The organism is Arthrobacter monumenti (genome assembly GCF_054511255.1).
In genome coordinates this window covers 1-57,671 of record NZ_JBTNCY010000007.1, presented here as the reverse complement: position 1 = coordinate 57,671, position 57,671 = coordinate 1, and the positions used below count along the sequence as shown (strand labels likewise).

At 60.5% G+C, this 57,671-nt stretch carries 52 protein-coding genes and 1 other RNA gene (1 of these 53 running past the window's edge); 34 read left to right on the top strand and 19 right to left on the bottom strand.

Going from position 1 to position 57,671, the window contains the following annotated elements; genetic code table 11:
• The 4 genes in view from ACX80B_RS11615 to ACX80B_RS11600 are tightly spaced (at most 8 nt apart) and all read right to left on the bottom strand, a layout consistent with a single transcriptional unit that may run on beyond the window.
• A protein-coding gene (locus ACX80B_RS11615) for an AAA family ATPase (protein ID WP_459296245.1) crosses the window boundary here: on the bottom strand, positions 1-227 show its 5' end (the start). It extends 829 nt beyond the left edge of the window; only the first 227 of its 1,056 coding nucleotides appear in the window; it begins with the start codon at positions 225-227; the stop codon falls past the left edge of the window.
• Entirely contained in the window at positions 224-1,486 is a 1,263-nt protein-coding gene (locus tag ACX80B_RS11610; protein WP_459296244.1) for a DUF4350 domain-containing protein, read from the bottom strand. The genes ACX80B_RS11615 and ACX80B_RS11610 overlap by 4 nt, the downstream gene beginning before the upstream one ends.
• Positions 1,483-2,184 carry a DUF4129 domain-containing protein gene (locus ACX80B_RS11605; protein WP_459296242.1) on the bottom strand — a complete coding sequence of 234 codons (702 nt, stop codon included), beginning with the start codon at positions 2,182-2,184 and terminating at the stop codon, positions 1,483-1,485. The genes ACX80B_RS11610 and ACX80B_RS11605 overlap by 4 nt, the downstream gene beginning before the upstream one ends.
• A gap of 8 nt (positions 2,185-2,192) precedes the next feature.
• The gene (locus ACX80B_RS11600; RefSeq protein ID WP_459296240.1) at positions 2,193-3,455 is read right to left on the bottom strand and encodes a hypothetical protein; all 1,263 of its coding nucleotides are present in this window, start codon (positions 3,453-3,455) and stop codon (positions 2,193-2,195) included.
• Positions 3,456-3,677: 222 nt separating this feature from the next.
• On the opposite strand from ACX80B_RS11600, the gene mtrA reads away from it, so the two are divergent.
• The 7 genes from mtrA to secA all read left to right on the top strand — a co-directional run bounded on the left by mtrA (position 3,678) and on the right by secA (position 13,858).
• The gene (gene mtrA, locus ACX80B_RS11595) at positions 3,678-4,355 is read left to right on the top strand and encodes an MtrAB system response regulator MtrA (RefSeq protein ID WP_459296729.1); all 678 of its coding nucleotides are present in this window, start codon (positions 3,678-3,680) and stop codon (positions 4,353-4,355) included.
• A 69-nt stretch (positions 4,356-4,424) separates the two neighbouring features.
• Positions 4,425-6,161: an MtrAB system histidine kinase MtrB gene (gene mtrB / locus ACX80B_RS11590; RefSeq protein WP_459296238.1), complete on the top strand. Its 1,737-nt coding sequence runs from the start codon at positions 4,425-4,427 to the stop codon at positions 6,159-6,161.
• Positions 6,142-7,929: an LpqB family beta-propeller domain-containing protein gene (locus ACX80B_RS11585; RefSeq protein WP_459296236.1), complete on the top strand. Its 1,788-nt coding sequence runs from the start codon at positions 6,142-6,144 to the stop codon at positions 7,927-7,929. Before mtrB ends, ACX80B_RS11585 begins: the two co-directional genes overlap by 20 nt.
• An 87-nt stretch (positions 7,930-8,016) precedes the next feature.
• Positions 8,017-8,979 (top strand): ComF family protein, encoded by a 963-nt coding sequence (locus ACX80B_RS11580; protein ID WP_459296234.1) that lies wholly within the window; start codon positions 8,017-8,019, stop codon positions 8,977-8,979.
• Between the two features lie 104 nt (positions 8,980-9,083).
• Complete coding sequence (gene hpf, locus ACX80B_RS11575; RefSeq protein WP_459296232.1) at positions 9,084-9,821, top strand: ribosome hibernation-promoting factor, HPF/YfiA family; 738 nt, start codon at positions 9,084-9,086, stop codon at positions 9,819-9,821.
• Positions 9,822-9,830: 9 nt separating this feature from the next.
• Positions 9,831-11,102, top strand: a complete 1,272-nt coding sequence (locus ACX80B_RS11570) for a winged helix-turn-helix domain-containing protein (RefSeq protein WP_459296231.1) — start codon at positions 9,831-9,833, stop codon at positions 11,100-11,102.
• A gap of 35 nt (positions 11,103-11,137) precedes the next feature.
• Entirely contained in the window at positions 11,138-13,858 is a 2,721-nt protein-coding gene (secA, locus tag ACX80B_RS11565) for a preprotein translocase subunit SecA (RefSeq protein ID WP_459296229.1), read from the top strand.
• A 90-nt stretch (positions 13,859-13,948) separates the two neighbouring features.
• On the opposite strand, the gene ACX80B_RS11560 is transcribed toward secA, so the two are convergent.
• Positions 13,949-14,572 carry an Rv3235 family protein gene (locus ACX80B_RS11560; protein WP_459296227.1) on the bottom strand — a complete coding sequence of 208 codons (624 nt, stop codon included), beginning with the start codon at positions 14,570-14,572 and terminating at the stop codon, positions 13,949-13,951.
• A gap of 944 nt (positions 14,573-15,516) precedes the next feature.
• Between ACX80B_RS11560 and ACX80B_RS11555 the strand changes: the two genes are divergently transcribed.
• Complete coding sequence (locus tag ACX80B_RS11555; protein ID WP_459296225.1) at positions 15,517-16,074, top strand: hypothetical protein; 558 nt, start codon at positions 15,517-15,519, stop codon at positions 16,072-16,074.
• A 119-nt stretch (positions 16,075-16,193) separates the two neighbouring features.
• On the opposite strand, the gene ACX80B_RS11550 is transcribed toward ACX80B_RS11555, so the two are convergent.
• The gene (locus ACX80B_RS11550) at positions 16,194-16,406 is read right to left on the bottom strand and encodes a helix-turn-helix domain-containing protein (protein ID WP_459296223.1); all 213 of its coding nucleotides are present in this window, start codon (positions 16,404-16,406) and stop codon (positions 16,194-16,196) included.
• 250 nt (positions 16,407-16,656) lie between these two features.
• Here ACX80B_RS11550 and ACX80B_RS11545 point away from each other — a divergent pair, with 250 nt between their 5' ends.
• The 4 genes from ACX80B_RS11545 to ACX80B_RS11530 are packed head-to-tail and all read left to right on the top strand — an operon-like array spanning position 16,657 to position 25,044.
• Positions 16,657-17,316 (top strand): hypothetical protein, encoded by a 660-nt coding sequence (locus ACX80B_RS11545; RefSeq protein ID WP_459296221.1) that lies wholly within the window; start codon positions 16,657-16,659, stop codon positions 17,314-17,316.
• Complete coding sequence (locus tag ACX80B_RS11540) at positions 17,313-18,659, top strand: AAA family ATPase (protein ID WP_459296219.1); 1,347 nt, start codon at positions 17,313-17,315, stop codon at positions 18,657-18,659. The genes ACX80B_RS11545 and ACX80B_RS11540 overlap by 4 nt, the downstream gene beginning before the upstream one ends.
• A gap of 36 nt (positions 18,660-18,695) precedes the next feature.
• The gene (locus ACX80B_RS11535; RefSeq protein WP_459296217.1) at positions 18,696-23,564 is read left to right on the top strand and encodes an NAD-glutamate dehydrogenase; all 4,869 of its coding nucleotides are present in this window, start codon (positions 18,696-18,698) and stop codon (positions 23,562-23,564) included.
• A gap of 1 nt (position 23,565) precedes the next feature.
• Positions 23,566-25,044, top strand: coding sequence for a sensor histidine kinase (locus ACX80B_RS11530; RefSeq protein ID WP_459296215.1), 1,479 nt, complete (start codon positions 23,566-23,568; stop codon positions 25,042-25,044).
• A 109-nt stretch (positions 25,045-25,153) separates the two neighbouring features.
• Here the strand turns inward: ACX80B_RS11530 and ACX80B_RS11525 are convergent, their stop codons facing one another.
• Positions 25,154-25,402, bottom strand: coding sequence for a WhiB family transcriptional regulator (locus ACX80B_RS11525; RefSeq protein WP_026535961.1), 249 nt, complete (start codon positions 25,400-25,402; stop codon positions 25,154-25,156).
• Between the two features lie 356 nt (positions 25,403-25,758).
• Here ACX80B_RS11525 and ACX80B_RS11520 point away from each other — a divergent pair, with 356 nt between their 5' ends.
• Positions 25,759-26,124: a hypothetical protein gene (locus ACX80B_RS11520; RefSeq protein WP_459296212.1), complete on the top strand. Its 366-nt coding sequence runs from the start codon at positions 25,759-25,761 to the stop codon at positions 26,122-26,124.
• Between the two features lie 25 nt (positions 26,125-26,149).
• On the opposite strand, the gene ACX80B_RS11515 is transcribed toward ACX80B_RS11520, so the two are convergent.
• Positions 26,150-30,274, bottom strand: coding sequence for an FtsK/SpoIIIE domain-containing protein (locus ACX80B_RS11515; protein WP_459296210.1), 4,125 nt, complete (start codon positions 30,272-30,274; stop codon positions 26,150-26,152).
• Between the two features lie 271 nt (positions 30,275-30,545).
• Here ACX80B_RS11515 and ACX80B_RS11510 point away from each other — a divergent pair, with 271 nt between their 5' ends.
• From ACX80B_RS11510 to ACX80B_RS11435, 16 genes are all read left to right on the top strand, one after another.
• Positions 30,546-31,769: a CpaF family protein gene (locus tag ACX80B_RS11510; RefSeq protein WP_459296208.1), complete on the top strand. Its 1,224-nt coding sequence runs from the start codon at positions 30,546-30,548 to the stop codon at positions 31,767-31,769.
• Positions 31,769-32,623, top strand: a complete 855-nt coding sequence (locus tag ACX80B_RS11505; protein ID WP_459296206.1) for a type II secretion system F family protein — start codon at positions 31,769-31,771, stop codon at positions 32,621-32,623. The genes ACX80B_RS11510 and ACX80B_RS11505 overlap by 1 nt, the downstream gene beginning before the upstream one ends.
• Positions 32,620-33,561, top strand: a complete 942-nt coding sequence (locus tag ACX80B_RS11500; protein ID WP_459296204.1) for a type II secretion system F family protein — start codon at positions 32,620-32,622, stop codon at positions 33,559-33,561. The genes ACX80B_RS11505 and ACX80B_RS11500 overlap by 4 nt, the downstream gene beginning before the upstream one ends.
• A 65-nt stretch (positions 33,562-33,626) precedes the next feature.
• On the top strand, positions 33,627-33,824 hold the full coding sequence (locus tag ACX80B_RS11495; RefSeq protein ID WP_459296727.1) for a hypothetical protein: 198 nt from the start codon (positions 33,627-33,629) through the stop codon (positions 33,822-33,824).
• Positions 33,825-34,214 (top strand): TadE family protein, encoded by a 390-nt coding sequence (locus tag ACX80B_RS11490; RefSeq protein ID WP_459296202.1) that lies wholly within the window; start codon positions 33,825-33,827, stop codon positions 34,212-34,214.
• Positions 34,195-34,698, top strand: coding sequence for a hypothetical protein (locus ACX80B_RS11485; protein WP_459296200.1), 504 nt, complete (start codon positions 34,195-34,197; stop codon positions 34,696-34,698). Before ACX80B_RS11490 ends, ACX80B_RS11485 begins: the two co-directional genes overlap by 20 nt.
• Positions 34,695-35,183, top strand: a complete 489-nt coding sequence (locus tag ACX80B_RS11480) for a pilus assembly protein TadG-related protein (protein ID WP_459296198.1) — start codon at positions 34,695-34,697, stop codon at positions 35,181-35,183. The genes ACX80B_RS11485 and ACX80B_RS11480 overlap by 4 nt, the downstream gene beginning before the upstream one ends.
• A 93-nt stretch (positions 35,184-35,276) precedes the next feature.
• Positions 35,277-36,392, top strand: coding sequence for a peptide chain release factor 2 (gene prfB, locus ACX80B_RS11475; RefSeq protein ID WP_459296196.1), 1,116 nt, complete (start codon positions 35,277-35,279; stop codon positions 36,390-36,392).
• A gap of 61 nt (positions 36,393-36,453) precedes the next feature.
• Positions 36,454-37,221 (top strand): 3-hydroxybutyrate dehydrogenase, encoded by a 768-nt coding sequence (locus tag ACX80B_RS11470; RefSeq protein ID WP_459296194.1) that lies wholly within the window; start codon positions 36,454-36,456, stop codon positions 37,219-37,221.
• A gap of 141 nt (positions 37,222-37,362) precedes the next feature.
• Positions 37,363-38,064: a cell division ATP-binding protein FtsE gene (ftsE, locus tag ACX80B_RS11465; protein WP_459296192.1), complete on the top strand. Its 702-nt coding sequence runs from the start codon at positions 37,363-37,365 to the stop codon at positions 38,062-38,064.
• Positions 38,061-38,978: a permease-like cell division protein FtsX gene (ftsX, locus tag ACX80B_RS11460; RefSeq protein ID WP_459296190.1), complete on the top strand. Its 918-nt coding sequence runs from the start codon at positions 38,061-38,063 to the stop codon at positions 38,976-38,978. Before ftsE ends, ftsX begins: the two co-directional genes overlap by 4 nt.
• A 28-nt stretch (positions 38,979-39,006) precedes the next feature.
• A complete protein-coding gene (locus ACX80B_RS11455; protein ID WP_459296188.1) occupies positions 39,007-40,488 on the top strand; it encodes a peptidoglycan DD-metalloendopeptidase family protein in 1,482 nt (493 codons plus the stop codon).
• A 122-nt stretch (positions 40,489-40,610) separates the two neighbouring features.
• Positions 40,611-41,081: an SsrA-binding protein SmpB gene (gene smpB / locus ACX80B_RS11450; RefSeq protein ID WP_459296186.1), complete on the top strand. Its 471-nt coding sequence runs from the start codon at positions 40,611-40,613 to the stop codon at positions 41,079-41,081.
• Positions 41,082-41,090: 9 nt separating this feature from the next.
• Positions 41,091-41,453, top strand: coding sequence for a hypothetical protein (locus ACX80B_RS11445; protein WP_459296184.1), 363 nt, complete (start codon positions 41,091-41,093; stop codon positions 41,451-41,453).
• 91 nt (positions 41,454-41,544) lie between these two features.
• Positions 41,545-41,914, top strand: a transfer-messenger RNA (tmRNA) gene (gene ssrA, locus ACX80B_RS11440).
• Between the two features lie 81 nt (positions 41,915-41,995).
• Positions 41,996-42,463 (top strand): SRPBCC family protein, encoded by a 468-nt coding sequence (locus ACX80B_RS11435; RefSeq protein ID WP_459296182.1) that lies wholly within the window; start codon positions 41,996-41,998, stop codon positions 42,461-42,463.
• A gap of 75 nt (positions 42,464-42,538) precedes the next feature.
• Here the strand turns inward: ACX80B_RS11435 and ACX80B_RS11430 are convergent, their stop codons facing one another.
• Complete coding sequence (locus tag ACX80B_RS11430; protein ID WP_459296180.1) at positions 42,539-44,365, bottom strand: C40 family peptidase; 1,827 nt, start codon at positions 44,363-44,365, stop codon at positions 42,539-42,541.
• Positions 44,366-44,493: 128 nt separating this feature from the next.
• Between ACX80B_RS11430 and ACX80B_RS11425 the strand changes: the two genes are divergently transcribed.
• Together ACX80B_RS11425 and ACX80B_RS11420 are read left to right on the top strand one after the other, a co-directional pair.
• The gene (locus tag ACX80B_RS11425; protein ID WP_459296178.1) at positions 44,494-44,712 is read left to right on the top strand and encodes a hypothetical protein; all 219 of its coding nucleotides are present in this window, start codon (positions 44,494-44,496) and stop codon (positions 44,710-44,712) included.
• Positions 44,713-44,841: 129 nt separating this feature from the next.
• Complete coding sequence (locus ACX80B_RS11420) at positions 44,842-46,347, top strand: FAD-dependent oxidoreductase (RefSeq protein WP_459296176.1); 1,506 nt, start codon at positions 44,842-44,844, stop codon at positions 46,345-46,347.
• Positions 46,348-46,448: 101 nt separating this feature from the next.
• Here the strand turns inward: ACX80B_RS11420 and ACX80B_RS11415 are convergent, their stop codons facing one another.
• The 9 genes from ACX80B_RS11415 to ACX80B_RS11375 form a co-directional block, all read right to left on the bottom strand.
• Positions 46,449-47,546: a carboxylate-amine ligase gene (locus ACX80B_RS11415; RefSeq protein WP_459296174.1), complete on the bottom strand. Its 1,098-nt coding sequence runs from the start codon at positions 47,544-47,546 to the stop codon at positions 46,449-46,451.
• Positions 47,547-47,695: 149 nt separating this feature from the next.
• Entirely contained in the window at positions 47,696-48,403 is a 708-nt protein-coding gene (locus ACX80B_RS11410) for a metal-dependent transcriptional regulator (protein ID WP_459296172.1), read from the bottom strand.
• A gap of 26 nt (positions 48,404-48,429) precedes the next feature.
• The gene (locus ACX80B_RS11405; protein ID WP_459296170.1) at positions 48,430-49,314 is read right to left on the bottom strand and encodes a metal ABC transporter permease; all 885 of its coding nucleotides are present in this window, start codon (positions 49,312-49,314) and stop codon (positions 48,430-48,432) included.
• Positions 49,301-50,038, bottom strand: coding sequence for a metal ABC transporter ATP-binding protein (locus tag ACX80B_RS11400; protein ID WP_459296725.1), 738 nt, complete (start codon positions 50,036-50,038; stop codon positions 49,301-49,303). The genes ACX80B_RS11405 and ACX80B_RS11400 overlap by 14 nt, the downstream gene beginning before the upstream one ends.
• 19 nt (positions 50,039-50,057) lie before the next feature.
• Positions 50,058-50,990: a metal ABC transporter solute-binding protein, Zn/Mn family gene (locus ACX80B_RS11395; protein WP_459296168.1), complete on the bottom strand. Its 933-nt coding sequence runs from the start codon at positions 50,988-50,990 to the stop codon at positions 50,058-50,060.
• Positions 50,991-51,045: 55 nt separating this feature from the next.
• Positions 51,046-51,858, bottom strand: a complete 813-nt coding sequence (gene hisN / locus ACX80B_RS11390) for a histidinol-phosphatase (protein ID WP_459296166.1) — start codon at positions 51,856-51,858, stop codon at positions 51,046-51,048.
• 58 nt (positions 51,859-51,916) lie between these two features.
• Positions 51,917-53,014 carry a ribosome small subunit-dependent GTPase A gene (gene rsgA, locus ACX80B_RS11385; RefSeq protein WP_459296164.1) on the bottom strand — a complete coding sequence of 366 codons (1,098 nt, stop codon included), beginning with the start codon at positions 53,012-53,014 and terminating at the stop codon, positions 51,917-51,919.
• Entirely contained in the window at positions 53,004-54,371 is a 1,368-nt protein-coding gene (aroA, locus tag ACX80B_RS11380) for a 3-phosphoshikimate 1-carboxyvinyltransferase (RefSeq protein ID WP_459296162.1), read from the bottom strand. The genes rsgA and aroA overlap by 11 nt, the downstream gene beginning before the upstream one ends.
• Positions 54,372-54,376: 5 nt before the next feature.
• Positions 54,377-54,925, bottom strand: a complete 549-nt coding sequence (locus tag ACX80B_RS11375; protein WP_459296160.1) for a DoxX family protein — start codon at positions 54,923-54,925, stop codon at positions 54,377-54,379.
• A 223-nt stretch (positions 54,926-55,148) separates the two neighbouring features.
• On the opposite strand from ACX80B_RS11375, the gene ACX80B_RS11370 reads away from it, so the two are divergent.
• Positions 55,149-55,931 carry a sigma-70 family RNA polymerase sigma factor gene (locus tag ACX80B_RS11370; RefSeq protein ID WP_459296158.1) on the top strand — a complete coding sequence of 261 codons (783 nt, stop codon included), beginning with the start codon at positions 55,149-55,151 and terminating at the stop codon, positions 55,929-55,931.
• Complete coding sequence (rsrA, locus tag ACX80B_RS11365; RefSeq protein ID WP_459296156.1) at positions 55,928-56,206, top strand: mycothiol system anti-sigma-R factor; 279 nt, start codon at positions 55,928-55,930, stop codon at positions 56,204-56,206. The genes ACX80B_RS11370 and rsrA overlap by 4 nt, the downstream gene beginning before the upstream one ends.
• A gap of 120 nt (positions 56,207-56,326) precedes the next feature.
• Here the strand turns inward: rsrA and ACX80B_RS11360 are convergent, their stop codons facing one another.
• Positions 56,327-56,401, bottom strand: coding sequence for a 50S ribosomal protein bL37 (locus ACX80B_RS11360; RefSeq protein WP_442853308.1), 75 nt, complete (start codon positions 56,399-56,401; stop codon positions 56,327-56,329).
• A 170-nt stretch (positions 56,402-56,571) separates the two neighbouring features.
• Here ACX80B_RS11360 and ACX80B_RS11355 point away from each other — a divergent pair, with 170 nt between their 5' ends.
• Entirely contained in the window at positions 56,572-57,543 is a 972-nt protein-coding gene (locus ACX80B_RS11355; protein ID WP_459296154.1) for a zinc-binding dehydrogenase, read from the top strand.
• Positions 57,544-57,671: the final 128 nt, after the last annotated feature.

Below are 57,671 nucleotides of genomic sequence, written 5' to 3'. Positions count from 1 at the left end.
AGCAGCACATGGCCGCGTGTCAGCAGGGCAATCAGCAGTCCAGTCACCGTTGGTTCCTGCCCGACGACGGCCTTGGCGACTTCGGCGCGCACATCCAGCAGCGCATTCCGCACCGGGTCGTTGTCCGGCTGCTGTGACGGCGCCCCATCACCCGCCGGTCCGGTTTCCTGGGCAGGCGGGTACTGCTGGGCGGGGTATTGCTGAGCGTCGGGATGCTGCGCACTCATCTGGCTGTTACCTCTTTCTCTAACGTTTCCAATTCCTGTGCCCAGTGAAGCAGGCCGGCATCGCTGTCCGGCTGTTCCCGCAGCAAAATCCTGCCGACGTCGGACTCCGGCAGCGTACTCGCTTCCGAAGCGGCCCGCGCAACGGCTTCCGCGTCTGCTCCGGAGCCCAGCCTGAAATGGGTGGCAAGGCGGGTCAGTGTTCCTGCCCTGAGATTGTCAGCGGCGCGGCGGAACGCCCGTGAATCCTGGTATAACCTTGCCCTGCCCTCGGCGGTTTCCGCGGCCTTGGCGGTGACCGGCAGTGGCTCGACGACGAGTGGACCGGTCCGGCGTGACTTCCAGATGATTCCCAGTAGCGCCACGATGAACAGCCACACCATCGTCAAGTTCACCCAGGGCGGAACCAACTCGCCGACGGAGGGAGCGGCGTCGTCGAAAGCGATGTCGGTCAGGGACGGTTGGTACCAGATCAGCGTCGGGTTCGCGCCCAGTGTCCGCAGTGTCAGGGCAGCGTTGCCATATTGAGGCAGTGCGGCGTTGCTCATGATGGCCGGATTGCCGATCACGGTCACCCTGCCGTCCTCCGACTGCACATAAGACGCAGATGCTCCGGCCTGTTCATTCTGGACGAAATAGCACATCTGCCCGCCGCGGTAGGCCGACCCACCACGGCTGATGGGGCCAGCGGCCTCAGGGGCACCGAGGGAGCACCGGGGCTTCAACGTAGCGGGCGAATCCCCGTCCTCCGGCGTCGGGACGACCCCCGCTGAGTTGATTTCGGGAGCGAAACTCTCCAGTGCCGGAAGGGGCGGCTCCACCAGCACGACCGTCGCTTGCGTTTCCGAGAGCCGTGCGAGTTGCTTGTCCATCAAGAGCTGGAGCCGGTCATGGATCAGCAGGGTGGTCTCCCCTGGAATGGGTCCACGCAAGGCATCGATCGTTCCGGACAGCGTCTCCGTCGGTATTACCTCGACACCCTGCTCTTCCAGGATTTGCGCCGCGGCCATAGCTCCATTGGGCGCCGGATTACCGGGGGAGAGGACTCCCCGGTCGCTGCCACCTGAGGAAAGAATAAAGCTCACCACCAGCACGACGACGGTCGCCGCAACGATGAGGATCCAGAACTTCCATTTGCGGAACAGCGCAGCCAAGGTCTGTCCAGTGCTTCCGCCGGCGGTGAACTCGGATGGAGCAGTTGCTGCCTGTGGAGGACCAGTCTTTTCATCGCCGCCGCGCTCGCGGACGTCGATCCCGCTCATCGTGGGGCCACGGTTTCAGCCGCGGCACCGAGGTATACCGGGCGGGTCTCCAGCAGTTGTGAGTCCAGCCGCACCAGGCCTTCGAAAAGTGCCTGATCTGCCGGATTGTTGCCATAGCGGACGCCATTGAAAGTTGAACCGGCATCGCGCAACTGGGGTGCCAAGGACGGAAACGCCGTGCATAGCCGTGACGCTACTTCCTCGGCAGTGCGGCCCGGTTGCGGGTCAATGACCGCCCGCTCTTCGGCGGCTCTGACGATGGCGCGGAACTGCTCAGCGACCGCGGCACTGAAGGCGTCCTTTCCGGCAGCTGCCCGTGCCGCACTGCGGTGCTGCTCGGACGTCAACTGTGTTTCGGCGTCGAACACCTCACCATCCTTTGCCTTGGCGGGGTTCAGGCGGGGCTTGATGATCCAGATGGCCAAGCCGATCAGCACCCCCACAGCGACCACGATAACGGCGATCCCGAGGTTGGCATTGACTCCCTCCAGTCCTTCGAAGAAAGTCCCAAGCCAGTCGATGACGGCGGCCACGATCCGGTCAAAAAGTGAGGGCTTGGCCTCCTGATAGACCGTTTTGGCCAACTCGTCCAGAGCCAGCTGGCGGGCTTCCTCGCCGTCGGGCAGCACCGGAACGTCCAGGGGCATGTTGACGGATCCAGGCTTTCCAGCCATGGCAAGTGCGGCGGAATGCTCCATGTCGGAAGTCAGATGCCCCGTCCCTGGTCGGGTCCCTGGTTGGGCAGCGCGGAGGGCCCAGGACCGGAGGAACCGGCCAGCTGTTCCGCCTCCTTCATGAGGACGACGTCGAAGCCCTCGTGCCGCATCCGAAGGTCAACATAGAGCAGCGCCGTCACGCCCGCTTGGAAAGCGTAGCCAATGGCGGCAAACAGCGTCGAAATGAGCGCGGAAATGAGGGTGGTTATCACGGTCATAAAGATGACATCCTCCGTCGACGACGTTTCCATCGTGCCGGCGCCGATGAAGCTGATAAGGAATTCCAGCGGAACGGTGACGACAGAGGTGACGATTCCCACGATGATGACGGTGAGCGCGACGATGCCGAAAGTGCGCCACCAATTGCGCTTCACCAGGATCCAGGAACGCCGGATGGAGGCAAAGATGCCGATGTTCTCAAGAACGAGTGCTGCAGGAGCCAGCACGATTTTGATGCCAGCCCAGATGCCGGCGGCAATCATCGCGAGCACCAACGGCACGACGATCCAACCTGACAGATCCGCGACGCTGACCAGGACCACGCCCAGCACGACGGTGGCAATGAGGACCGCGATGGTGGCCAGGAGCACAACCAAGGCGAGACCAACGAGGGGCCAGATACGGCCCCTCGCGCGGGCCCACATGTCCTTGAAACTGGTTTGCTCGTTCAGGATGGACCGCGACACCGGAATAACCAGGACTCCTTGCAGCACAAAAACGCTGGCGGAGTCGAGCAGTCCGATCAGCAGGAAAGCACCGAGAGCACCGGCGCCGAAACCAAGACCGGCCGCTGTTGGCAGTCCGTCGGGCTGGATGAACGATTCGATGTCGGCGCCGAGGCCGAAGAATATCGCGGCGGTAAGTCCCATCAGGACGACGATGACCAGTTGGAAAAGGACCGCCGATCCAAACATCGCCTTGGCGTTCTTCCGCGTGGCCTGGAAAGCGCCGTCGAGAATCTCTCCGAGCCCGAGTGGCCTTAGCGGGATGATGCCGGGTTTCGGAGGGGCGACGTAGCCGGGAAATCCGCCGTTAGGGCCAGACCTGCCCCACTGCGGCTGTTGCCCCCACTGCGGTTGCTGGCCGGGTTGCTGACCCCGCTGTGGCTGCTGACCCGGATATGGTTGCTGGCCCACTGATGGCTGTTGTCCCCACTGTGGCTGCTGGCCGGGTTGTTGCTGTCCCGGCTGTGGCTGCTGACCCCACTGTGGCTGGCCTCCCTGGCCGGGTGGGTGGTGTGGGCCGTTACTCATTAACGTTCTCCCCGTTTCTCCAACGCTGACAAGCCCCAGTCGCGGTCCTGCGCTGATCAGTATCAGCCTATAGTTTCCTGCCGACACTTCATAGGAAGCGGCCTGGACCCCCTTGCAGACGCCCGGAATTTTTCAACAATTGAGCGGCTTTTGGGAGTACTGTAAGGGTCAAACCGTGTCCTGAGGCGACAATCGATGCTCAATAGTGACAACATGTTCCTTATGAAGGGACGCATTCTGGTCGTAGACGATGATGAAGCGCTGGCCGAGATGATCGGTATCGTGCTGCGAAATGACGGGTTTGAGCCGGTTTTTTGCGCTGACGGCAATGAGGCTATCAGTGTATTTAACAACTCGAAACCGGATCTGGTGCTGCTGGATCTGATGCTGCCCGGAGTCGACGGGATAGAGGTCTGCCGCAAAATCCGCGCCGAGTCCGACGTCCCCATCGTCATGCTGACCGCCAAGACCGACACCTCCGACGTCGTCCGCGGCCTTGAGGCCGGTGCCGACGACTATGTGCCCAAGCCGTTCAAACCGGCCGAACTCGTGGCCCGCGTGCGTGCCCGCCTCCGGCCCGGTGATCAGAAGGCGCCTGAGACACTGCGGATTGCCGACGTCGTTATCGACGTGGCAGGTCACGTCGTCCACCGGGGCGACGAGCGCATTTCGCTCACCCCGCTGGAGTTTGACCTTCTGGTCGCTTTGGCACGGAAGCCGTGGCAGGTCTTCACCCGGGAGTTGCTCCTGGAGCAGGTATGGGGATACCGGCATGCGGCGGACACCCGACTGGTGAATGTGCACGTGCAGCGGCTTCGGTCCAAGATCGAACGCGACCCGGAAGCACCCGAGGTCGTCCTTACCGTACGCGGCGTCGGATACAAGGCCGGCCAAGGTTAGTCAGGCGCGCCCGCTTCACGGCATTTGAAGCATATGGTGCCGGTAGAATGTCCGTGAGAGGTCTGGTGCATGAGCCAAAGCAATACGGGCATTTCCGCTGAACCGCCGCGGCTTCAGCGCTTTCGTGGTGCCCTCGCGGCGTCCCGGGCACGGCTCCGCGGCCTCCGCCGGCACACGTCGCGGCAATGGCACCGCTCGCTGCAGTTCCGGACTGTCGTGGCCACTGTGCTGCTCACCGCGATGGCCTTCGTCGGCGTGGGAGCATTCCTGTCCGGCCAGATTGCGCAGGGGCTGTACCAGGAACGGCTGAACACCGCGCTGGACGAATCGCGCCGCGGTTTCACCACTGCGGAAAGCATTTTCGACGGCGCAATCGGCAGCGACCAGGCCACCACCACCGAAGTGGTTTTGGAAGCGCTTGTCCAGCTTCAGGGTTCGTTTGAGGGTTCAGAGCGTGGCGTGCTGCTCACTCCTGTCATCAATGGGGATCCGGAACAGCTCTGGATCGGTGCACGCACGGCGGGGGCGGCATTCGAGGCGACCGACATTCCAGAGGATCTGCGCACAGCTATAGCCGAAAGCACGGAAGACAGGCTGTATTACCGGCCGTTGTCCGTCATTATCGACAATGAAACCGTGCCCGCTATCGCCGTGGGAACCAAGGTCACGCTGCCTCCGGGTAACGAGTATGAGCTCTACCTGATCTACAACATCTCAGCGGCACAGGAGACGCTCGACTACATCCACCGGTCACTGTGGATCGCCGGAAGCGTGTTGCTGCTGCTGGTCGGAACGATTGCGTGGTTCGTCACCCGCGCCGTCGTCGGGCCGGTGGGCCATGCGGCGGACGTTTCCGAAAAGCTGGCGGCCGGTGAGCTTCAGGAACGAATGGAAGTGCGCGGCGAGGACGAAGTGGCCCGTCTGGGCGCGTCCTTCAACCACATGGCGGACAACCTGCAGCAGCAAATTACCCAGCTGGCGCAGCTCTCGCACATGCAGCAGCGGTTCGTGTCCGACGTCTCGCATGAACTGCGCACACCGTTGACCACTGTGCGGATGGCGGCCGAAGTGCTGTACGAGGCCCGCCGCGACTTCGACCCGGTCAATCAGCGTTCGGCAGAGCTGTTGTACGTTCAGGTTGAACGCTTCCAGGCCCTGTTGGCAGACCTTCTCGAGATTTCCAGGTTCGACGCCGGTGCTGCTGTGCTGGAGTCGGAGTCCACGGACATTTTCAGCGTGATCCGGCATGTCATCGAAGGCGCCCAGCCGTTGGCGGACAAATCCGGTTCCGAGGTGCGGATTGCGTCGTCAATGGAGCGTTGCGTGGTTGACATGGATCCGCGGCGCATCGACCGGATTCTGCGGAACCTTCTCCTGAATGCGCTGGAGCACGGCGAGGGTCAGCCGATCGAGGTGCTGGTCGAGGCCGACGATGAGAGTGTTGCCGTGGCAGTGCGAGACCATGGAATCGGCATGAGCGCCCTTGATGCATCACGTGTCTTCGACCGGTTCTGGCGTGCCGATCCTGCCCGGGCAAGGACCACCGGAGGCAGCGGCCTGGGATTGTCTATCGCCACCGAAGACGCACGATTGCACGGCGGCTGGCTGCAGGCCTCCGGCCGTGAAGGCAAGGGCTCCTGCTTCCGGCTGACGTTGCCGCGGAACCGTGACGGCGTCGTCGAACATTCACCAATTCCGCTTCCGCCTGCGGATTTTCTGGACGACGGGAACAATGACGTCTCGCCCAGCTCGTTGGCGTCCCTCAACTCTGTAGTGAAGGAGACCAGTGACGAAGTCAAGACCTAATCCAGCGGCCTCCCCGGCCCGGACCGGTCGAACAGGCGCGTTCGGTCTGCGGCGGGCAGCCGCCGGCGCCGCGCGGACGTTGTCCCGGATGCGTGTGCTGATGTCGGCCTGTCTCGCCGTCGTTCTATTGCTGTCCGGATGCTCAGCCATTCCTTCCACCGGCCCGGTGCAGGTGAGTGAAGATCTGCTCAACGACGAGAACGAGAGCTCGGTGGGATTCAGCCCGATGGGCCCCCAGGAGGGCGATTCGCCCGAGGCCATCGTGGACGGTTTTATCAATGCCGGCACGGGCACCGAGAACAACTACCGGACGGCGCGCCAGTTCCTCGCCCCGGGGATCGCCGACTCCTGGCGTCCTGATGTCCGCACCCTGGTCTACCGGGGCATCCCGAACATCGTCGAGGGTGCCACCGAGAACACCTTCTCGGTGACGCTGGACCTGGTCCGCACTGTCGACGCGGAAGGTATTTCCCGTCCGGTGTCGGAAAGCGGAACGGACACGGTCGAATATTCCCTGACCGAGCTGCCCAGCGGGGAATGGAGGATTTCCGAGGCGCCGGACGGGATCATGATGTCCACGTCCGAGTTCGCCGAGGTTTTCGACCCGCACAACCTGTATTTCTACAGTCCGAATTACAGGTACGCGGTGCCGGATGTCAGGTGGTTTGCCCTTGGCCCCTCCGTGCCCGCCTCGTTGGTCCGGGTCATGCTCAATGGGCCTGCCCCATATCTGAAGGGCGCCGTCATCAGCGCCTTTAACGACGGTACGACGCTGGCCAGCCCATCGGTCGCCGTCGACTCCGGGGTGGCTCTTGTCGACCTCACCCCCGGCGCCACCGAGGGAGCATCGCTGCTGCAACGGCAACGGATGCAGAAGCAGCTTGAAATGATGCTCCTGCAGCTTAACAATGTCAGTTCCGTCGAAATGACCGTGGGGCAGCGCGAAGTGGATCTGCCGGAGGACTCCGACCGGGTGTCGCCGGTGATGGATCCGCAGGTTCCAACCGTGCAGGTGATTGTTGAGGACGAGGAACTCGCCCTGTATGAGGGCCTGGAGGTCTTGCCGGCGGGGGATCTCGTCCCGACATCCGACCTTTCGCCGCGTGACCCCGCCATTTCCTATAACGAGCGGCTGTTCGCCTTCTTGAACGGCGACCGCAGCCAAATGTTCATCACAGCCCCGGGAATCGGAGTGAACCAGGTACTGGCAGGGAAGCGGCTGACCGAGCCGTCGTTCGATCCGTACGGCTGGCTTTGGACTGCCCACGGCGACGACTCGGGAAAGATATTTTCCATCAATGCCGGACGGAATCCCGGTCAGGTGGCTTCAGTGGAAGCGTCGTGGCTGGAAGGGACAGTGACAGACCTGAAGATCTCCCGGGACGGTGCCCGTGCCATGGTGATTACCAAAGACGGCGACGAATCCCTGGTCATGATTTCCGGCGTCGTCCGCAACGAACAAGGCGTGCCGACCGAGCTTACTGTGCCGCTGCAGCTGCAGAAAACGGTCCCGGTGGACCGCGGCGCCTGGGTGGATGAAACGAGTGTCGTCGTCATGAAGGCATCCGGCACAGAGGAGGTGCAGGCCGAGATCCTCCGTCCCGGAGCGTCCACCGTCCTTGCAGGCCTGGAAGGCATGACACACATCAGTGCCGGCAATGGGGACCAGCAGATTTACGGACAGACGGACGATGCGATCTTCCTCCAGGTCGGGACCACCTGGTCAGAGCAGACCGAGGACGTCAAAGACCCCTCGTTTGCGGGATAGTCTGACGCCGCTGCGGGTTGGCGTGGGTTATCCACAGTCGTCACTGACCCTGCTGACATACCGGAATTACCGGGCCACCATGGACTTATGCAGAGCGAAAGCCACGGCCGGCAGGGAAGCCGGTTCAAGAAGGGAGCAGTTCCTCTGGCAGTGGCGTGGCTGGAATTCTGGTCTCTGCTGTTCCCGACCGAATGTGTAGTTTGCAGCACTCCTGATACATCGCTCTGCAAGCCCTGCCGCAAGCTCCTACGGAAGGGGACGGTTCGCCCCTTCCGCGCCGAAGAGTCGGCAGAGTCACTGCCGGAAATTGCTCCGGACAGGCCACTTCCAGTACTGGCCGCAGGGGTGTATCGCCGCGAACTGTCCTCGACGCTGCTGGCCTACAAGAACCGCGGACACACCGATCTTCGACCGGTACTGGGTACCGTCCTTGGGGGAGCCCTGCACCTGGCCGTTGATGAACTTTCCAGCAGCGGCAACCGGGAGGTGCTGCTCGTTCCCATACCCAGTACGGGAGGGGCACGACGGCGGCGCGGCTACGAGCCGGTGTATTCACTGCTGCGAAGGCTCGACAGACAGGCGATGCTGCCTGCGTCGGCCGTCTGCGCCCGTGCCTTGACTGTTCCTCCGTTCTGGTGGCGCCTGCTCGGCACTGCGGCACGAGGAACACGTGCCGGGGAAGGCCTGTCCTGGCAACAAGATGTCTCCCGGGCTCTCGCGCACCGGTTCGGCTCCCAGAAGGGACTCGGGGCCGCGGCCCGGAGGAGCAACGTACGGAACACGATGCGCCTGAGGCACAGGTGGAAACGGGGGCCTGGCCCGCAGCCCGGGCAGTTCGATTGCCTGATCGTGGACGATGTGCTGACTACTGGGGCCACCCTGTCAGAAGCGGAGCGCGCTCTGCGGGAGGGCGGTGCCACGGTTCTCGGCGCCGTCGTCGTCGCAGCTACTCAGCCACCAAAGGGTCCCGGCCAGGCAGAACTGCCGGTGGAACCTGCGCGAACTGATCAGGAAGTGGAAATTGGCCAACAAATTTCTGTGGATGGGTGAATATGTGATGTGCGTCTACTAACGTAAGGAGTGGGTATCTCATCAGGTGCAGATACCGAACGGCAGTGCCACTGTCGCGTCACCGCAGTGATTTGGAGGGCACCATGGAGTTCAACATCAGCGGCCGGAATCTGACAGTCCCGGACCGCTTCCGCGAATACGCCGAAGAAAAGATCGACAAGGTCGAACAACTGGGCGACAAGGTCCGAAGCCTTGACGCCAAGGTCACGAAAGAGACCAACGCAAGGAACGCGGATTCGCAGATGACCGTCGAACTAACGGTTATGGGTAAAGGCCCCGTAATCCGTGCCGAAGCATCCGCAGCGGACAAATTCGGAGCATTTGACCTGGCGTTCAACAAACTGCTTGAACGCCTTCGCCGTGCCCGCGACCGCAAGAAGGTGCACCGCGGGCGGCACACTCCGACGGCGGTCCACGAGGCTACAGCCTCGCTGGAACCGGCCAGTACACAGACGCCGCTCCATATGGAATCGACTAACCACTCCGAACCCGAACCGGTCACAGCGGCGGCCGAAGAACGGAGCGAATACGAGATCGAGAACGATCTGCCCGCAGGAGACTCACCGGTGATGATCCGCCGGAAAGTCTTCCCCGCGACGCCGCTGACCCTGGACGACGCCGTCGACAATATGGAATTGGTGGGGCACAATTTCTACCTCTTTATCGATAAGGAGACCAACGCACCCTCTGTGGTCTATCGCCGTCGTGGCTGGACTTACGGCGTCATTAGTCTTGACGCGAACTGCAACGATGACGGCTCCGGCCCGCAGGAGGAAATCCTTGCCTACCGCTCCGACGACCGGTCGGCAATCAATGTCTAAACGCACCCTGTGAGTGCGGCTCTGACCCTGGCACAGGCACGGCGAATCGCCCTCGCCGCGCAGGGTTTGGCAAAGGAACGGCCCGCCTCCCTTGTAACCGCAAGGCAGGTGGGCCGCACCTTTGACCTCCTGCACCTCGTCCAGATCGATTCGGTTAATGTCCTCAGCCGCAGCCAATATCTGCCTTTCTTCTCCAGATTGGGCCCTTACGACATCGACATCGTGCACCGGCTGGCCGGGCGGAAGCCCCGCCGGATGGTGGAGTACTGGGCACACGAAGCGTCCTTTGTGGACCCCGCCGTCCATTCGCTGCTGCTCGAACGGAATGGACGCTGGAAAAGCAGCCAGGCCGAGTACTTCCGCGCCGTCCTTAATGAGCACCGTGAATTGACGCAAAGCGTTCTGCGGGAGTTGGACAGATACGGCCCGATGACCGCTTCAGCCCTGAAGGCCCACCTGGAACATGATGAGCCACGCGCGAATGTTCATTGGGGTTGGAATTGGAGCAGCGTCAAGAAAATCCTCGAAGCATTGTTCTGGTTCGGCGAAGTCAGCGCCGCCAGCCGGAATCCGCAGTTCGAGCGTCGTTATGACCTGACGCACCGGGTAATACCGCCGCACGCCGCAGGGGGCGCCGAGGTCAACCGCCGGGATGCCACGATCGAGTTAACCGAACGGGCCGCCCGTGCCCATGGCATTGGAACGGTGCGGTGCTTTGCCGATTACTTCCGGGTAGGAACGAAGGACACGGCGCTCGCAGTCGAAGAACTCGTCCACCGGGGCACCTTGGAACCTGTCCAAGTACGCGGCTGGGAGCGGGAAGTTTTCCGGCATGTACAGGCTAAAGTACCCCGCAAGGCGGCCGGACGGGCGTTGCTGAGCCCTTTCGACTCACTGGTCTTTGAACGGCGCCGGCTGGAAGAGCTGTTCAACTTCCACTACCGGATAGAAATCTATACCCCTGCCCCGAAGCGGAAGTTCGGATACTACGTGCTGCCGTTCCTGCTGCGCGACCGGCTGGTTGGCCGGGTGGATCTGAAGGCCGACCGGACGGCAGGCAAGCTTTTGGTGAGGGGCAGCTACGCTGAGCCGGACGCGCCGGACGATACCGCCGTCGAACTCTATGCCGAACTCCGGTCAATGGCCGGATGGCTGGGGCTGGACGACGTGGTCGTGGAGCCGGCCGGGAATCTTGCGGAACCGCTGGCCGCCGCGGCCGTTGCAGGATATTCGCCGTCAGGGAACTTTGCACCACAGCGGGACGTGACTCACGTAGACTGAGCTAGATTTCGGCAGCAGTAGATTGGGAGCCAGTAGTGCCATCGATTCTTGAAAAAGTCCTCCGAACCGGCGATAAGAAAATCTTGAGACGTCTCCGCACCTACGCGGAGGCGATCAACGTGCTGGAGGACGAGTTCAAGGCGCTCAGCGACGAGGAACTGCGCGCCGAAACGGACGAACTCAAAAAGCGTCATGAGGACGGCGAACCCCTCGACGAACTGCTCCCGGAAGCGTTCGCCGCCGTACGGGAGGCCGCGAGCCGCACGCTGGGAATGCGGCACTTCGACGTCCAGCTGATGGGTGGCGCAGCACTTCACCTGGGAAATATCGCCGAAATGAAAACCGGTGAGGGTAAAACCCTGGTGGCGACGCTCCCCGCTTACCTTAATGCGCTGGCCGGCAAAGGCGTCCACATCGTCACCGTCAACGACTATCTGGCCGAGTACCAGTCCGACCTGATGGGCCGTGTCTTCCGCTTCCTCGGCATGGACACCGGTTGTATCCTCGCCAATCAGGATCCGACGGTCCGCCGCCAGCAGTATGCCGCCGACATCACCTACGGAACGAATAACGAATTCGGTTTCGATTACCTGCGCGACAATATGGCCTGGTCGCAGAAGGAACTGGTCCAGCGCGGCCACAACTTCGCCATCGTGGACGAGGTCGACTCCATCCTGATCGACGAGGCGCGTACTCCACTGATCATCTCCGGCCCCGCTTCAGGCGACGCCAACCGCTGGTACAACGAATTCGCCAAGGTGGTCCTGCGTCTTGACCCCGAAGACGACTACGAGGTCGATGAGAAGAAGCGCACCATAGGTGTGCTTGAATCCGGCATCGAAAAGGTCGAGGACTATCTGGGGATCCATAATCTCTACGAATCTGCCAATACGCCGCTGATAGGGTTCCTCAACAACGCCATCAAGGCCAAGGAACTGTTCAAGCGGGACAAGGACTACGTCATTCTCAATGGCGAAATCCTCATTGTCGACGAGCACACCGGGCGTATCCTCGCCGGCCGGCGGTACAACGAGGGCATGCACCAGGCCATTGAGGCCAAAGAGGGCGTGGAGATCAAGGCCGAGAATCAGACGCTGGCCACGGTGACCCTGCAGAATTACTTCCGGCTCTATGACACCCTGTCCGGCATGACGGGTACGGCCGAGACCGAAGCCGCGGAATTCATGAACACCTATGGTCTCGGCGTTGTCCCGATTCCGACCAATAAGCCGATGGCCCGCGTGGACCACACCGACCTGGTGTATAAGAACGAGGAGGCGAAGTTCGCCGCCGTCGTCGCCGATATCGCCGGATGCCACGAAAACGGCCAGCCCGTACTCGTCGGCACCACCTCGGTGGAGAAGAGCGAATACCTGTCCAAGCAGCTCGCCAAGCAGGGGATCCGGCACGAGGTCTTGAACGCTAAGAACCACGCACGTGAGGCAGCCATCGTGGCGCAGGCCGGCCGCAAAGGCCAGGTCACCGTCGCCACGAACATGGCCGGACGCGGTACCGATATCATGCTCGGTGGCAATGCCGAATTCAACGCCGTTGCTGCGATGGAGAAGAAGGGTCTGGATCCGGCCGAGAACCCCGAAGAGTATGAGGGCGCATGGCCTGAAACTTTGGAAGCGGCCCAACATGCCGTTGAGGCCGAGCATAATAAGGTTGTCGAACTTGGCGGCCTGTATGTGCTCGGTACCGAGCGGCACGAATCCCGCCGGATCGACAACCAGCTGCGCGGCCGTTCCGGACGTCAGGGCGACCCCGGAAAATCGCGCTTCTACCTGTCGATGGGCGACGATCTAATGCGCCTGTTCGGTTCGGGCAGCGCGGAACGCCTGATGTCCAGTGACCGGATGCCGGACGATGTCCCGCTGGAGAACAAGATCGTGTCGAAGGCTATCGCCTCCGCGCAGGGCCAGGTGGAGAGCCGGAACGCTGAGCAGCGCAAGAACGTCCTGAAGTACGACGACGTCCTCAACCGCCAGCGCGAGGCCATCTACGGTGACCGCCGGCGCATTCTCGAGGGCAGCGACCTGCATGAGAAGATCCAGTTCTTCCTGGAAGACACCCTGACTGCCGTGGTCGACGAGGCCACGATGGAAGGCAATGGTGACGACTGGGACTTCGAACAGTTGTGGACGAACCTGAAGCAGCTGTATCCGGTGAGCCTGACCATTGACGAGGTCATTGACGAAGCCGGCGGCAAATCGCATGTCAGCCACGACTTCCTGCTCGAAGAAGTCCTCTCCGATGCGAAGGTTGCCTACCAGACGCGTGAGGAAGCCCTCGGATCTGAAACCATGCGTGAACTCGAGCGCCGCGTCGTGCTGTCGGTAATCGGCCGCAAGTGGCAGGAACACCTCTATGAGATGGACTACCTGAAGGAAGGCATAGGCCTGCGTGCCATGGCACAGCGTGATCCGTTGGTGGAGTACCAGCGGGAAGGCTTTGTCATGTTCCAGGCAATGATGGAGGCCATCCGCGAAGAGAGCATCGGTTTCCTCTTCAACCTTGAGGTCAAGGTGGAGAAGAAGGACATCGATGGCGACGGCGTTGAAGAGTCGAGCGTTTCCGCAGCCGGACTTGATGCTCCCGAGAAGCCAGCGAGCATGCAGTACAGCGCTCCCAGCGTGTCGGGCGAGGTTGAAACCAGGGTCGAGCGCCGTCAGAAGGCCACGGCCGGCGCCGGTGCCAATAATGGAGCGAACCGCTCCGGGCAGAAGGTCAACAACAAGAAGAAGAACCGGTAATTCAACCCTCTGAGTTTGCCCCGGCGATCGATTCTTGGTGGGTGACTAACCAGTTCGGCGATCCGGGACAGGATCAACGCGGGCTCCTCGCTAACCGATCTCAAGGGCTGTAATTTTCCAGACTTCCTTCCTGTATTCGAGCCGAAGAGCCACCGCACGTGCCCTGGACTGTTCCACGACCACGAGCGACGCTTCGTAAATACCGCTGGTTAGCCGGCACAACCGGGCAGACCTGACTTGCGGGTTGCGGTGCAGACGCTTGGCTCCAGCTGATGACCGGGCGTTCCTGGATTCGCGTTGCTCCCGGACCAGAGCCGAACGCAGTTGCAACCGTTCATAACTCTGTGGGTCCAGCCATCGTGATAGCTGGCTGACTGGGCGTGTACCCGCCAGGACCTCTACCGCTGCTTGTCCGACCGATTTCGAAATGGCTGTCACGCGTCGCTTTTCCTCTACTTCATCGATCCCAATGACCTCCGCCGGCGTGCCGGTGGGTTTGCCGGTCCGACGTTCTGCAAGGGGGTTCCGGCGTGGCTCGAGGCGAATCACCGGTGCATACTCCTGACCGTGTATGAGTTGGCCGGCACGGTGAGCTGTCAATGCCGGCCCAGGATCTCCAGCTGCCGGTACCATGGAGCTGCGCTGGTCCGGGGAAGCAACGGCCTTAAGAGACGGGCCATTTACAGCGGCCTGCGCCGCATTCTGCGTATTCATGTTTCTCCTTGGTTTCGGCGCAATGGTTAGGGATTAGCGGGGATTACTAGAACCTGGCCAGGAACCAGATGGTTGGGGTTCGACCCGATAGTTTGTTTGTTTGCGGCGTACCAACGTGGCCATTCGGCCGCAATTTCGACGTCTGTTGCGTAAGGTCCCAAGTGGGCAGCCGATATCGACCACAAGCTGTCGCCTCTCAATACGGTGACTGTAAATTCGTCGCTGTCCGATGTCTGCCCATTGCGGGTGGTCCCGATCATCGGTCCAGCGTCGGCCTTGACCTTTCGGGGCTTCCACTGGGGATGGAGAGTTTCCGGCGCTTCTGTCTCCGTCGGTTGCCAGGCGGGGGTAATGCTCTGGTTCGGTTGAATTCGAGATTGTCCCGGACGTGCTTCGATTCCGGCCGCGTGGACCTGCGAGACGGAGCCACTCGCCTGCGTATGGGATACGGAGGCTGTGGCTATCGGAGCAGACACCAGATTTACGCTGAGGACGACCAGTACGAGTCGTCGCATAAACGCGGGACTGTACATCGATATGCGCCATCCGATAGTGGAATGACCGGCGCGCTGCAAAAGATGTCCTGCTACGGCGATTAAAAAACTCAAACACCACCACACCAAGGTGCATAATCCAAGCGCGGATGCTGCCAGTCCCAATAGCGGCTGGAATGTGAGTGTTCCAAACCCATCTCCAACGAACCACGAAGACCGGATACTGGAACCTGCGGCGCCAAGAGCGAATCCTAGGGCAGCAATCAATACAGCAGTCAATATATCGGCGGCCGTCCTGAATCTATCCGGTTGCCCTTGATGCATTGATTTCTCCTGCCGTTTGAACTCGTTTGATGATGTTTGATGTCGCTTGTATCTATATGTCTATCTTGAACAAGGTTTGAATGTCTAGACTTTGACCAAACTTGTTGATCCTCGTACGCTTGCCGAATGCGATGGGCGGCTTTGTTCGAGGACCTGGAAGCGCAGCTGGCGACGGCAGGGCAGCTGGATATGGACTCGGAAATATCCGATCGGGCCCGGATGGAGCAGGCGGCTGTGAAGCTGGTAGATCGACTGCGCGGGCAATTGGGCGGCACTTTGAAGGTCCGGGTTTCGGGGCACGAAGATTTCGAGGGCCGGTTGGTTCATGTTGGTTCGGAGTGGTTGGTGCTGGAAAGCGGCTCACAATCCATGCTGATTCCGTTTTCCTCCGCTACGGTCATTCACGGACTTGGAAGATCCACCTCTGCTACTCCAAGTTTCAGCGACAGCAGATTGAAATTAACTTCGGCTCTCCGTGTGCTGAGCAGAGACAGAGCCCCATTGTCGGTCCAACTTGTGGGCACAGAACGGGAGGGTTCGGTCAACGGGATCATCGACCGGGTAGGCAGCGACTTTATCGAAGTGGCAGTTGTCCCAAGCGGTGAATACCGACGCGCACGCAACGTTGTGGAGACGGTGGCAGTGCCGTTGCATGCAGTAAGGGCCGTTGTCTCTCAGCGATAAAATCGACTGCACTTGCCGCTAACTGAGCGGCTTCAAGAAGCAAACCGCATTTCTGGTTTCGACATCGGCTTACAGGAGCTGATGTCCACCCCTGGTAACCGTACGGATTCAAGGCTGGATCAAATAGAGTCCTGTGAATGTCTTACGCTCTCAGCAGTCTTCTCGTATGCGGCCGCAATGTACTCTTCGAGCTTGCTTTGCTCGACTCTCCATTGGCCCCTGCCACCAATTTGTATTGCAGGCAACTCCCCGCTGCGGACCAGAGCGTATGTTTGTGCAGAAGAGATATTCAGGATCTCGCCGACATCGGTCAACGTGAGGAACCTGGGCATCTAGTTCTTTCCTCCTGCTCTCACTCGATGGCGATGAATGTACCGTCATGCCTGGAATAGGTACTTTTCCACATTCTGCCATCATTTGAGGCTTTTTGCTGTGGTTATCCACAATTTGAGCCTGGGTGGCGACTGACTCTTTGCAACTACGGAAGCCAACGACTAACAATGGCATGACAGTTAGTTCATCGCTGTACATCAGGGGATCAAACGTCCATCCTGTCCGTATGGCACAGCCCTAGGGGGACGTTTGGCGAGTGCAGGCACCATCGACACCGGTCGGGAACAAGCCGGTCGCTTGAAGAAGCCTTCCTGGAAGGACCCGCGGCTTGTGGTTGGACTGTTGCTGGTCCTGGCCTCAATCGCCGCTGTGGTGGCAATTGTCGGAAAGGCCGACCAGAGGACGAGTGTATATGCTGCCAAGGATACGATCTCCGTCGGGGAACGTATTCAGGAAGGTGATCTCGTCGCTGTTCCGGTGCGACTGGGGGAGGCCAAGGAGGAATACATTCCGGTAGCCGATGGAGTGCCGGAGAACGCCTATGCTCAACGATTGGTGAGTGGAGGTGAGCTCTTGGCCAGGTCCGTCCTCGATGACGCCGATGCATTGGACCGCAAGCCGGTTGGCATTACCGTGGAAGAATCATTACCGGATGAGGCACATGTCGGTTCCAGAGTTGATGTGTGGGTCTCGAGGGCGATGCCGGATGGCGGCTTCGCTGAACCCGAATTACTTCTGGCCGGCGCTGAAATATCGCAGCTGTCTGACAAGTCTTCTGCTCTTGGATCGGCTACTACGACGCAACTTCATGTACTGGTCGATGACACCCATATGGCGGACCTCCTCGGTGCGCTTTCAAATGAAGCCAAACTCGCCGTTGTTTGGAGTCCGGGCGGAGAATCTTCATGACAATCCCCGTCATAACTGTAGGTCAGACTTCCGCCGAATTCGTCGGCCAACTTGAGCGGCTCCACGGCCCTGTGACAATAGTGCGGAGATGCAGTGAACTTTCGGAGCTCATTGCCGCCAGTCAAACCGGTATCGCCCGTGCCGCGATCGTCGCTGACGTTGCCTCTGAGTTGAACTCCGAGCTTGTCGAACGTATGAACCTGGCAGAGGTCGCCGTTGTTGCATTGTCAGCCGAGGAATCCGAGCGGAAGCGACTCCTATCCATTGGCACACGCAGCGCGGCTGTCGGAGTAGCGCCGGAAGACCTTGCCGAACTTGTTGTGGAAGCCGTCAATGACTTGGCAGCCGACCGGATAGAGGGACGCTCGACACGGATAAGCAACCTCGCAGATCCGGGCATGTCTTTAGCCCCGATCCAGTATGACGCCGATGATGCTGCCGAAGAACCTGAGCGAAGCGGACAAATAATAGGTGTATGGGGCCCAACGGGCGCCCCGGGCCGCACAACATTGGCGGTTAATATTGCTGCTGAACTTGCCGCACGAGGCGAACGTACTATTCTCCTCGATGCGGATACCTATGGAGCAAGCGTTGCGACCGCCCTCGGCCTGCTTGATGAGTCGGCTGGTCTGGCGCAAGCCTGCAGGCTGGCCGATCAAGGCCTGCTGGATGCTGCTGCATTGAACCGAGTAAGCAATCAAGTTGCCATCGGTGGCGGCCAGCTTGGCGTTCTTACAGGGATAACGCGGGCGGATCGTTGGCCCGAGCTTCGTACGGCCGCGCTGGCCGAGGTGTTGGACTTGTGCAGCAGGGTCGCCGATTATACGGTCATCGATTGTGGCTTCGCTCTAGAGGCCGATGAAGAACTCAGCTTTGACACGCAGGCGCCGCGCCGCAATGGATCGACGCTGCGATGCCTTGAAATGGCTAGTATTGTTTACGCCGTTGGTGCGGCCGACGCTATCGGTGTTCCGCGCATGGTCCGCGCCCTTACCGAACTCGAATTGGCAGTCCCCACGGCCTCACCCAGAGTCGTGTTCAACAAGGTCCGCGCCTCCTCGGTAGGAAGATCACCCCGACGCCAGCTACAAGAAGCCTGGGATCGCTACGGTCCTGGAACTGACATTCAATCCTTCCTTCCAGCAGATCCTGCAGCCGCGGATGCCGCCCTAATGGCGGGTTCTTCCTTACTCGAATCGGCTCCGGAGTCGCTGCTTAGGAGCGCGATTGCGAAGCTGGTGGACAGTCCGACTGACCACCGTTCCAGAACGCCCGGTGGACAACCCCGACGGAAAGTGAAGTTTTCACGAGGGGGCGTTAGGCTTTTAGCGGGACTGCGATGAGGCGGTCTTTAATTTCGCGCAACGGAGGCGTTTTCGATGTCGTCTGGATCCAGCCCGGATCTGTCCAGTTTGGACAAATCTCTTGAGGCATTCATATCCAATTACTATGAGCATCTGGATGAGGAGGATGCCCGAAGCTACACATCCGAGACTCTCCAGAGCCGCGCTCTGTTCCACCGCGGGATAGCGGAGGACCGAAATCTTGGCAAGGCCGCCATAGCTATAAAGGATGAGGAAGCCGCCAGCGTAGTCTTCATCACCACGGATGACATGCCGTTCCTTGTCGATTCAGTCACCGCGGAGCTCGTTCATCAAAACGCCGCCATCCGGCTCGTGCAGCATCCGACTTTTGTCGCGACCCGAAACACGGACTCGAATGAATTGATCGAGGTCCACCCCGTACCTTCGAACATGGGCGTTTCCAGCGGTGACACAGCGGCAATGCCGAGCATTTCCCATCTAGTTGCAACAAGCGACAACGCGTCACACATTGAGTCTTGGATCGCGATTGAAATCGACAGGGTCGATGACGAAAAAGCCGAGCAAATTATCTCGGGGCTTCGCCGGGTTCTCGGCGACGTGCGAGCGTCCGTTGATGATTGGTCCAGCATGCGGAATAAGGTGCGGAAAATCGCCAGTTCGTTGGGCGAAGTGCCCGGAGCGGGCGAAATACCCGATCTTCAGCAGGCAAAGGATCTGCTGCATTGGCTCGACGATGGAAATTTCACCTTCCTCGGTTTTCGCGAGTATCAATTGGAAACACATGATGGCGAGGATGTGCTCGTTACCGAGCCGGACAGCGGACTTGGCATGCTTCGGGACAAAAAGGACGACCGCACCGTCCAGCATCTGACGGCTGCGGGACGTGAAAAGGCCCGGGAAAAGCGGGCACTCGTCATAACGAAGGCTAATTCCCGATCCACAGTGCACCGTGCCGCGTACCTTGACTACATCGGCATCAAAAGGTTCGACTCCCAAGGCAACGTCGACGGCGAACGCCGGTTCATAGGCTTGTTTGCCACCAGTGCTTATACGAGTTCGGTCCGCAGCATTCCTATCATTAAGGACAAGATCGACGCCGTTCTGCGGCACTGTGGGTTTCCCCCTGATTCACACTCGGGCAAGGATCTGCTGTCGATCATGGAGACCTATCCCAGGGACGAGCTGTTCCAAATCTCCGAGTCGTACCTCGCGAGCGTCGCCATGAGCATTCTCAGGCTTCAGGAACGGCGCCGGACGCGCCTGTTTCTGCGTCCGGACATCTATGGGCGATTCATGTCAGCGCTGGTCTACCTACCGAGGGACAGGTATACGACTCAGGTCCGTCTCCGGATAGAAGAAGAGCTGCGGGAAACATTCAACGCCGAGCACATTGATTATGAAGCGCGGATGAGCGAATCCGCGTTGGCCCGCTTGTTCTTTCGCATCCGGCTGCCGAAGGGCGGCGAAGTAGTCGACGTTGACCAGGCCGAGCTGGAACAACGACTTGTGATCGCTGCCCGGTCATGGTCGGAAGGCATCAGCGAGGTGCTCAATGAACAGCATGGTGTGAAGGAAGCCAAGCGGCTGTCCTCCCTCTGGGCTGAGGCCTTCCCTCCGGGGTACAGGGTCGACTATGAGGTGGAAGATGCTCTCCAGGACATCGAGAGATTCTACGAACTCGCTCGCGAAGAGAGTTCACAGGACGTAGAAGAAGGTCCGGAACCGCTGCCCATTCTTCAGGTGTATATACCGAGTAACGTTGGTGACGTCGCAGAAGATGCCCGGCTTAAGCTTTACCTGACCGAGCCGAAAAGCCTTAGCCAAATACTGCCGTTCTTCCATAACCTGGATCTTGAGGTTATCGATGAGCGTCCTTTTGAAGTAATCCGGGCCGATGGTGAAGATTTCTTCCTTTATGATCTCGGCTTGAAGTATCCAGAGGGTGTGGACCCGCTGAAAACGGGAGATCTGCTCTCGGAGTCATTCCGGGCCGTTGTAGCAGGCAATAGCGAATCCGATAAGTTTGATCGCCTCGTTCTGCGCGAAGGAATGCCTTGGCGGCAGATCGTGATCCTGCGCAGTTACGCGAAGTACATGCGCCAAATGGGCAACACGAATTCATATGGATTCATGAGCGACACCCTACTGGCAAACCCACAGGTTACCCGTTGTCTGTTGGAACTGTTCGCGACCAGGTTCGATCCCGACGTCGATGAGGCGGACCGCGACGGAGCCTTCGCGGAGGTCAGGGAAGACCTTGCCGAAAAAATGGAGCAGGTGGCAACGCTGGACGCCGACCGCGTCTTGCGCACGTTCATAAACTTAATTGAACAGAGCCTGCGGACGAATTATTTTCAGGAAAAGCGCCATCTGAGTATAAAACTCAATCCCGAGGGTATAGACGGACTGCCGTTCCCAAGGCCGAAGTACGAGATTTGGGTTTACAGCCCCAGAGTTGAAGGCGTCCATTTACGTTTTGGCGATGTAGCACGGGGTGGGCTCCGTTGGTCAGATCGCCAAGAGGATTTCCGAACTGAAGTCCTCGGTTTGGTTAAGGCGCAGACGGTTAAGAATGCGATCATAGTTCCGACCGGGGCGAAGGGCGGCTTCTATCCGAAACAACTCCCTGACCCGTCCGTTGATCGAAATGCGTGGATGATTGAGGGCAAGGCGAGCTACCGCGTCTTTATTCGCGGCCTACTGGATATTATCGACAACCTAGTGATTACCGACGAGGGCGAGAAGCTGGTTCCGCCGGAAGGCGTTGTCCGCCACGACGATGCTGACACATATCTGGTCGTCGCCGCTGACAAGGGAACTGCTTCTTTCTCGGACACGGCCAACGAGCTCTCCCTCGATTACGGCTTTTGGCTTGGTGATGCTTTCGCATCAGGTGGGTCTGTCGGCTATGACCATAAGGAGATGGGGATCACCGCCCGGGGCGCTTGGGAATCCGTCAAGAGGCACTTTAGCGAGTTGGATCACGATTCACAGTCGGAGGATTTCACGGTCGTCGGCATTGGCGACATGAGTGGGGATGTTTTTGGCAACGGGATGTTGCTCTCCCGGCATGTCCGCCTACTGGCCGCTTTTGACCACCGCCACATCTTCCTGGACCCTGCTCCGGACGCCTCCACTTCTTTTGAAGAACGCGAACGGCTGTTTAACCTTGCCCGGTCAACATGGGACGACTATAACCGTGACTTGATTAGCGAAGGCGGTGGAATCTACCAGCGATTCGCCAAGTCCATTGAGATCTCCGCCCCGGTCCGGGAGGCTCTGGGCGTCGATAAGGGCGTGGATTCGATGAGTCCGCCCGAACTTATCCGTGCCATCCTTAAGGCCCCTGCGGATTTGCTTTATAACGGGGGGATCGGAACATATGTCAAGGCTTCCACGGAATCCAACGCCGATGTGGGGGACAAGACCAATGACTCGATCAGGGTCAACGGGGATGATTTGCGGGTCAAGGTTGTCGGCGAAGGCGGCAATCTTGGAATGACGCAGCATGGCCGTATCGAGGCGTCCCTCAACGGTGTCATCCTCAACACGGACGCAATCGATAATTCGGCAGGAGTGGATTGCTCCGATCACGAGGTCAATATCAAGATCTTCGTGGACCGTATGGTGACGGCTGGGAAACTCAAGGCGGAGGAGCGGGCCGGCTTCCTGCATTCAATGACGGAAGATGTTGCCGAGCTGGTCCTGCAAGACAATATCGACCAGAATATTCTGCTGCTCAACGACAAGCAGCGGGTTATGGAATGGAGTCCCAGCTTTGAACGGATGATGGACTGGCTGGAAACGAAAGCAGGACTCAGCCGGGACATCGAAGATCTTCCAACGGCGGTAGAACTCCGTGAACGGGTTGAAGGCGGCCACGGGCTCACCTCGCCCGAGCTGTCGGTTTTGGCGGCATACGCCAAGATTGAGCTCGCCGAAGCGCTGACCGGCAGCGATCTGGTGGACGATCCTTGGTTCAAGCGCACGTTGGCAGGTTACTTCCCGGATCAGTTGTCAGAACGCTTCGCGGAGGAATTGGAAACCCACCCATTACGCAGGGAGATTATCGCGACTGTCGTAGCCAACGACATGGTCAACATAGGCGGCATTACCTTCGCCTTCCGTGTAATTGAGGAAACGTCGGTTTCGGAAGCCGCGGTAGCCCGAGCCTTCGTCGTCATGCGCGAAATATATGATCTCGACACGCTCATTGATGGTCTTGACGCTTTACCGGCAGGGTTCCCCACGGAGCACTGGTGCACGATCTACCTCGACATGCGACGGTTGCTGGACAGATCCGTCCGATGGTTCATCAATCAGTCGCATACGGGCGTCAGCATCCGCGAGGCTGTCGAAACCTACAAGCCGCTTATGGATCCGTTGCGCGAGGAGCTCTTTGATTACCTCAAGGGAAACGACTTGGAACGTGGCGAGGATTGGTTCCGACGGGCCAGGGATTGGGATCTCCCTGAGAACCTGGGTCGGCAATGGGCGAAGCTCTTTGAGAGCTATGCATTGCTGGATGTGGCACGCATTTCGAGAGGTTTCGACGAGCCGGTTCACGAAGTAGCGGATGTTTATTACACGCTATACGACCGTTTTGGCGTCGATACGTTACTGGAACGCATTACCAACCTCCCCCGGAGCGATCGTTGGGAAGCCCTGGCCCGGGCAGCTCTGCGAGAGGACTTGTATTCGACGGTTGCAGAAATGACGGCAGCGATAATGAACACGACGGACAAGGCTAACGCAGGCACATCCGAGCATGCTCAGAAACGAATACAGCAATGGGAGGACTCGAACGCTGAACAGTTGAAGCGTGCCCACAACATGTTTGCCGAAGTAAACCGTCTGGAAAAGGACGATATCGCTTCATTGTCGGTTGCCTTGCGGCTGCTTCGTTCTATCGTGCGGAGATAGCATGGCTATATTCACCGACCCGATCAGGGAAGATGCTGATTTCGGGCCGGGGGATGCAGAGTGGCTGCATCTGTTGGTAGGGGATTGGCAGATGGTTGCCGACCTTGCGTTTGCGGATTTGGCCCTGTGGTTCCGCTTGCCGGACGGCGATTTTGTTGCCTTGGCTCATGTGCGGCCCTCGACTTCGCATACTGTCTTCCACAGCGATTTTGTCGGTGATCGGATCCGCTCTGATATGAAACCCCTCGTAGAGAAAGCATGGGAAAGCCGGCGGATTGAGCGATCGAGTGAAACCAATTGGACGACGGAGATGGCCATGCGTGTTGAGGCTGTTCCGATGGTACGGAATGGACGTACCCTTGCTGTCGTAACTTCACACATGGATCTTTCCAGTTCACGAATGCCCTCGAGACTGGAGTTAACCTATCGCCAATGTGCGTACGACCTGCTCCGAATGGGCACGTTGGGGCTGTGGCCGGACTTCGCCTCCCCGACGGGGTCCCGCAGGGGGGCGCCGCGCGTTGGAGATGGCTTGCTCCGGCTGGACGCCGAAGGCGTCGTTCAATATGCCAGTCCAAACGGTGTATCCGCATTTCGCCGGCTGGGGGACGTGGAAACGCTTGAGGGACGCCCACTCGCCGAAATTACAACTGGATTGCTCAAAGAGCGGCGGTTAGTGGACGAAACCCTACCCTTGGTTGTCACCGGACGCATGCCGTGGCGGACGGAGATTGAGTCTCGCGGGGTCAGCCTCTCACTGCGCGCAATTCCGCTACGTGATGAGACTGAACGCTTCGGCGCACTCATCCTGTGCCGGGACGTATCAGAACTGCGCCGGCGGGAAATGGAGTTGGTATCAAAGGATGCAACGATCCGCGAGATCCACCACCGCGTCAAGAACAACCTGCAGACAGTCGCCGCCCTACTGCGCATGCAATCCCGTCGGATGAAGAGCGAAGAAGGTAGGCAGGGGCTTGAACAAGCCATGCGCAGGGTGGCAACCATCGCGTCAGTTCATCAAACGTTGTCCCAGGGATTGGCTCAGAATGTGGATTTCGACGAGCTGATTGACCGTCAGTTTAGACTTTCGGCTGAGGTGGCCACTCCCACCCAACGGGTCTCAACAGAGCGCAGGGGTAAATTCGGAGAATTGCCAAGTGAGTTCGCGACTCCGCTTGCCCTGGTGATAAACGAGTTGGTGACTAACGCCGTCGAACACGGGCTCGCCGGTCGTGAAGGCACCGTTTGGTTGCTAGCCGACCGACAACCCCAATCCGATGGCAAAGAAATCCTCAGCGTGACGGTGGCCGATAATGGTTCCGGGCGGCCGCCGGATGAGAACAGGGAGGGATTGGGAATCCAGATTGTTCGAACTCTGGTGTCGAGTGAGCTGGACGGAAGTATTGCGTGGAGCGACCGTGACGGAGGAGGGACGGCGGTTCGCATAGACATGGCCATTCCATCGGGGCTGTTGCTTTAGCGAGACGGAATAGCCCTTTGGGCAACGGCTACCGTGACGACACCAGTGGCTTAAAGTCATCAAGCCCGCCAAAATAGTGCGGGCTTGATGACTTTACAACTCGGCAGTCCTACGAGGCACGACGGGCACGCGCCGCACGACGCTTGAGGGCGCGTCGTTCATCTTCGCTCATGCCGCCCCAGACACCGGCATCCTGGCCGGACTCAAGCGCCCACTGCAGACACGTGTCAATGACAGAGCAGCGCCTGCAGACACTTTTCGCTTCTTCTATTTGGAGTAATGCCGGGCCGGTATTCCCCACTGGGAAGAACAGCTCAGGGTCCTTATCCAAGCACGCTGCGCGACTACGCCAATCCATGCCGATCACTTACTCCTTAAAGATGATTATCGCTCATGGTTGAATTGTGAAAACATTCACGAGCGGGTTCACAGCAAAGGGGGCCGCCTAACGGCCCCCATATTTTCCTTGATTAAGCCTGTCACGTTAAATCGGCGTAAACAAGAGGTATCTCGAACGGAATTGCTCTACTATGTGAGCGATGCGTCACAGGAACTGGTGCCGCTGTGCGTTGGCCAGGCCGATTCCGGTATGGTGCAAGTGTGTCGAAACCAAAGCCTGACCGTCCTGAGGAAGAGGCTTTCAACGCTCGAGGTCCGATGCCAGCCAGCGATCCAAAGAGACCCCTCCGTCCTGCAGGGGCAGTGATTATTGCAGTGGTTCTCGTGCTGGAGGCACTTGCACTCCTGGGTGCGGCAGTGTTCTATATTTACGGTTTAATCACCGCAACTCCAGCTTCTTTTGGCGGCGCTATCTTCATGTTGGCACTGTTGCTGCTGTTGGCTGGTTGGCTCTTGGCAGTCGGACATTTCCTTTTCCGCGGATACCGATGGACGCGTGCTGCGGCACTTGTGTGGCAACTGTTCATGTTTGTCCTGGGTTTTCCCGCACTGACGAGTGGCTACCTCATATATGGGCTGGCGCTCGTGATTCCTCCGGCCGTCGCTTTGTTATTGCTCTTCGACAAGAGAGTCATTGCCTACGTCTCCAAAACTGCTCAGCCGCCTGCAGCCTTATGCTGAGATGGCCGCCGTCCAGCCCTGAGGCCTATTCATCCAACTTGGGTGGCGAGAATAATTGAGCTGGAATACAGGTACCGCCTTCAATAATCACCGCTCTGCCGGGAACAAAACGGGGATCGGGATCGAGCCGTACGCCGAAGAAGTCGCCGTCCATCGCGGATCGTGGCGCCAGTACAATGCCCCTTCCTGTTGATCGGGCCGGCATCGACAACGGGATCTTGGTCATCACGGCTGGTCCAGTGGTCGCTGTCATAATGACGCCATAGCCCCGATTATGCAGATTGGTGAGGCTCTGATGTGCCTGCTGCGACAGCCTGTCAGCATTGTCGAGCAGGAGAGTTGTTCTGGAGGGGTCGGTCTTCAGCGCATCGAGCTCGGTCATTAGGTTGTCAGAAGGTGCCGGATCAAGACTTGCGGACGAAACTGCGATCCAATGGCGATTGTCAGAACCCATTGCCGCCACCATCTCCAAGGCGGTCGACTTTCCAGACCTCGGTGGTCCGAGGATTAGAAGGACGTCCGTTGCTGGTATCCGAAGGGCTATCGGAAGCAAATCGTCTCCACGAATTCCGAGGAGGACCTCTTCCTCTTCGGTCGTTTGGCTTGTTACCTCGCCTGGCAAAATCATGCGGGGAAGAGCGGCTACGCGAAACGGCAAATGTTCTTGATGCGTCCCAGCTGAGGTTTGAAAGTCCATCTGGTGCCAGTTCGAGCTGCTACATGGAATTAGCTGGCCGATGCCACCCGCCGGGGCGAACCTGCCCTGCACAAAGGACCGGCCTGGCAGTTTCTTGAGTTTAGGAATCTTCGGCCATGACATGAGAGATTCAGAGCTGGCCCCCATCGGCAAATAAATGCGGTTTGGTATAACCCCCAAGAATCTTGAGGTCGCCAGTTCCCGATCGCCGCCGATGATAATAACGACTCTGGCCTTCCCGCCATCCCGGACCAAATCATGAAGGTAATCCTCAGCCCAAGGCCACGGGCTTCCTCGTATCGCTGAGACCCACCGTCCCCAACTGGATATGACGAGTACCAGCAAGGCTGCTTCCTGATGGGCACTATGCTGTCCGGTTTCATCGCCCGTGGACTTTGGGATCAGCGGGGTAAGTTCGGAGGCAAGCCGTTCTGAGAGGGCTTCCGCCAGCAGCTCAATGACGCGCACTGCCCGCCGGATTTCATCAGCGCCAACATACGCACCGACATGGCAATCAAGGTTTATACCGGGAAAAGTTCCATCGCCATCCAGTACGTACAAGTGTGTACGGCGAACATCGCGGTGCAGCAGCTGCCCGGCGATGTGGCGGATTGAGCTGTTGAGGCCGCTCCGCGGTGCGCCAAACAGAGCTAGATGGGAATCGTCCGCCGGATTCCATATCAAGGTTTCCTGCCGTTGAACCGATGGGAGATCGAGTAAACCAAGTGCAATAGAATCATCCTCGACATCAGGAGCGCCCGCACAATTTGCTTCTCTGCCCTGCCAAGGAGCCACTTCGTCGAGCTGTTCCGGCAAGGGGTCGGTGATGGGGCCTCTCACTGGAGGCCCGCCATGCTCGTTCCAAGCCGCCGCGACAGCGCTAATGTAACCCTTCAGCGGATCCGAACGGCTGTCAACGTCGGGTGGTATTTCTTCCTGTAGAGCTCCCGCACTCAGTGAATGCTGCAACGTCGTAATGCTGGCAATGCCGCTGGCGCCGCCAATTCGCGTGTTCTCCGACGTTGAAGCTGATTGGAACTGCTCGGGAGGTTCGCCGCCCCGCTTGAGATAGGCGCGGCCCGGCGCCTTCACACTGATTCCAGCCGCCACGGAAGAATCAATGACGTCCTGTGATTCCATCGCGGATTGAACTCGAAGTGCGATGCTTGTCGTTACATTTGCCCGTATGTCGGCCGATACCGCTCCTTGGGGCCGTTGGGTGGCCATAACGAGATGCAGCCCCAAGGAGCGTCCAAGTGTTGCGATCCGGAGCAGCTCATCCATGGCATCGGGAACTTCTTCCAGCAGCATTCTGTACTCGTCTATAACCAGGACCAAATGGGTCAACTCTTCGAGATCTTTCGTCCGGACCTTCCTATATGAGGTGAGATCCGCTGCCTCGACGCGGGCGAACAGCAACTCCCGGCGGCGAACTTCCGCACGGAGAGATTCCATAGCACGGCCAACGGCTTCGGCAGATAAGTCGGTCAACATTCCAACAGTGTGCGGCAGACTCCTCAACGGACCCAGTCCGGACCCCCCTTTGAAATCTACAAATAGAAAGTTCAATTTTGAGGGGCAGTGGCGCATGGCCAGAGACAATACGAGGGTCCTAAGGAGCTCGGACTTGCCCGATCCTGTAGTTCCGGCGATAAGAAGGTGCGGTCCATCCTGTTGCAGGTCTATCGATATGACCGCCGAGGATGTGACGCCGATCGGTGCATCCAGCTGAGGCGTATCCATGTTCGTCCCGAGCCAGGAATTCCGGATGCTTTCGACTTTCGCGTCTGCGATTCCGATTAGCGGCACTCTAACGGGCATCTTGCGGGTAGTTGTCCCTCTTGGGGGATTCGAAGCCAGCACCCGGGCGCGCGCCCGGCAGTATCTGTCAAAGTTTGCTTCGCTGACCATGTCCGGAACCAGCCCCAACTCCTCACGTCCGTTGCGAAATACCGCGTCCTGCCTCGAAAGCGCAAGGGTAGGAACATCTTCTCGGAAGACCCAGTTGCCGTACCAAATGACGTTCAGTCGCCCGGCAGCGACCATTTGACGGATGGTCTCCTCCTCCTGCGCCGAAATTCCGCATCGATGACCAATAAAAAGGACTGGCGGTCTTCCTCCTTCATCCCGAAGGGCGGTAATCGCTTCGTCGGGCTCTGGAATCAGCTGGACGCCTGGAAGAAATCTGGCGCTGAGTGGAAGGTCTGACATGGATCCACAAAACATCAGGCGCTGATAGTGTCCTGTGGCTTGGGAAATCTGAATCGACAACGAGCGGATTATTGCGGCGACTTGCTCGTCCGCTCCGGCAACTGCCAGTTGCCCGGCTTTGGAGAGATTCAAGGCGACCGGCAACGCAGCCACGACGGGTGGTACGAACCCCTTGTCCGGAGGATCCAGACGCACATTCACAGGCTGTGCTGCCGTCCCCAACCGTATCCAGCAGCTCATAGCCGCTGGCTGATCCGTATCTTTGACTTCTTTCTTGGTTGTGCGCCCGATACGGGAAACGGCAGCGGCACCCTCGACAGTCTGTCGTATGGTGTCGGCGAGAAAGGGCGTAGCCGCGAGGCGACGATCTCTGTCGACAATTCGAGCCGCTTCAAGGTCCTTTCTAAACTTGGCACGGCGGCCACGGCCGCCGAAAACGGGCAGCAACATCGTTAGAGCCGAAACGGCGCTGAACGCGAGGAAGATCCACATGCCGGTTATCAAGGCGAGGCCCACGCCAATCGCTACTGGCAGCAGCGCTGTCAGCATCATGGTTCCTCGACGCTGTGGTGGTTCATCCCTGGAAATTACCAGCGGCTCTGAAGGATCATGATGCGTTTGGGGCAGAGATTGTGATTGGTCGCTGAATCGCAACGAACATCTGGAAGACCCCATCTGAATGATCGATTCCGTAGTGACCGGTGCCGTTGTGATTCTGGTTTGTTCCACAAATGTTCCATTTGCGGAACCGCGATCCTTTAGGTGGACCCTTGCGGCCTCTACCGTCAACTCTGCATGATGACGGGAGAGAAGGGGATCAGCAATGTTGATGCTATGGCCTACGCGTCCAATGGAATAGACGCCCCGTCTCAGTACTTTAAGCTCTCCCGAATCAGGTCCTGTCAAGACGGAGAAGACGAGATCGTTATCAAAGCAAAGGCGGCGTACAGGGATGGAGCCGTCATGGGGAGTCGCCACGATGACGGCACCATCAACGAGAGGTGGTTCCCCCACCTGTAGGTTCCCGAGATCTTTCCCCTCCACCCAGAAGCGCGTCTGGGCGGGCGTTTCGAGTTCGAGTTGGGTGACAATCGCGGATCCGGGGCCGGCTTCAACTTCCAGAGCTAATTCCACCGGATTGTTCGGCAACTGAGCGAGGAGTCGAGCTGGTTGCTGGTACTGGTGCTCGTTGTCGTCCCAGCAGAGTCCAGGGGCTGCGACCACTGTGACATAGAGCCGCATAGGATTCCTTCCGCTCGGGTTTGTCTGCAGAATACGCAAGTGGAGTACTGCTTACGACGATGGACGACCGACCTGTGGATAACGGCGGGCAGAATGTGGCAGATGGTGCTTATGTGACGAATTGTCCACAGTTGCTGTACGTGAGGTGGACCACCAGGATTTTTAACCATAGTGTTCGAAGGCAGAAAGTCTCACTGTCCCGCACAAAGCGGTACAGCCACCAACAATGCAGAGCCGACAGGCCAACACGTGCCCGGACGGGGGATCGACTATGGATGCAGTGCGGATCGTGGAGGACGAGGTCCGCGAACTCATTAGGCGTAGAGGACTGGATCCATCTACAGAGTCGTACGAGATTCATCGTTTGGTGGAAGCGGCCGTTAGCGACTACGGAGAACGCTCACTGCTGGGATCGCTACCCCCGCTGGGACATGTCGAACGTGCGCGTAAACACGTCTATGATGCAGTGGCGGGATTCGGGCCACTTCAACCCCTTCTCGATGATCCGACGGTGGAAGAAGTGTGGCTGAATGCACCGAGCGAGATCTATGTGGCGAGGGGAGGCGAGAGCGAACTCACGTCGCTGTCGTTGACGGAGCAGCAGGTGCGGGATTTGGTTGAGCGAATGCTCAAATCATCCGGCCGGCGCCTTGATCTGTCCTCACCATTTGTTGATGCGGCTCTCCCCGACGGTTCCCGGCTGCATGTAGTCATCCCGGACATTACGCGTCGGCACTGGGCCGTCAACATCCGCAAGTTTATCTCCCGTGCCACCCGCCTCGAACACCTCATTGAGCTCGGAACCATCAGCCCGCAAGCGGCGCGGTTCCTCGGTGCTGCTGTAGCAAGTGGACTTAATATTCTCGTTTCCGGTGCTACCCAGGCAGGTAAGACGACGATGCTGAACTGCCTTGGCGCCAGCATCGGCTCCCGGGAACGTGTGATCACTGTTGAGGAGATTTTCGAATTACAACTTCCCCTGCGCGACGTTGTCGGTCTGCAGTGCCGCCAGCCAAACCTGGAAGGCCATGGTGATATCCCCCTTCGCCGTCTCGTTAAGGAGGCGCTGCGGATGAGGCCGGACCGTCTGATAGTTGGGGAGGTGAGGGAAGCGGAAAGCCTGGACATGCTTATTGCCCTCAACTCTGGTTTGCCTGGAATGTGCAGCGTGCACGCGAACAGTGCACGGGACGCGGTGACCAAAATTTGCACCCTGCCCTTACTGGCGGGGGATAACATCTCATCTGACTTCGTGGTTCCGACAGTGGCGTCTTGCATTGACTTGGTGGTGCACTGTTCACGGGCAGCAAATGGTCAACGTGAAGTCACAGAAGTGTTGTCTCTCGGGCGGAGGGTAGAGAACGGGATTATTGAATCTTCGCGTGTGTTCCAACGGATAGACGGTGTCTTGGTTGCAAACCCGTCGGCGATGCCAGCGGAGGAGAAATTCTCCCGCACCGGCTACAGTGTCCCCGAACTGCTGGACGAGCGCTGATGGTGGCGGCTGTTGGTTTACTCGGCGGAATCGGGCTGTTCCTCATTTGGTGGTCGCTGTGGGATGATCCGGTGCACCAAAAGCGATCGAATCGCCCAGGCAGAATAGAGGAATTGCTCAAGCGTGCGGGCATTGAGAAGGTTTCAGCATCCGGGCTAATCGTGAGCTGTGCAGGCACAGGGCTATTCTCAACTCTCGTATTCTTTGTGTTGACAGGTTCGTTGCCTATCTCCTGCTGTTTCGGTTTATTCGGCGGCTGGGCCCCGATGGCTTTGGTGAAATGGCGCGCGGGACGTCGGTCTGCTGCGCTTCGGGAACTGTGGCCTGATGTCGTGGACCATCTTCGCTCTGCGATCCGGGCAGGGCTATCCCTGCCGGAGGCGCTGATCCAGCTTTCGCAGAAAGGCCCATATGAGTTGCGTTCTGCCTTTGCCGAATTTGGGGCCGACTATCGTTCCGGGGGCCAATTCGATGATGCGCTGAGCCGGTTAAAGGATCGGCTGGCGGACCCGGTAGCCGATCGCATTATTGAAGCGCTACGTTTGACTCGCGAGGTTGGCGGTTCGGATCTAGGAAAGCTGCTGGGCACACTGGCCGAATTCCTTCGAGACAATGCGCGTACCCGCAGCGAACTCGAAGCCAGGCAATCGTGGACAGTTAATGCTGCCAGACTCGCTATTGCTGCCCCATGGATCGTATTGATGCTGCTTGCCACCAGGCCGGAAGCGATTTCGGCCTATAACACCACAAATGGCGCCCTGGTCCTTCTCGGGGGTCTTGTTGTCTCCTTGATTTGCTACCGGGTCATGCTGCGGATCGGTGCACTCCCGACGGATGCGAGAGTATTACGATGACTCCACTGATGTCGCTCGCTATTGTCTGTGGGGCCGGACTGGGATCCGGGCTGTGGCTTACGCTTTTACGGCTTCCCTTCATGCGAAGAAGGCGATTTGTCGACCGTATCGCGCCACAGCTGAAATCCGCTGACACTCAATCCCGCTTGTTGCATAGCCCCCGGGTCAACCAGACGCCATTTGGCGCCTTGGAACGAATCCTCAAGCCGGTTGTTCAGGATGCGGTGATTTGGTTTAGCAGGTTCAATCCGGGGAGCAGCCAATTGGCCGGCCGTCTCGTGCGTGCGGGTAAACAGGAAAGCCCGCTGGACTTTAGGGCCCAACAACTCATTTGGGGTGGAGCGGGTCTTGCCCTCGGCATCGGTGGTTCGGTCATGACGGCCTCTGTTGGCAATTTTGAACCGGTGTTGGCCACCATTATCTGCTTCGGCCTTGCAGTTGGCGGATATCTGCTTCGCGACTATGTCCTATCGGCTCAAATCAAACGTCGGGAAACCAGGATGCTGGCAGAATTCCCAAGCTTGGCCGAGTTGATGGCGCTTGCTGTCGGCGCAGGGGAGAGCGCGGCAGGAGCTTTGGAACGGGTGTGCCGCAGCTCGCAGGGAGAATTGTCCGACGAATTCGCCCTGGTGCTCGCATCGACCCGTTCTGGAACACCGCTGGCTGCAGCACTGCGGGACTTTTCCAATCAGACCCAGTTGGCCCCACTGGCGCGTTTCGTGGACGGCATTACTGTCGCAATGGAACGGGGAACGCCGCTCGCCGATGTACTGCGAGCGCAGGCGCAGGACGTACGGGACATGGCCAAGCGCGATTTGATGGAATCGGCTGGCCGAAAAGAGATTGGAATGATGGTTCCGCTGGTATTCGGCGTTCTGCCATTGACGGTGATCTTTGCGGTATATCCAGGATTAGCTGCAATCAACTTAGGCTTGTAAACCAGTAGAAAGGACAAGAAATGATGAAACAAAAGCTAGTCTCCGTTCTTCGCCATACGGTCCAGATGGTGGAGATCTTCCGCTTGGCAACACTGAGCCGGTTCGCGACTGCGACAGACGTACGAGATAACGAGCGGGGGGATGTTCCGGGGTGGGTGATGATCACCCTAATGTCCGCCGTGCTGGTAGCTGGGCTTTTAGCCCTGGCAGGCCCCGCACTTGAAGGTCTGTTTCAATCGGCGATGAATCAAGTCAGACAGTAAATGGTGCAACCGGCAAAGGCTCGACGGGAACAGGGCTCGGCAGCCGTGGATTTCGTTCTCGTTGGCAGCTTGCTGACGGTCGTATTCATGGCCGTGATTCAACTGGCACTCGTACTTCATGTACGGAACACGTTAATAGATGCAGCGGCCTCGGGTGCTAGGTACGGCGCTCTTGCGGACCGGGAAGCAACGGATGCGCAACGGCGTACGGAATCGTTGATTTCCATGGCCCTGAGTGACGCTTATGCGCAAAACGTCTTGGTGGACCAAATCTCGTACATGGGCGTGCCCACTGTGGAGGTGACCGTGACGGCTCCGCTTCCCGTCATAGGCCTGATAGGACCAGGCGGAGTCATAGAGGTATCCGGTCATGCCGCCAGAACAAGCTAAATTTTTGCAGGATGCGCTGGCGCGTTTGTCGCGGCTCAAGCGGGTAATGCGGAAATTGGCCACTGGCGAGGACTCCGAGAGTGGTAGCGCGGTGATCGAGTTTATTTTTCTCGGCACGCTGTTACTGGTTCCCGTCGTCTACCTGGTGCTGGCGGTTGGCAGCCTGCAGGGCGGTTCCTACGCCAGCGTTGGTGCGGCACATCAGGCGGCCAAGGTTTTCGTCAGCTCCGAATCTCCTGAAACCGGCAAATTGCGTGCGGAACGGGCTGCGATGCTTGCAGTCACTGATCATGGTTTTGAGCCTTCCTCGGTCACTATGGAAATTGTCTGCAACGGAGAAAAGTGTCTTGAACCCGGCTCAATGGTGACGGTCCACATATCCGTGGAGGTGCCGCTGCCGCTCATGCCGAGCATGCCTGCTCTGGATCTTTCCGCGGCGTCTGTCAGCGCCAGCGCCACGGAGATTGTGGAGCGGTTCGGATGACGCGAATAATGCGGTCACGTCGTTGCCCGCTCAATCAGCGGCCATGCGATCCTGAGGACGAGGAGGGTCAGATCATGGTCCTCATCATCGGATACGTTGTCCTTTCTCTACTGGTTGTAACAGTTGTCATGGCTGTCTCATCGGTTTACATCGGGCACAAACGGCTGCTCGCAGTTGCCGATAGTGCCGCGGTGGCGGCCGCGGACACGTTCTCGCTGGGCCAGGTCAAGATGACTGAAGGTGCGCCCGTTACTATCTTGAATGATCAAGCGGTTAACAATGCCGTCGCGTCGTACCTGAACAGAACAGCTGCGGCAGAACGCTTCACCGATCTGGCCGTTGATCCGGCCACGGGTACAGCCGACAGCCGCACCGCTCACGTCGTTCTGACCGCCGTCGTCCATCCGCCCATAGTGAATGTGCTGGTTCCGGACGGTATCCCGATCGCTGTAGTCAGTGATGCCCGCTCCCAACTTCAACGATAAAGCCGGTGCTGAACTTCAGCGTGGAACGTCGGAAATGGGGTAAGGCGCCTCCGGTGACCGGTCCATACGGCAATAGCGTAGGCTTGAAACACCATGGCTGAGATCGACTTTCCCGCAGAAATCCGCGCTCTACGCGCTAAATTTAACTCCATCGAGCAGGTCTCTGATGTTGAGACTGTCAAGGCAGACATCGCCGAGCTCGAGGAGCAGGCCGTCGCCCCCGATCTCTGGGATGACCAGGTGCAAGCTCAGTACGTGACCTCCAGACTTTCCCACAGACAGGGTGAACTCGACCGGCTCAAAGAACTCCAGTCCCGCATCGACGACATGGAAGTACTGGTCGGGTTGGCTCATTCCGAGGGAGACCCGGACTCCCTGACTGAAGCTGAAGTTGAGCTTAAGGAATTGCAGAAGGCGCTGGAAGACCTGGAGGTCGTCACGCTGCTGGCAGGAGAATACGACGAGCGTGAGGCCGTCGTCTCCATCCGCTCCGGTGCCGGCGGCGTGGATGCTGCGGACTTCGCCGAGATGCTGCTGCGGATGTACACCCGGTGGGCGGAACGCAGGGGATACCCCGTCCATGTGCTCGATACATCCTACGCCGAAGAAGCCGGCCTGAAGTCGGCCACCTTCGAGGTGAAGGCGCCCTACGCCTTCGGCACCCTCTCGGTGGAAGCCGGCACGCACCGCCTGGTCCGGATCAGCCCTTTCGACAACCAGGGCCGCCGGCAGACCTCCTTCGCCGCAGTGGAGGTAATTCCACTGATTGCTCCGACCGACCACATTGAGATCCCCGAGTCGGACATCCGCGTGGACGTCTTCCGTTCGTCCGGTCCAGGTGGACAGTCCGTGAATACGACGGACTCCGCGGTGCGCCTTACCCACGTGCCCACCGGCGTCGTCGTCTCCATGCAAAACGAAAAGTCCCAAATCCAGAACCGCGCCGCAGCCATGCGGGTGCTGCAGTCCAGGCTGCTCTTGCTCAAGCAGGAGGAGGAGAACGCGGAAAAGAAGGCGCTCGCCGGAGATGTGAAGGCGTCCTGGGGCGACCAGATGCGCTCCTACGTGCTCCACCCGTACCAAATGGTCAAGGACCTGCGCACCAACCACGAGGTGGGAAACACTTCCTCCGTGCTTGATGGGGAAATTGACGGCTTTATCGACGCCGGTATCCGGTGGCGGGCCGAGCAGCGCCAAACCGCAGAGTAGCACCAGCGACATCCGCAGAGTAGTCCACAGGCCAAAAGGCAGAGTAGCCCAAGGAGAATCAGTGACCGAAGCAGGCAGGACCGAACAGAAACTGACCGGACGGACAGCATTGGTCACGGGAGGTGCCAGCGGCATCGGTGCTGCCTGTGCGCGCGCATTGGCCATGCAAGGCGCCAAGGTGACCATTGCCGACGTCGACGGCGACGCCGCTGCTGCCCTCGCGGATGAGGTCTCCGGAGTGAGCTGGCAGGTGGATCTCAGCGACACCACCGCTCTGGAGAACCTGAGCCTCGACACCGACATCCTGATTAACAACGCAGGCATTCAACGCGTCAGTCCGATCGAAGAATTCGTCCCGGATGACTTCCGCCTGATGCTGAAGCTCATGCTGGAAGCACCCTTCCTGCTGATCCGCGCAGCACTTCCACACATGTACGCCAACGAATTCGGCCGGATCATCAATATCTCCTCGGTGCACGGTATCCGGGCCTCGGCCTACAAATCCGCCTACGTTGCGGCCAAGCACGGGCTGGAGGGCCTGTCCAAAGTCACCGCGCTGGAAGGCGGGGCGCACTCCGTCACGAGCAATTGTGTCAATCCCGGCTATGTGCGCACTCCGTTGGTTGAAAAACAGGTGGCCGATCAGTCACGTCTGCACGGCATCGACGAAGACGAAGTGCTGGCGAAGGTCATGCTCACGGAAAGCGCCGTCAAGCGCCTGACCGAACCCGAGGAAGTGGCGTCTCTGGTGCTCTGGCTGGCAGGACACGACGCCGGAATGGTGACCGGCGCGTCCTACACTATGGACGGCGGCTGGAGCTCGCGCTGAACCGGTTGGCCGCTTGAGCTGACGACACGCCGCCGCTGATGCCGCCGGACGCCCGATCGGCATGGCTATAGTCGAGGGGCCGGAGGTCTCTTCCCCCAAGCACGCCCCATCGCCGGCTTCAACACGGGGCAAAAAGAAGTCATGATCCGATTCGATAATGTCACCAAGGTCTACGACCAGAAGTCCCGGCCTGCGCTCGACTCTGTCAGCGTGGAAGTGGACCGCGGCGAGTTTGTCTTCCTTGTGGGCGCATCCGGTTCGGGCAAATCCACGTTCATCCGCCTCGTGCTCAAGGAGGACCGGGCCAGTCGTGGCGCTGTCCACGTCGCCGGCCGCAACGTAGCAAACATCTCCAGCTGGCGCGTGCCCAAACTGCGCCGCGGAATCGGTGTGGTGTTCCAGGACTTCCGGCTGCTGCCCAACAAGACCGTCTTCGCCAATGTCGCATTCGCCATGCAGGTCATTGGCCGGAGCCGTGCCATTATCCGCGAAACGGTCCCCGAGGTGCTCAGGACCGTCGGCCTGGAAGGCAAGGACCATCGGATGCCGCATGAGCTTTCCGGCGGTGAGCAGCAGCGTGTGGCGATCGCCCGCGCCGTCGTTAATAAGCCGGGAATCCTCCTTGCCGATGAGCCGACCGGAAACCTGGATCCCACGACGTCGTTGGGCATCATGAAGGTGCTGGACCGGATCAACCAAAACGGCACCACCGTAGTGATGGCAACCCACGACGACGACATCGTTGACGGGATGCGTAAGCGCGTCATCGAGCTGTCCGAAGGTGTCGTCATCCGCGACGAAGCGCAGGGCATCTATGCCGGCGCGGCCGAGGCGGTCCAGTGAGGCTGGCCTTCGTTCTCGGGGAAATCGGCTCCGGGCTGCGGCGCAACCTGTCCATGCTCGTATCCGTCATCCTGGTCACGTTCGTGTCGCTGACCTTTGTCGGCGCGGCGGGCCTGCTGCAGATGCAGATCTCCCAGATGAAGGGTTTTTGGTACGACAAGGTCCAGGTGGCCATCTTCCTCTGTGTCGACAGTTCCTCGACGCCCAGCTGCGCCGCCGGGCCGGTCACGGACACGCAGCGTGAAAACATCCGCTCACTGCTGGGCTCGCCAACCGTGAACCCATACATCGCCGGTGATCCCATTTACGAGTCGCAGGAAGAAGCGCTGGGCCACTTCAAGGACCAGTTCGCCAACTCGCCGATCGTCGACTCAGTTACGGCTCAGCAGCTGCCCGAATCCTTCCGGGTTAATCTGGAGGATCCGCAGAAGTACGAGGTGATCAACGAGATCTTCTCCTCGGTTCCCGGCGTTGAAGTCGTGATCGATCAGCGGGAGTTGCTGGAACAGATATTTTCCGTGATGAACGTGGCCTCACTGATCGCCATCGGAGTCGCCGGGGTGATGATTGTCTGCGCGGTCCTGCTGATCGCGACCACCATCCGGTTATCGGCTTTCAGCCGACGGCGGGAAACCGGAATCATGCGTCTGGTGGGCGCGTCGAAAATGGTGATCCAGCTGCCCTTTGTGCTTGAGGGGGTGATCGCCGCCGTCATCGGTGCTGTCCTCGCTTCAGTCACGCTATGGGCGGTGTCGCACTTCTTCGTTGGCGAATGGCTCGCCCAGCAGTACCCCGATACGGCATTCATCTCAGCCACACAGGCCGTCATCCTGGCACCTGGACTAATCCTGCTCGGCGTGGTGCTGGCCGGGCTCTCCTCTATTCTGACTCTCCGCCGTTATCTGAAGGTCTGAGTCGATGCGCAACGGAAAGAAATCTCTCATGCGATCAACCGAGTCCACCGGAAAGGTCCGCCGACCCGGACCCCTCAAATGTAAGGCGGCCGTAAGCTCGACGGCCGCCGCCATGCTGATCCTGACCTTGATAGGGGGAGCGGCGCCGGCCGGTGCCGGCCAGCTCGAGGACCGGAAGGCCGAGCTGGAACAGCGCATCGACAAGGTTCAGCAATCGCTGGAGCACCTCGACTCGGACATCGTAGAGACCTTGGCCCAATTGCAGCAATACGAGGATCAGCTCCCGGGAGCGATGGACCGGCTTGCCAAGGCAGAAGACAACGTGGCTGCCGCCACCCGTGAAGTCGAAGCTTTGGCAGCCAGGGTCGAGCTGGCAGAACAGACCAAAGCGAAAATCAATGAGCAGCTCGAACTGGACAAGGCCGAGATGGCCAAAACCAAGGAGCTGATCGGCCAGATTGCGACAGCCGCGTACAAGAGCGGTGGCGTACCTTCCAACCTCAGCCTTTTCTTCAGTTCCGACGGCGGAAATCTTGCCGACTCGATGGGCATGGCCGACCAGGCACTGCGCAGCCAGACGGCTGTGTTGGACCAGCTGGCTCAGCAGCACGCCACCAATGTGAACGCGGAAGTCCGCCTTGCCGACGTCGAGGCCGAAATCAAGGATCTGAAGGAGAAAGCGGATGCAGCCCTGGCCCGTGAGAAAGACGCACGGGACAAAGCCGCCGCCGAGAAGGAGAAGGTCGACACGCTGATAGCGGAGACGACCGCGCTGTCGGAAAAGCTGGAAGCACAGAAGCCCAAGGTCAAGGCCAAGCTAAGCCGGATCGAGCAGGAGCACCAGCAGGTCCAGGCCGATATTGCCGAGAAACAACGGCAGCAACGGCTGGCCTGGGAACGTGAACAGGAGCGCATCCGGAAGGCCCAGGAAAAAGCTGCCGCTGAGGCTGCAGCGGCAGCCGAGGCCCAGCGGCAGGCCCGGATTGAAGCAGAACGACGTGCAGCAGCAGAAGCAAACCGGCCGGCCCCTCCGCCACCGCCGCCTGCCCCGGCACCTGCGCCGCCAGCGCCGCCAGCGACTCCTTCCGGTTTCGGCCTGCGCCTGCCCGTCGGTTCCGGCATTGCAATGACTTCTGGTTTTGGGTGGCGCGAGACGCCGGCCGGGACCATCGACTTCCTGGGTAAGGGTGGCTACATGCACACCGGCCTCGACTTCGGAACTCCGTGCGGCACTCCGGTATACGCCCCGGCAAGCGGGGAGGTTTGGTATGCCGATGGCGCTGTCCCCTCGGGGGGCAACCGGGTTGTCCTCACACATGGTGTGGTCGGCGGCGACGCCTTGAGCACCATTTATTACCACCTGAACCGTTCGGTGGTTTCGCCCGGCCAGTCTGTCTCGAAGGGCCAGATCATCGCCTATTCCGGTAACACCGGAAACTCGCAAGGCTGCCATCTGCACTTCGAGACCATCGTCAATGGCGAGCCGGTCAATCCAGCGTCGGTCCTGTAGCAGTTCCTCCCGGCCGGGGCCGTTGGGCGTTGACCAGACGGGCAGCCGCGACCCGCAGGCTGAAACCTCCCCGGGTGCTGTCGTAGACTGGATGTCCAGCCCTCATACTAAGGAGTTTTACCGTGCCCAAAGAAAGTGGCCGAAAGGTAGTGGCCACCAACCGAAAGGCCCGGCACAACTACCACATACTGGATACCTATGAGGCGGGCCTCGTGCTGATGGGCACCGAAGTGAAGTCGCTGCGCGAGGGACGTGCTTCGCTGATCGACGGGTTCGCCTCGCTGACCGACGATGAAATGTGGCTGGAGCACGTCTATATCCCGGAGTATCTCAATGGTTCCTGGACCAACCACAGCGCCCGCCGCCGTCGTAAATTGTTGTTGCACCGCGAAGAGATCGAGAAAATTGCCCAGAAGACGCGCGAATCAGGATTTACGATCGTGCCACTGCAGCTCTATTTCCTGGATGGCCGGGCGAAAGTCGAAATCGCCGTCGCGAAGGGTAAACGCGACTACGACAAGCGCCAGGCGCTGCGTGAACAGCAGGACAACCGTGAGGCACAGCGTGCCATGCGCGAAAAGAATCTGGGCTGACCGGCCGCTGTGACAGAAGTTTTCTGGGATGAACAAACCGGTCCCGACGAGGAAGAGGTCCGCTACAAGCGTCCGTGGTGGGTGATTGCCACCGCCGCGATCGATTGGATTATCGTGCTGGCCATTGTCCCTGCCGGACTGATGGTGCTGTTTCCGTTCTTCTTCCTGTTCTACGTGATGCTGGCCCAGTGGTTGGTGTTCGTCTCTCCGCTTCTGGTTGCCGCCAATGTTTTGACGTTCCTTTGGGCACTGCGGCGAAGGCAGGCAGGGATGGTCACCCTCGCCATCATGTCCATCTTCGCCACGCTGGCCTCGTTCCTGGTCGTGCTGGCGTGGCAGGCCCAGATCGTCGTTCTCGGCATTGGTTTTTAGCTGCGGGAATGTACGACGGCGGTCATGCGTTATGATGGGTGTCCGGCATTCGCCGGGCAATAGCCGGGGAACCGGTTTGGTAATTGAATACGGGGATGACTGGTTTCGACGATGGTAGTCGCGACAGGGGAAGCGGGCCGAGGATGCAGGGCTATCTCGTTAACGCTCTCTGCAAAAAAATAACTGCTGATTCTAAACAGCACGACTTCGCTCTCGCTGCCTAAGCAGCGGGCATAGTCCGTCAGCCCGGGTACGCTCTCGACCCGGATCCTGGCGTCATTTAGAGGGCCACTGCTGGTAACCCGCGCCGTCGGGGTTGCCGGGACTTTTAGACGGCTGGGCCCGGATCAACCACTTGTTTGCATGATGGCTGGGGCCGAGAAAATCCGACGCAAACTGCGCCCGGAGAAGACCTGACAACACGACATCGGACGGGGGTTCAATTCCCCCCATCTCCACTTTTTTATGGCAACAGGCCGGCACGACTTCGTGCCGGCCTGTTGCTGTTAACCGCACCGCTTCGGCTGTGCCATTATGAACCTATGACCAGCCAATCAATCACTCTTTCCCGCCCTGTTGCGGCCGCACCCGAACGGGTTTGGCGTGTGCTCACCGACATTCCCGGCGCGGCCGGCACACTTAGCGGCGTGGACCGCATCGAGCTGCTCAGTCAACCGCCCTACGGCGTCGGCACACGGTGGCGCGAGACCCGCACAATGTTCGGCAAGAAGGCCACCGAGGAAATGTGGGTGACAGCGGCGGACGCCCCGAACAGCACGGTTGTGGAGGCTGAGTCGGCGGGCACCCATTACACGACGACATTCACCGTTGTGCCGGACGGGCCGGGAAGCCTGCTGAGCTTGGAGTTCGCTGGCCGGCCGGTTTCGGAATCCCGCTGGCAGAGCATTCTTTGGAAAGTTTTTGGCCGGCTAGGGCTGCGTGCGGCGTCCAAGGCTATGCGGGTCGACCTCGACGACATTGCTGCCGCTGCTGAAAAGCCGACCCCGTAGCGCCTGGTTCTTCCGGCGCAGGAAAAAGCCCCGTCCCCAGCTCTTTCGAGCAGGGACGGGGCTTCTTATCTTTAGCTACCCCCGGTAGTAGGCGGCGCTGGCTTCCACGGGAGATGGACCCCCTGCACCGTTCAGGAGAACCGTGCCGTCACCAAGGAAAACGCCGACACGGGCTGGATTGGTGCCATCGCTCGCATAGTAGACGAGGTCGCCAGCCCGTGGTTCCGTGACGGGAGTCCCCAGTGAGCCCGGAGCTCCTGCTGCGAGGGCCGCCGCTCCCTTCACCAGGAGGGCTTGGATTTCCCCGGGCGTCAGAACTGCCGGAGCGGCCGGAGTCGTTGGTGGCGGTGGCGGTGGGGTCGTCGGTTGCTCGGTAACCGGTGCCGGAGCTTCCGGCTTCGGCGCCGCGGGTGGCGTCGTGGCAGGAGGCGTTGTCTGGACAGGTGGTACCGTCACAACGGGCTTGGGATCCGGCTTATTCGTCGCCGGAGGAGTCACGGTGCCGGTGTTGGTATCTGGCGTCGGAGTCGGTTTCGGGTTTGTGGTCCCGGGACCCGGCGTCGGCTTCGGGCTCGTGGTTCCGGTCCCCGGCTTCGATGACCCCGAACCGCCGGGCTTCGTAGCTGGAGGTGTTGTTCCCGTGCCGCCGGGCTTCGTAGCTGGAGGTGTTGTTCCCGCACCGCCCGGATTCGAGTTATGGTTCGTATTCGTTCCCGAGCCTGGCTTATTTCCGGGCGTCTTGTCGTGCGACGGCTTCGACTTGCCCGGATTCCCGGGGTTGCTCTTGCCCGCGTTAGCTAACCTCTCAGCGGCGTCCTTGACCGGCGTCGTACTACGATCCGCCCGCCCGCTACCGCCTTGATTCGAATTGCGGTCCGTGTTCTTTCCCGAACCTGACTTGTTTCCGGCCTGGTCGTGTGATTTCGACTTGCCTGACTTGGCCGGGCCGTCGTTCCGCTGGTTCGAGGCATTCACCGAGGAGCCGCCCGAGGAACCTCCATTAGAGGCCGATACGGAGGGGAAACTCAGTCCGGGAACAGTCGCTGTCGAGTCCGGCCCGGAGGGGAAGCTCAGTCCGGGAACAGTCGCGGTAATGCCAGAGGTGAGGCCTGATCCTGGCGCATCCGAGGGATCAGGTCCGCTGCGCGCCGTGCCGGGAAGGGTGAAGAACCACGAAGTTCCGGCCGGTCCGATCGAGTGGATAATGGTTCCCTGATCGGGATTGAGGGCACTGATCATCATGCCGTCGCCGATGTAAATTCCCACGTGCGCCCAGTGGTTGGGGCCGTCGGGCCGCTGCGTGACCAAGTCGCCTGGTGAAGGATTCTGCGTCGGCTGCATGCCTTCCCATTGGCTCACACGCGGCATCTGGAAACCTGCCTGGGCGAAGGCCCACTGGACAAAACCGGAACAATCCCAGCCACTGGCGAAGCTGGTGCCGCCCCAGACGTACGGGTGGCCCAGACCTTGGTGGGCATAGGGGACGACCGCGGCCAAGCTTCCCCGGGCGGAGGCAGGACCCGGCTGAACAAACAGATTGGTTCCGGGCACGCTGGTTCCGCTGGCAAGACCGGAGAACCCCGGGCTTCCTGGTAATCCGGGGGAACCGGGGGAGCCAGGAAGTCCGGGGAGCCCTCCGATACCGGGCACGAGCCCGGCGCCCGTCGCACCGTCGGCCATGATGGTGACGGGTGGACGGAAGGATAGGACAGCGCTGGCTGGAACTGCCACGCCGGATGAGTCCTGGAGGTTGCCAGATGAATGCTGCAGTCCGGCTATCGTGGGCGCGGAGGAAGAAGTTCCACTCACACCCAGGATGAGTCCGCATGCTGCGACCATCGCGGCTGCACGACCAAATCCCACACCGTTGCGGGATCCTTCTGAGCTCTTGTTCGTAGCCATCGGATGAGACCTTTCACTGCCAGCGCCGGCTGCTGAAGTCCGGTGCAGCCGGGTCGTATTCGTCCTCCTGGACTTTCACAGCTTGCAGGGGGGGCCTTGAAGAAACCTTGAGGACTATGCTCGGTTATATGGACAGCACGGATCATGTTCACCGGTGGTCGCAAGGACTGCCCCCGCGCAAAGGCGGAGGCATGATTTTCGCCGGACTCGTGTTCGTCGTCGGGACCTTCCTGTTCGTCCTCTACATGGGCATTACCGGTGGAACCCACACCCTCTTTACTCTCGTCCCGCTGATGATTGGCCTTCCGCTGTTGATGATCGGGCTGGCGAAACGCGGCTCCAGCTAGCAGCAGGGGCGGGACAAACCCATGGATGCTCCGCTGCAAGGCCAGGCAAACGCTGTTGCACATAGACGACGGCGGCCATAGGTTGGGATCAGACGGCCACTCGAACGCTCAAGAGGACGGATACTGTCAATGACTTCGCTTTGGTTGGACCACTACACGCCTGTTGCCGCCGATGAGTTCGTTCCGGGAGCCAACTATGACACCGTCGTCGTTGGCGCCGGCATGACGGGCCTCGCCACGGCTCTGCTGCTGGCCCGGGCTGGGCAACGGGTGGCAGTTCTAGAAGCCCGCCACGTTGGTGCGGTGACCACCGGTAACACCACGGCGAAATTGAGCCTGCTGCAGGGCGCCTCGCTGTCCAGCATCCTCAAGCGGCACTCAATCGGTATTGCCAAGGCCTACGTGAGCGGGAACCGGGAAGGGCAGCAGTGGCTGGTCCGGTACTGCGAGGAGCGGGGAATCGGAATAGAGCAGCGCGATGCATTCAGCTACGCCGGGAGCGCCAATGGCAGGGAAACGGTCGACGCTGAGTATGATGCAGCACGGCAGGCCGGTCTTGACGTGACCGTTGAGACAGACCTCGAGCTGCCGTATACGACGCATGGGGCGGTCAAGCTCGCAGGGCAATACCAGTTCGATCCGATGGATATTCTCGCCTCGCTGGCGGATGATTTCCGCGGCCATGGGGGAGTGTTGCATGAGAACGTACGGGTGCAGGGTGTCAGTACCAACCACGAGGGCGGTCTCAACTCGGGGCCATTGCGCAGTGTTCAGACAACGGCCGGCGACGTACAGACCACCAACGTGGTCCTGGCGACCGGCACGCCGATCCTTGACCGCGGCGGTTATTTTGGCGCCCTTGAGCCGAGCCGTTCGTACGCCCTCGCTTTTCACGTGCCCGGCGAAATACCGCAGGGCATGTACTTGTCAGTCGACAGCCCCTCGCGGTCACTGCGTACAGCGGGCGCTGGCGGCAGCACCAGTCTGTTGGTCGGTGGCAATGGTCATATCGTGGGCAGGGAGCCGTCCCCGCGGGGCTCGGTCGAGGACCTGAGGCGCTGGACCGAACGTCACTTCCCAGGAGCCGAGCTGACGCATTCCTGGTCGGCCCAGGACTACCGCCCGCTGGATTTGCTGCCTTATGTGGGGCCGATTCTTCCAGGGCAGGAACACATCTTCGTGGCCACCGGCTACAACAAGTGGGGCATGACCAACGCGATTGCCGCCGCCATGACGCTGAGCGGCCGGATCCTTGGTGGGCATATGCCCTGGGCGGATGAACTTGCCCACCGTCCGCTGCCACCGGCCACGCTGGGCAATGGTGCCTCACTCAATGCCAAGGTCGGCGCCCATATGGTTTCGGACTGGCTGCGCACGGCCATGAACAAGGATGAAGGAACGACGCCGGCAGAGGGCGAGGGCGTGGTGGTGCGCGAAGGCGTTCATCCAGTAGGCATCAGCACCGTGGATGGGACGACCCGCAGGGTGGGAGCAGTTTGCCCGCATATGCATGGAATTCTGTCCTGGAACAATGCCGAGCAGTCCTGGGATTGCCCACTCCACGGCTCACGCTTCACCTGCGCGGGTGAACTCCTCGAAGGACCTGCCACCAGGAATCTGTCCCGTCCCGAATAGTGCGGATCCCGAGTAGCGCAGATCTCGGGTAGCGCAGATCTCGGGTAGCGCAGATCGCTCAGGGCTCAACACAGCGCCCGGGGTTGATGTCCAGTGCGCGCTTATTCGGCGATGAGCGACGTCGTGTAGAGGTCAATCAGCGCCGGTAATCCGCCGTGGTCCATCGCGGCCCGTTGCCGGACGTCTCCCGTTCCGGAATCGAAAAGCCGCTCGACTCCGGCCTTGACCGTATCGGTGTCGCCGGCTTCATCCAGCGCCGGGCTGATGTATTCGAGCAGGGTCTCGATGACCTCCCGCGCCGGCTTCAGGACGCCCTCACTGACCAGCACCAGATTTCCGCTCAGACCGTATCTGGCGGACTGCCAGACAGCAGCTTCAAGCAACTCAGGCTCTGCGCTGTGATAGGGCTGTCCGGTCTGGACATCGTTGATGGCACTGACAATGAGGCCGCGGATTATGCCGGCCAGCAGCAACGTATCCTTCACTTCAAGCTGGGAATCGGCTGCCCGCACCTCTATGGTCGGATAGTTTTCGGACAGACGAGCCAGCCAGGTCACCAGTCCGGTGTCGATTATCGCGCCAATCCCCAGCATGCGCTGGACCCTGCAGTCGTAGTCGTCTGCGTCGGCGAATTCGGGCGGGCAACCCTGAAGCGGCCAGCGGCGGAAGTGGATAGTGCGCCAGCTGGCAAAACCGGTGTCGTGGTCCTGCCACAGCGGAGAGTTGGTGCTGAGAGCGACGATGGCGGGCAACCAGGCCCGGATCCGGTTCAGGGCCCGAACGCCGGTGTCGCGGTCGGGAATTCCGACATGCACATGCAGCCCATTGACGTATTGGTCAGTGGCGACTTCCTGCGCGTTTTCTTTCAGGTCGTAATAGCGCTGTTTGTCAGTAAGTTCGGCTGGACCGGCCTCTGCCCGCGGCGCGGTGGAGGAGCTGGAGGCCCGTGCACCTGCCTTCATGGCGGCGGCGGAGAGCTCTTTCCGGAAATGCAGCAGAGCCTCGCCGGCCTCTTCGAGGGTATTGCAAACCGGAGTGGCGGTTTCGAGCTGGCAGCTCAGGAGCTCGCGTTGGACGTCCTCGTCGGCAACCTGCCCGGTTCCATGAATGAAACCGGAAACCTCCGCGCTGACCCAGGCCGGCAACAGCGACTTTGGATCCAGGAGCAGGTACTCTTCCTCAATACCGAGGGTCGCCATTGATGGTCTCCTAAATGCCGGTGGGTGTTGACTCGAGCCTATCGGCTGGCGTCACGATTGTGCGCCGGTGTGGCCAACACAATACGAGCGTAATGACGCTGCCTGATAGTTGGCTGATGGCCCGGGACCACACTGAAGTGCCGGCGTCGTTATGATTTTTCCAGCGTGCAGCCCTCGTGCCTGCCTTCGGTCATCACCCAAACCGAGGCGGCAAGTTCGTCGCCCAGATCCAGCTCGCGGACCCGCCCTCCTGAGCCCACCTGCACCGTCAAGGCGCCGCCGAAGGGTTTGCGGCCAAGCACCGTCACGGCGGTGTCGAGCCGGATCTCCTCGTCGCCGAGATAGCGCAACAGGTGCGGGTTGGCGTCGCTGATCCGGGCAACGCGACCATGATGTCCTTCATCCAAGGTGCTGAGGACGTGCGCGGCGGGCAGCTCAATGGTGCCATCCGCTGACGGAATCGGATCGCCGTGCGGATCCCGGTCCGGGTGGCCGAGGCGGGCCGACATCCGGTCGACCAATGTATCGGAGACGGTGTGCTCGAGCAGCTCCGCCTCATTATGGACCTCGTCCCAGCCGTAGCCGAGTTCCTGGACCAGATAGGTCTCCAGCAAGCGATGCCGGCGGACCATGGACAACGCCAACCTGAGGCCTTCCGGGGTCAATTCCACCGGGTTGTAGGGTTTATGGTCGGCCAGTCCGAGGTCGACGAGTTTCCGCACCATCTCGGTCACGGACGAGTTCGCCACCTTCAGCCGTGCGGCCAAGGCTGTCATGGTGACCGGTTTGTCCTGCCATTCGGTGAAGGCGTAGATGACCTTGACGTAATCCTGCACGCTGGCGGAATCGCTGCTCAATCCGGGGGAGTTCCTGGCGGCCGGGCTCACGCTGCTGTCCTCACTTCGGTGGTGCTGCGGCCCGCGGCCCGGCGGATCCGCCACTGGGAGAGCATTCCGCTGCGGGGCGCCAGCAGATACGCGAGCACGAAAACGCCGGACTGCGCCAGGACGACGGAGGCGCCGGTGGACATGTCCCAGTAGTAGCTGGCGTAGATGCCGATCACCGCAGTCAGGACGCTGATTCCGGCCGCGGCGCCGAGCATCACCGGAAAGCGGCGGGTGAGCAGGAACGCCGTCGCGCCCGGGGTAATGAGCATCGCGACGACGAGGATGATGCCCACAGCCTGCAGGGCGACGACGACGGTCAGTGCCAGCAGCCCAAGCAGGAGTGTGGACAGCCACTTTGTGTTGATGCCCAGGGCGTGGGCGTGCGTGCGGTCGAAGGCGTAGAGGGTCAGATCGCGGCGTTTGAACAGCAGCGCGCCCAGGGTGATTGCTCCCAGGATGAGAACCTGGCGGAACTCGGCGTCGGTCACGCCGAGGACGTTGCCGAAGAGGATATGTCCCAGATCGGTCTGGCTTGGCGTTTTCGAGATGATGGCCAGTCCGGCGGCGAAGAGGGCCGTGAAAACGACGCCGATGACCGTGTCCGACTTCAGCTTGGTGGTGGAACGGACGACGCCGATCAGCGCCACGGCTCCAGCACCGAAGACGAACGCGCCGATGGAAAAGGGGAGCCCCACGATGTAGGCGAGGGCGACACCGGGAAGGACTGCGTGGGAAACGGCGTCGCCCATCAGCGACCAGCCCATCAGGATCAGCCAGCAGGACAGCACCGAGCAGACCAGGGCCGCCGCCACCGTGACGATCAGGGCACGCGTCATGAAGCCGTACAGCATCGGTTCTGCAAGCCAGTTAAGCAGGTCCATTGCCGGCTCCTTCCCCGAAGGCGCGGGCGAGATTGTCGGTGGTCAACACATCCTCCGGATGTCCATGCGCGAGGACGCGCTGGTGCAGCAGCAGCGCCTCATCACAGAATTTGGGGATGCCGGCAAGATCGTGGGTGGAGATCAGGATGGTCTTTCCTTCGCCGCGCAGCTGCTGCAGTAATCCGGTCATGGTGGCCTCGGACGTCCTGTCCACGCCGGCGAAGGGTTCATCCAGCAGCATCAGTTTCGCCTGCTGGGCAATGCCGCGCGCCACGAAGGCCCGTTTGCGCTGTCCGCCGGACAGTTCGCCAATCTGCCGGCCGGCCAGTTCGGTAAGTCCCACCCGGTCCAGGGCGTATTCGACGGCGTCGCGGTCCTCGGCGTGGGGACGGCGCATCGGACCAAGATTCCCGTAGCGGCCCATCATGACGACATCGTGCACGGAGACCGGGAAGGTCCAGTCGACGTCTTCGGACTGTGGGACGTAGGTCAGCAGGTTGTTTTTCCTGGAGGAGCGCGGGCTTTTGCCGAACAACTTGACGGTTCCCGAGCTGGGCGCCACGAGACCCATGATGGATTTGAAGAGCGTGGATTTGCCTGAGCCGTTGACCCCGATCAATCCGCAGATCCTGCCCTGCTGCAGGGTCATATTGACCGACTGCAGAGCCAGGACGTCGCCATACCGCACGGTGAGCGTGTCGATGGTGATGGCGGGAGTCTCCACGGCCATGGCCACGCGGGCCTTATCCATTCGCATTGGCGTCTTCACCGGCCAGTCCTTCCTTGATCAAGCTGATATCGTGACGCAGCAGTTCCAGATAGCTGGGCACGGGTCCGTCGGGCTCCGAGAGGGAATCGACATACAACGGGGTGATGAGCCTGGTGCCGGTTGCTTGAGCCACCTGTTGCTGAGCATCCGCGCTCACCGTCGACTCGCAGAAGACGGCTGGAACATCGCGGCGTTCGATGAAATCGATCAGGTCGGTGATCTGACCGGGAGTTCCTTGCGTATCCGAATTGACCGGCCAAAGGTAGCCCTCCCGCAGGGACGCGTCCCGTGCCAGATAGGAGAAGGCACCTTCGCAGGTAACCAGCGCCGCCTTGGGCGGCAAGGCACCTTCAAGGCTGTCCATGAGCTGCTGAAGCTTTGCGTTGTAGCGTTCGCCGTTGGCCCGGAAGTCCCCGGCATGCTCAGGAACGAGCCGGCTAAGGGCTTCGACGATATTGGCGACATAAACTTGGCCGGCGCGTGGTGACATCCAGGCGTGCGGATTGGCCTCGCCTTCGTACTCACCAACGGTGATCGGGATTGGGTCGATGCCGGTCGACAACACTGCATGTGGAGCGTCGACCGACGCGACGAAGCGTTTGAACCAGCGCTCCAGGCCCAGTCCGTTATCCAGGATCAGGTCGGCGTCGGCCGCGTACTTCAAGTCCGACGGAGTCGGCTCGTAGCCGTGGATCTCGGCTCCAACTTTGGTAATCGATTCCACCCTGACATGCTTCCCGCCCACTTGGCGCGCCATGTTCGCCAGCACGGTGAAAGTCGTCAGTACCAGTGGTTTCTCCGTCGCGGAAGCGCGGCCCTCGGAGCTGTTCCCCATGGGAGCGGAGCAAGCTGTCAGACCCAGGCACAGCACGGCCACCAAGGCGAGTGTGCTGCGGAATTTCGGCATACCTAAATTTACATCACAGGCAGGCTTAAATCATAGGGAAACCGGGACCGGTCCTTCAGAGCAGGTCGTCCACCTGCGGGTTGAGCCGGTGCAGGACCTCGGTGTGCAAAATGGAATTGGTAGCCAGCGCATTGCCGCCGAACGGGCCGTCGGCCCCGTCGAGGGAGGTGAAGCGGCCGCCTGCTTCCGTCACGATCGGAACCAGCGCCGCCATGTCGTACAGATTCAATTCCGGCTCGCAGGCGATGTCGACGACGCCTTCGGCAACCATGCAGTAGGACCAAAAGTCACCGAACGCGCGGGTCCGCCAGACATCATCGGTCAGGGACAGGAACTCATCGAAGTTCCCGCGTTTCTTCCACCCGGCCAGGCTCGAATATGACATTGACGCGTCGGAAAGATCGCCGACGTTCGAGACCCGCAGCCGGATCGCCGTCGCCAATGATTTACCCATGAACGCGCCGGTGCCCTTGGCGGCCCACCAGCGTTTCCCGAGTGCGGGGGCGCTGACCAGGCCGACCACGGGCTGGCCCTCGTCGACCAGCGCAATCAGCGTTGCCCAGACCGGAACGCCCCGCATGAAGTTCTTGGTTCCGTCAATCGGATCTATGATCCAGCGCCGGGAGCCGGCACCGCTGCTGCCGAACTCCTCGCCCAGCACCGCATCCCGCGGACGGGCGCGGGAGAGCTGTCCCCGGATTGCCTCTTCGGCGGTCTTGTCGGCGTCCGTGACGGGACTGAGATCGCCTTTGGTTTCGACCTGGAGGTCCTGGGCCTTGAAGCGGTCCATCGTTTGGGCATCTACGGAGTCGGCCATGACATGGGCCAGCCGTAGGTCGTCATTATAGGTTTGCGGCGCGTGGTTCATAGGTTCACGCTATCGTTATTTTCTTCCCGGTTATGGGAGGTCCAATCACCCGGCCGGGTCAGTAAAGACCGAGTTCCTTGGCCTGCACCTTGAACCCGGTGCCCAGCAGCCTCCGCAGTGACGTCAACCGGGCGGCGCCGGCCTCGCCTGCCTCGCCGCTGAGCACCCACTCGTCCAGTCCACAGTTGACGGCGTCGTCGTCGTGCTTGCAGCCCCGGGCGCAGGCCGCGGTGCCTGGTTCCAGATCGGGGAATGCCTGCAGAATCCGGTCCGGATCCACGTGGGCCAGGCCGAAAGAGCGGATCCCGGGGGTGTCGATAATCCAGCTCCCCGGGGATTGTTCGACCCGCAGGGCCAGGGCCGACGACGACGTGTGGCGGCCACGGCCCGTGACCGCATTGACGCCGCCGGTGGCCCGGTGGGCGCCGGTCAGCGCATTGACCATGGTGGATTTGCCGACGCCGGAGTGGCCCAGGAGGACACTGACCTTGCCGGCGAGGTGGCTGCGCAATTCGGAAACCGCCGCCGCATCAAGCAGCAGCGGCGCGTCGTCGTCGTCGGATCCTTCTGCGGGCTGACCGGCGCCAGTGGTCCCGCTGGTCACGACCGTGAGGTCCAGGTAATCGTAGTTGGCCAGCAGCCCGGCCGGGTCCTTGAGATCCGTTTTTGTGACACACAACAGTGGCTCGATACCGGCGTCATAGGCAGCGACGAGGGTGCGGTCGATGAAGCCCGTCCGCGGTTCCGGATTGGCGGCGGCCACCACGATGACCAGCTGGTCCGCATTGGCAACGACGACGCGTTCGACCGGATCCGTGTCATCTGCGCTGCGCCGCAGCACCGTCGTCCGTTCCTCCACGCGCACCAGGCGGGCGAGGGTGTCAGGCGCTCCTGTTACGTCGCCAACCAATCCGACCAGATCGCCGGCGACGACGGGCGTGCGGCGCAGTTCACGGGCGCGTGCGGCAATGACCACCCGCTCGTTTTCGGTGTCTTCGGCCACCACGGTGGTGTAGCGTCCGCGGTCGACAGTAACGACGCGGCCCACGACTGCGTCGGCATGGGCAGGGCGGTCTTTCGTCCGGGGGCGTGAGCCTTTCTTATTAGGGCGGATGCGGACATCGGACTCGTCCCAGCTCCGGCTGCTACGCGCCACCCGTGTGATCCTTCGCGGCCAGCATCTGCTGCCAGAGCTGTGCGAACTCAGGCATGGTCTTCGCCGTCGTGCCGATGTTTTCCACTTCAACGCCGTCGACGGCGAGCCCAATAATGGCCCCGGCGGTCGCCATCCGGTGATCGTCATAGGAATGGAAGACACCGCCGTGCAGTGGCGCCGGCGTGACGGTGAGGCCATCGGAGGTTTCGGCCGCATCGCCGCCGAGCCTGTTGATCTCAGTCACCAGGGCAGCCAGCCGGTCGGTCTCGTGGCCGCGCAGGTGTCCGATGCCGCGCAGGCGTGAAGGCCCGGTCGCCAGGGTGCTCAAGGCGGCGACGGTGGGGGCCAATTCGCCGGCCTCGGACAGATCCAGGTCCACGCCGTTAACAGAGGCGCCGCCGGTCACCTGGAGCGTATTGTCCTCATAGCGGACCTCGGCCCCCAGCGCTGTGAGGATGTGGCGCCAGTGGTCGCCACCCTGGGTGGTGGTCTGCGGCCAGTTTGGAACGCTTACCGTTCCGGCAGTGGCAACAGCGGCTGCGAGGAAGGGGCCGGCGTTGGACAGATCAGGTTCGATCTCCACGTCGAAGCCTGCGATGGTTCCGGGCCGGACCTTCCAGCAATCCGGTTCCGAATCATCGACATCAACGCCAAGGTCGCGCAGGACCTGTACGGTCATCTCAACATGCGGCAGGCTCGGCACCGCGGGGCCGGAATGCCGCAGCTCAAGGCCCTGCCTGAAGCGGGGGGCGGCCAGCAAAAGGGCGGACACGAACTGGGATGAGGCACTCGCATCGATGGACAGCGGGCCGCCTTCGACCGAGCCACTGCCGTGAACGGTGAAGGGCAGCGAATCCGACCCGCCGTCGTCGACGGTCACCCCGAGGCCACGCAGGGCTTCGATGATGGCGCCCATCGGGCGTTTGCGCGCCTGCGGATCGCCGTCGAAACGGGTGTCCGCGGCCAGCAGGGCCGCCACCGGAGGCACGAAGCGCATCACCGTGCCGGCGAGTCCACAATCGACGGAGCGGTCGGATCCCTCCGGTGCGCCGCCGTCGTCGTTGCCTCTCAGGAACCCTGCCGGAGTGACGAGCAGGTCCGGGCCGAAAAGACCGTGCCCCGGAACTTCCTCAAAACCGGCACCGAGCTGCCTTAGCGCCGCGACCATCAGCTGCGAGTCACGCGAATGCAACGGCGACCGAAGCCGTGACGGCGCGCCGGCCACCGCTGCCAAAAGCAGGTAGCGGTTGGTCAGGGATTTGGAACCGGGGACCTGGACTGTCGCATGCACCGGCCCTGCTGCTGCCGGTGCCGGCCAATGCCGGACTTCGGGCGACGCGGCTGCCGATGCGCTCATCCGGTTCAGGAACCGAAGACGTCGGAGGCGGTGCTTCGTACGCCTTTATCAGCCTTTTGCCACTGCTTCCGGGCGTCCTTGCTCAGGGACTTGGCGCTCTTGCGGGCATCACCGGCCAGGTGTTCGGCGCGCCAGGCGAGGCCGGGGCGTCCGTTGGTGTCCACGGCGGCAAGCATCACGGCGCCGATCAGCGAAACGTTCTTCAGCAGCTGATTGCGGCGGTGGGTCTTGCCTTCCTTGGTGGAGGCATCGGCGGAACGGTATTCGACGACGGTGTTCAGCGCCGACGAGGCCACGAGCAGCAGGGCAGCCACCCGGGAAAGTTTTCCGATGCCCAGCAGCAGGCCGGCACCGATCTGGGTTCCACCCACAACTTTCGCAACCAACTGCTCGTTGGCAGTGAACGATCGGGCCGACGGTATTGTCTTGCCCACGCGCTGAAGCACAGGGCGCAGCTGTTCGGCGGTGTTGTCCGAGTTCTTGAGCCGGTCGGCTCCGGACGCGATAAAGCTGCTGGCCAGTAATGGACGAGCAACGAAGCGAACAATAGTCATTAATGCCTCCTGGCTGGATCTGACTGGTTCCGTATTCCCCTACCTCAACTCCATCATAGTTTTGCACCTTTTGGCGGCTCAGCACACCTTTAGCCTGAAGCCGGCTTATTTTCCGGAATAACGACGGCGGCAGGCCTGTTCCCTCTATTAGTGCAGCCCGGCAAGGGCTGGCCGGAAGCGGCGGATGAGGATCCGTGTCCGGTTGGCAAGCAGAAAGGCAGCAATGTCGGCAACTTCAAGTGTGGCCGAACGAACGGCCAGCAGTGCGGCGCCCGGTCCCGGGCAAGGCCTGCAGTTGAATGTGGCGGCACCTGAGTCCCGCCAGCACGTAAACTGGTCTGTGATGAGTAATCAGACACAGGACAGCGCCGATACGCCGGTGGACCGGGAGACCGAAACCACCGAGCAGCGCAAGGCACGCTTCGAGCGTGATGCCATGCAGTATGTGGATCAGTTGTATTCGGCCGCGATGCGGATGGCGCGTAATCCCAGTGATGCCGAGGACCTGGTCCAGGAGGCCTACACCAAGGCGTTCTCCGCGTTCCACCAGTACAGGCCCGGGACCAACCTCAAGGCGTGGCTGTACCGGATTCTCACCAACACGTATATCAACCTGTACCGGAAGCGCCAGCGCGAGCCGCTGCAGTCGAATTCGGACCAGGTGGAGGACTGGCAGCTGGCCAGATCCGAATCGCATACGTCCGCCGGTCTCCGTTCGGCCGAAGTGGAGGCGCTGGATCACCTTCCGGACTCGGATGTGAAACGGGCGCTGCAGGCCATTCCGGAGGAATTCAGGCTGGCCGTCTACTTTTCGGATGTAGAAGGCTTTGCCTACAAGGAAATATCAGAAATTATGGACACTCCCATTGGCACAGTGATGTCGCGTCTGCACCGCGGCCGTAAACTGCTCCGCGAGATGTTGACCGACTACGCGCATGAGCGCGGTCTGTCCGCCGTGAATAAGCAGAGCCAGCAGGGAAGCGAATACCAGGGGAGCAAGAAATGAGTGACTGCGAGAACTTGGGCGACTGCCCCGACTCCAGGGTTGAAAAGCTGTACGAATATCTGGATGGGGCGCTTTCCCACGACGACATTGTTGAAATCAAGAACCATTTGGAAAGCTGCCCGGAGTGCACCGAGGAACACGACCTGGAGCGGCTGATCCGTACCGTGGTCAAGCGGTCGTGCAGGGAGGTCGCCCCCGAAACCTTGAAGGCCGGCATCCTGGCCCGGATCAGCGAGATCAAAACGACTGAGCATTCCAGCACCGCCGCCCAGTAACCGGGACGCTCCGGGAACCGCCGTCCAATGGAAAACCGGCGCCGGCGGAGCACCTTTAACCTAAAACAATGCCCCCGCCTCCGGCTCACTGCCGGATGCGGGGGCACTGTCGTTTAAGACTCAGGTGTTAGCGCGCTTACCGTGGTTTGCGGCATTCTTCCTGCGGTCGCGCTTCTTGCGTGCTCGCTTGCTCATAGCTGCCTCCTTTGCATTGCTGTGCTCTGTGAAAAGAGCTCCGTAATATCGTCCCACATCCGCGTGGGGAGCGCCTAAATCGATACCGGCCGCCGCCGTCGGAAGCGGGCTTAGGATCAAGGGAGAGGGGCCTTAGGATGGAGGAACAGCCGATCCGAAGGAGCTTATCCATGCGTGCCGTCTATGTCGACTCATTGTCCCCGGACAACCCCCTAAGCGGATTGAAATCCGGCGACATTGACCAGATTGAACCGCCGGAAGGATACAAAAAAGTCCATGTGAAGGCCGCGGCTTTGAACCACCATGACCTGTGGTCGCTGCGCGGTGTCGGCCTTGCCGAAGACCGGTTGCCGATGATCCTCGGCTGCGACGCCGCAGGGGTGGACGAGGCCGGAAATGAGGTCATCGTGCATGCCGTGATTTCCTCGGAGGATTGGCGCGGGGACGAAACGCTCGACCCGAAGCGCAGCCTGTTGTCTGAAATACACCCCGGAACCTTCGCCGAAACTGTCTGGGTCCCGGCTCGGAATCTGGTCCCGAAACCGCCCGAGCTCAGCTTCGAAGAGGCTGCCTGCCTGCCGACGTCGTGGTTGACCGCCTACCGGATGCTGTTCACTGTCTCTCCCGCAGCGCCGGGTTCGACCGTGCTGGTCCAGGGCGCGGGCGGCGGTGTGGCCACGGCTCTGATTTCCCTCGCTAATGCGGCAGGGTACCGGGTGTGGGCCACCAGCCGCAGTGAGGAAAAGGGCCGGCGTGCGGTGGAATTGGGAGCGGCGGAAGCGTTCGACGCCGGTGCCCGCCTGCCCGAGCGTGTCGACGTCGTCTTTGATTCCGTAGGCGAAGCGACCTGGAGCCACTCCCTGAAGTCCCTCAAGCCCGGGGGAGCAGTCGTGACCTGCGGCGCCACGAGTGGTCCTCAGCCGCCGTCGGATCTGAACCGTGTTTTCTTCCTGCAGTTGAAGGTTCTGGGCTCGACCATGGGCACCCGTGATGAACTGGGCCGGCTGGCGCAGTTCATGGTCAACACCGGCGTGCGGCCGGAGATTGACGCAGTGCTGTCGTTGGCGAAGGCGGAGGAAGGGTTCGCCAGAATGCTTGAGGGCGACCTCTTCGGGAAGATCGTCTTCAGCACCGAACTGTAACCGGCCCGTACCGGGCAGGGTGTCCCTATGTTCTTTGTCAAGCAGCTTGGGGCAGTTTCTCCTCGTAGAGGGTCATGTCTCGGAGCATTGCGAAGAGGGTGTCGCAGCGGCGGCGGGCGAGGGCGATG

What these genes read in the sequence shown, in the direction of transcription:
- ACX80B_RS11610 (WP_459296244.1), bottom strand. Translation starts at nt 1,486, where the DNA reads ATGAGCGGGATCGACGTCCGCGAGCGCGGCGGCGATGAAAAGACTGGT.
- ACX80B_RS11605 (WP_459296242.1), bottom strand. Translation starts at nt 2,184, where the DNA reads ATGGAGCATTCCGCCGCACTTGCCATGGCTGGAAAGCCTGGATCCGTC.
- ACX80B_RS11600 (WP_459296240.1), bottom strand. Translation starts at nt 3,455, where the DNA reads ATGAGTAACGGCCCACACCACCCACCCGGCCAGGGAGGCCAGCCACAG.
- mtrA (WP_459296729.1), top strand. Translation starts at nt 3,678, where the DNA reads ATGAAGGGACGCATTCTGGTCGTAGACGATGATGAAGCGCTGGCCGAG.
- mtrB (WP_459296238.1), top strand. Translation starts at nt 4,425, where the DNA reads ATGAGCCAAAGCAATACGGGCATTTCCGCTGAACCGCCGCGGCTTCAG.
- ACX80B_RS11580 (WP_459296234.1), top strand. Translation starts at nt 8,017, where the DNA reads ATGCAGAGCGAAAGCCACGGCCGGCAGGGAAGCCGGTTCAAGAAGGGA.
- hpf (WP_459296232.1), top strand. Translation starts at nt 9,084, where the DNA reads ATGGAGTTCAACATCAGCGGCCGGAATCTGACAGTCCCGGACCGCTTC.
- ACX80B_RS11560 (WP_459296227.1), bottom strand. Translation starts at nt 14,572, where the DNA reads ATGAATACGCAGAATGCGGCGCAGGCCGCTGTAAATGGCCCGTCTCTT.
- ACX80B_RS11555 (WP_459296225.1), top strand. Translation starts at nt 15,517, where the DNA reads ATGCGATGGGCGGCTTTGTTCGAGGACCTGGAAGCGCAGCTGGCGACG.
- ACX80B_RS11550 (WP_459296223.1), bottom strand. Translation starts at nt 16,406, where the DNA reads ATGCCCAGGTTCCTCACGTTGACCGATGTCGGCGAGATCCTGAATATC.
- ACX80B_RS11540 (WP_459296219.1), top strand. Translation starts at nt 17,313, where the DNA reads ATGACAATCCCCGTCATAACTGTAGGTCAGACTTCCGCCGAATTCGTC.
- ACX80B_RS11535 (WP_459296217.1), top strand. Translation starts at nt 18,696, where the DNA reads ATGTCGTCTGGATCCAGCCCGGATCTGTCCAGTTTGGACAAATCTCTT.
- ACX80B_RS11530 (WP_459296215.1), top strand. Translation starts at nt 23,566, where the DNA reads ATGGCTATATTCACCGACCCGATCAGGGAAGATGCTGATTTCGGGCCG.
- ACX80B_RS11525 (WP_026535961.1), bottom strand. Translation starts at nt 25,402, where the DNA reads ATGGATTGGCGTAGTCGCGCAGCGTGCTTGGATAAGGACCCTGAGCTG.
- ACX80B_RS11515 (WP_459296210.1), bottom strand. Translation starts at nt 30,274, where the DNA reads ATGCGGCTCTATGTCACAGTGGTCGCAGCCCCTGGACTCTGCTGGGAC.
- ACX80B_RS11510 (WP_459296208.1), top strand. Translation starts at nt 30,546, where the DNA reads ATGGATGCAGTGCGGATCGTGGAGGACGAGGTCCGCGAACTCATTAGG.
- ACX80B_RS11505 (WP_459296206.1), top strand. Translation starts at nt 31,769, where the DNA reads ATGGTGGCGGCTGTTGGTTTACTCGGCGGAATCGGGCTGTTCCTCATT.
- ACX80B_RS11500 (WP_459296204.1), top strand. Translation starts at nt 32,620, where the DNA reads ATGACTCCACTGATGTCGCTCGCTATTGTCTGTGGGGCCGGACTGGGA.
- ACX80B_RS11495 (WP_459296727.1), top strand. Translation starts at nt 33,627, where the DNA reads ATGGTGGAGATCTTCCGCTTGGCAACACTGAGCCGGTTCGCGACTGCG.
- ACX80B_RS11490 (WP_459296202.1), top strand. Translation starts at nt 33,825, where the DNA reads ATGGTGCAACCGGCAAAGGCTCGACGGGAACAGGGCTCGGCAGCCGTG.
- ACX80B_RS11485 (WP_459296200.1), top strand. Translation starts at nt 34,195, where the DNA reads ATGCCGCCAGAACAAGCTAAATTTTTGCAGGATGCGCTGGCGCGTTTG.
- ACX80B_RS11480 (WP_459296198.1), top strand. Translation starts at nt 34,695, where the DNA reads ATGACGCGAATAATGCGGTCACGTCGTTGCCCGCTCAATCAGCGGCCA.
- prfB (WP_459296196.1), top strand. Translation starts at nt 35,277, where the DNA reads ATGGCTGAGATCGACTTTCCCGCAGAAATCCGCGCTCTACGCGCTAAA.
- ftsE (WP_459296192.1), top strand. Translation starts at nt 37,363, where the DNA reads ATGATCCGATTCGATAATGTCACCAAGGTCTACGACCAGAAGTCCCGG.
- ACX80B_RS11455 (WP_459296188.1), top strand. Translation starts at nt 39,007, where the DNA reads ATGCGATCAACCGAGTCCACCGGAAAGGTCCGCCGACCCGGACCCCTC.
- ACX80B_RS11435 (WP_459296182.1), top strand. Translation starts at nt 41,996, where the DNA reads ATGACCAGCCAATCAATCACTCTTTCCCGCCCTGTTGCGGCCGCACCC.
- ACX80B_RS11430 (WP_459296180.1), bottom strand. Translation starts at nt 44,365, where the DNA reads ATGGCTACGAACAAGAGCTCAGAAGGATCCCGCAACGGTGTGGGATTT.
- ACX80B_RS11425 (WP_459296178.1), top strand. Translation starts at nt 44,494, where the DNA reads ATGGACAGCACGGATCATGTTCACCGGTGGTCGCAAGGACTGCCCCCG.
- ACX80B_RS11420 (WP_459296176.1), top strand. Translation starts at nt 44,842, where the DNA reads ATGACTTCGCTTTGGTTGGACCACTACACGCCTGTTGCCGCCGATGAG.
- ACX80B_RS11415 (WP_459296174.1), bottom strand. Translation starts at nt 47,546, where the DNA reads ATGGCGACCCTCGGTATTGAGGAAGAGTACCTGCTCCTGGATCCAAAG.
- ACX80B_RS11405 (WP_459296170.1), bottom strand. Translation starts at nt 49,314, where the DNA reads ATGGACCTGCTTAACTGGCTTGCAGAACCGATGCTGTACGGCTTCATG.
- ACX80B_RS11395 (WP_459296168.1), bottom strand. Translation starts at nt 50,990, where the DNA reads ATGCCGAAATTCCGCAGCACACTCGCCTTGGTGGCCGTGCTGTGCCTG.
- hisN (WP_459296166.1), bottom strand. Translation starts at nt 51,858, where the DNA reads ATGAACCACGCGCCGCAAACCTATAATGACGACCTACGGCTGGCCCAT.
- aroA (WP_459296162.1), bottom strand. Translation starts at nt 54,371, where the DNA reads ATGAGCGCATCGGCAGCCGCGTCGCCCGAAGTCCGGCATTGGCCGGCA.
- ACX80B_RS11375 (WP_459296160.1), bottom strand. Translation starts at nt 54,925, where the DNA reads ATGACTATTGTTCGCTTCGTTGCTCGTCCATTACTGGCCAGCAGCTTT.
- ACX80B_RS11370 (WP_459296158.1), top strand. Translation starts at nt 55,149, where the DNA reads ATGTCGGCAACTTCAAGTGTGGCCGAACGAACGGCCAGCAGTGCGGCG.
- rsrA (WP_459296156.1), top strand. Translation starts at nt 55,928, where the DNA reads ATGAGTGACTGCGAGAACTTGGGCGACTGCCCCGACTCCAGGGTTGAA.
- ACX80B_RS11355 (WP_459296154.1), top strand. Translation starts at nt 56,572, where the DNA reads ATGCGTGCCGTCTATGTCGACTCATTGTCCCCGGACAACCCCCTAAGC.